This window comes from Pseudomonas parafulva NBRC 16636 = DSM 17004 (genome assembly GCF_000730645.1).
Taxonomy (GTDB): Bacteria; Pseudomonadota; Gammaproteobacteria; order Pseudomonadales; family Pseudomonadaceae; genus Aquipseudomonas; species Aquipseudomonas parafulva.
Window position 1 is genome coordinate 1 of record NZ_BBIU01000003.1, and the last position, 56,357, is coordinate 56,357.

Consider the following 56,357-nt stretch of genomic DNA (forward strand, 5'->3'; position numbering starts at 1 on the left):
GAATCTCAAGGAGTTTTGCGTTCCGTTGTCGCTGGAAGTGGGGCGCATTATAAGGGGATTCGAGAGGGCGTCAACCGTTTATTTCAATAAGTCGAAATGGGGCATGTACCAGCCTTCATATGACCCCTGTATCTCTCAGCCGCTTCAATTGAGCCGCGTCCAGTTCCAGCACTTCAGCCAAGACCGCGTCGGTATGCTCACCCAGCAACGGCGGCGCACGCCGATACTCAACCGGGGTTTGCGACAACCGTATGGGGCTTGCCACTTGCGGTACGCTGCCACCCAGTGGGTGCGGCATGCTGACGGCCAGGCCTCGAGCCAGTACCTGCGGGTCCTGGAACACCTGGGCCAGGTCGTTGATCGGCCCGCATGGCACACCCGCAGCCTCCAGCTGGCTCACCCACTGGGCCGTGGTCTTGAACACGGTGGCCTGCCTGATCAACGGGATCAGTTGCGCCCTGTTGGCCACGCGAAGCTTGTTGGTGGCGAACCGCGCATCGTCCGCCCACTGCGGCTGCCCGGCCACCTCAGCGAACTTGCGGAACTGGCTGTCGTTACCCACCGTCAGGATGAAGTCACCATCTGCAGTGGGGAAATCCTGGTACGGCACTATATTAGGGTGCGCATTGCCCAAACGCCGCGGTGGGTTACCCGTGGTCAGGTAGTTCATGGCCTGGTTCGCCAAGCAGGCTACCTGCACGTCCAGCAGTGCCATATCTATGTGCTGGCCGATACCTGTCTGCTCCCGGTGCGACAAGGCGGCAAGCATGGCAACGGTCGAATACAGCCCGGTAAGGATATCGGTAAGCGCTACACCCACCTTCACCGGCCCTTCACCGGCTTCCCCCTCCGGGCGACCCGTGAGGCTCATGAGGCCACCCAGGCCCTGAATCATGAAGTCATAACCAGCACGCTTGGCATAAGGGCCTGTCTGGCCAAACCCGGTAATCGAGCAATAGATAAGCCTGGGATTGACCGCCTTCAGGCCCTCATAGTCCAGCCCATAAGCCGCCAGGCCACCGACCTTGAAGTTCTCGATGACAATATCGCAGGTAGCCGCCAGCTCACGTACCAGGCGCTGGCCCTCTGGCTGAGTGAAGTCGATGGTTACCGAGCGCTTGTTACGGTTGGCCGACAGGTAGTAGGCCGCCTCACTGGTATTCTCGCCCTCAGCGTTCTTGAGGAAAGGCGGCCCCCAGGCGCGGGTATCGTCCCCAGACCCGGGGCGCTCCACCTTGATCACGTCGGCCCCCAGGTCGGCGAGGATCTGCCCGGACCAAGGCCCGGCCAGCACGCGCGAAAGGTCCAGCACCCGCAGATGTGATAGCGCGCCCATGGGCCGGCTCCTTATAAGCAGATCAATAGAAGGCCTGGATACCCGTCTGGGCACGCCCCAGAATCAACGCATGCACGTCGTGGGTACCCTCATAGGTGTTGACCACTTCCAGGTTCACCAGATGACGCGCCACACCAAACTCATCGGAAATGCCGTTACCCCCCAGCATGTCCCGCGCCATACGGGCGATGTCCAATGCCTTGCCACACGAATTACGCTTCATGATGGAAGTAATCTCCACCGCCGCCGTGCCCTCATCCTTCATGCGCCCCAAGCGCAGGCAGCCCTGCAGGGCCAGCGTGATTTCGGTCTGCATGTCGGCCAGCTTCTTCTGGATAAGCTGGTTGGCGGCGAGCGGGCGGCCGAACTGCTGACGGTCGAGGGTGTACTGGCGTGCCGTGTGCCAGCAGGCCTCCGCAGCACCCAGCGCACCCCAGGAGATGCCATACCGGGCTGAGTTCAGGCAGGTGAAGGGCCCCTTGAGGCCGCGCACTTCGGGGAAGATGTTGTCCTCGGGGACGAACACGTTATCCATGACGATTTCGCCAGTGATCGACGCACGCAGCCCCACCTTGCCATGGATCGCTGGCGCGCTCAGGCCCTCCCAACCCTTCTCGAGCACAAAGCCACGGATGTCACCCGCATCGTCCTTGGCCCACACCACGAACACATCAGCGATAGGGCTGTTGGTAATCCACATCTTGCTGCCGGTAAGGCGATAACCGCCTTCTACCTTACGGGCACGGGTGATCATCGAACCTGGGTCGGAACCGTGATTGGGCTCGGTGAGGCCGAAGCAGCCAACCCACTCGCCACTGGCCAGCTTCGGCAGGTACTTCTGCTTCTGCCCCTCGGTACCAAACTCATTGATCGGCACCATGACCAGCGAGGACTGCACGCTCATCATCGAGCGGTAGCCGGAGTCGATGCGCTCCACCTCACGGGCGATAAGGCCGTAGCACACATAATTCAGGCCACTGCCGCCGTACTGCTCGGGGATGGTCGCCCCCAGCAGGCCAACCTCACCCATCTCGCGGAAGATCGCCGGGTCAGTCTTCTCGTGGCGGAAGGCCTCGAGGACCCGCGGCGCGAGCTTGTCCTGGGCAAACTGATAAGCGCTGTCACGCACCATGCGCTCTTCTTCAGTGAGCTGCTGGTCCAGCAGCAGCGGGTCGATCCAGTTGAAGCTTGCCTTGGGGGCCATGAGCGTATTCCTCGAATGCGGCAACAGTGCGGTATGCATTGATCCTAGGCCGCAACGCCGCGCACCACAAACGACGATTACGCACCAATCAGTGATATTTTCTCACTTCGTAGACCTGATGAAGCCCAGCTTCAACGCCCAACAAGTGAGGGATAAGCATGCGGCGCAAAATTCCCAGTACCACAGCCCTGATCTGCTTCGAGGCATCGGCCCGCCACGAAAGCTTCACCAAGGCAGCCCAGGAGCTTTCCCTGACCCAGGGCGCAGTCTGTCGCCAGGTAGGCGGGCTGGAAGTGTTCCTTAATGTGGAACTGTTCAGGCGATCACGCCGAGGTGTGAAGCTGACTGAAGCAGGGCTTTCTTATAGCCGGCAGGTTGCAGCCCAGCTGGACGCGGTAGAGCGCGACACGCTATCGGTAATGCGCCAGCAGGGCGCCAACGTCATCGAGCTGGCCGTAGTGCCCACCTTCGGCACGCAATGGCTATTACCCCGGCTGAAGGATTTCCAGCAACGCCACCCCGACGTCACCGTCAACCTCACCAACCGCACCCGGCCGTTCCTGTTCGCCGATACGCCCTTCGACGCTGCCGTGTATTTCGGCGACGGTGACTGGTCGGGTACCCAGGCCCACAGGCTGATGGGAGAGAACCCGGTACCCGTGTGCAGCCCTGCGCTGCTGCACGGGTTGCCGGCCCTGGAGCCACAGCGTATCGCCGAACTGCCACTGCTGCAGCAGAGCACACGCCCGTACGCCTGGCGCCAATGGTTCGCCAGCGCAGGGCTAAGCGTGGAGGGGGACATGACCGGGCCTCGCTACGAACTGTTTTCAATGCTCTCGCAGGCGGCCATCCACCAGATGGGCATCGCCTTGATCCCTCCGTTCCTGATCCAGCGGGAGTTGGAGGAGGGTAGGTTGGTGGTCGCTAACAGGCATGTTCTGAGCAGCCACAAGGCCTACTATCTGATGATTCCGGAGCGCAAGGTACAGTCGGCATCCCTGGTTGCCTTTCGTGACTGGCTCACCGGGCAGTCACACGCGTATATAAAGGCAGCCAGCGCTAATTGACCCCGTAGTCAGCTTTATTCAAATCCTACAGATATAAATATATGTCGCACTTGATTAATTTTAATCAGCTGCACCAAAATGGTCACCAGCCCCTTCACGGCACGTTTTGAAGCGTCATTTTGCGACATTCACCTTTCCAAACACGAATTAGGCAGAATTTATTCTGTTTTTTCGCCTAATCTGCCGAATGCCCGAATTTGCAGGGCTGCGTGAGACACCCTGCGACATGCAGTCACATGGTGACTTGTAGTTTTAAGATGGTTTCGCTCCAGAATGGCTTGTAGGGCCTAAGGTTCGTCTGCAAAATGCTTCGCCCGCCCAGGATTCGGCGGGTTGGGGCTCGATAGCCGCCCCAGCACACCACCCGAAGTGTGCTGGCACTTACAAAGACAAAGGTCACCGCAGGAGAAATGTCGTGCACATAGGTGTTCCTCTCGAAACGCAGGCCGGTGAGGCCAGGGTCGCTGCGACCCCGGAAACCATCAAGAAACTCATTGGCCAAGGCCATCAGGTCACGGTGCAGCGCGGGGCAGGGCTCAATGCCAGCATTCCCGACAGTGCCTTCGAAGCGGTGGGTGCGGCCCTGGGCAGTGCAGCTGATGCCTACGGCGCGCAACTGGTGCTCAAGGTGGTCGCGCCAAACGACCAGGAACTGGCGCAGGTCAAGCCTGGCACCTTGCTGGTGGGAATGCTCAACCCGTTCAATAGCGAGCTGATCGCCAGAATGGCCGAGCACGGCGTCACTGCCTTCGCCCTTGAAGCAGCGCCACGTACCTCACGCGCTCAAAGCCTGGACGTGCTGTCGTCCCAGGCCAACATCGCAGGCTACAAGGCTGTGCTGTTGGCAGCGCAGCACTACCCGCGCTTCATGCCGATGCTCATGACCGCAGCCGGCACCGTCAAGGCCGCGCGCGTGCTGATTCTGGGTGCCGGTGTTGCCGGCTTGCAGGCCATTGCCACAGCCAAGCGGCTGGGTGCCGTGATCGAAGCCTCCGACGTGCGCCCTGCGGTAAAGGAGCAGATCGAATCGCTGGGTGGCAAATTCATCGACGTGCCCTATGAAACCGACGAAGAGCGCGAGTGCGCCGAAGGGGTAGGCGGCTATGCACGCCCAATGCCGGCCAGCTGGATGCAACGCCAGGCACAGGCTGTGCACGAGCGCGCCAAGCAGGCAGATATCGTCATTACCACGGCGCTCATCCCGGGCCGCAAGGCGCCTACCTTGCTCAGTGCCGAGACCGTTGCCCAAATGAAACCTGGCTCGGTGGTGATCGACCTGGCAGCCGCGCAGGGCGGCAACTGCCCACTGACCGTCGCCGATCAGGTGGTGCAAGCGCACGGCGTGACCATCGTCGGGCCGACCAACCTCCCCGCGCAGGTAGCCGCCGACGCCTCGGCACTGTATGCCCGCAACCTGCTGGACTTCATGAAGCTGCTGTTCGACAAGGACGGCGCGCTGACCATCAACCTGGAAGACGACATCGTCGCGGCCTGCCTCATGTGCCGCGACGGGCAGATCGTCCGCAAGAACGGCTGAGGAGCACGACAATGGAAGACATGCTGATTTCCCATGGCATCTACAACCTCATCATTTTCGTGCTGGCCATCTACGTGGGCTACCACGTGGTGTGGAACGTTACCCCGGCGCTGCACACACCACTGATGGCGGTTACCAACGCCATTTCTGCCATCGTCATCGTCGGCGCGATGCTGGCTGCGGCACTGACCGTAACCCCCGCCGGCAAGGTGATGGGCACCCTGGCCGTTGCCCTTGCGGCAGTCAACGTCTTCGGTGGCTTTCTGGTCACCCGGCGCATGCTTGAGATGTTCAAGAAAAAAACCAAGAACGAGGGGCAGAAGTCAGCATGAGCATGAATCTGGTAACGCTTCTGTACCTGGTTGCCTCGGTGTGCTTCATCCAGGCACTCAAAGGCCTGTCGCACCCCACCACGTCACGGCGCGGCAACCTGTTCGGCATGATCGGCATGGGTATCGCCATCCTCACCACGGTTGGCCTCATCTATAAGCTGGGTGCCGAGCTCGCTACTGCCGGCATCGGCTACGTGCTTGTCGGCCTGCTGGTCGGTGGTACGGCCGGTTCGATCATGGCCAAGCGCGTCGAGATGACCAAGATGCCGGAGCTGGTCGCCTTCATGCACAGCATGATCGGCCTTGCGGCAGTGTTCATCGCCATTGCTGCGGTACTCGAACCCCAGTCCATGGGTATTGTCGCCGCCATCAGCGACCCGATCCCCACGGGCAACCGGCTGGAACTGTTCTTGGGCGCAGCCATTGGTGCCATTACCTTCTCCGGTTCGGTGATCGCGTTTGGCAAACTGTCGGGCAAATACAAGTTCCGCCTGTTCCAGGGTGCGCCGGTGCAGTTTGCCGGGCAGCACAAGCTGAACCTCATCCTGGGCCTGACCACCATCGCCCTGGGCCTGCTGTTCACGTTCACCGGCCACTACAGCGCCTTCACCCTCATGCTGGCCCTGGCTTTCGTGATGGGTGTGCTGATCATCATTCCGATCGGCGGGGCAGACATGCCGGTGGTGGTATCGATGCTCAACAGCTACTCAGGCTGGGCGGCTGCCGGTATCGGCTTCTCGCTGAACAACTCGATGCTGATCATTGCCGGCTCACTGGTCGGTTCGTCGGGTGCGATTCTGTCGTACATCATGTGCAAAGCCATGAACCGCTCGTTCTTCAATGTGATCCTCGGCGGCTTTGGTGGGGATACTGACGCGGGTGCGGCACAAGGCTCGAAGGAGCAGCGCCCGGTGAAGTCGGGTTCTGCCGATGACGCCACCTTCCTGCTCAGCAACGCCGACAGCGTGATCATCGTGCCAGGTTACGGCCTGGCAGTGGCTCGCGCCCAGCATGCCCTGAAGGAGCTGACCGAGAAGCTGACCCACAACGGGGTGACGGTGAAGTATGCGATTCACCCGGTAGCAGGGCGTATGCCCGGGCACATGAACGTGCTGCTGGCTGAGGCAGAAGTGCCCTACGACCAGGTGTTCGAAATGGAAGACATCAACGCCGAGTTCGGCCAGGCCGACGTGGTGCTGGTGTTGGGCGCCAACGACGTGGTCAACCCGGCGGCCAAGAACGACCCCAAGTCACCGATCGCCGGCATGCCCATCCTCGAAGCCTTCAAGGCCAAGACCATCATCGTCAACAAGCGCTCCATGGCCAGCGGCTATGCGGGGCTGGATAACGAACTGTTCTACCTGGACAAGACCATGATGGTGTTTGGTGACGCCAAGAAGGTCATCGAGGACATGGTCAAGGCTGTGGAGTAACCACTGCTGCTGCATCGGCCTATATAAGCAGAGCCCCGGTCTGATCCACCGGGGCTCTGCTTTTTATGATCCGGATCAACGGCAGCGAACGCTGCAGGGGCATACGACCATGGTCGCGGGACGGCAACGGGCGAAAACACTAGACTGCGCTGCAGTAGCTTAGTAGCCCGAGATAACAATCCATGTACCGTGATCGTATCCGCTTGTCCTCCCTGCACAGCAAGGTAATGAGTGCGGCTGATGCCGCTGGCCTGATCGAGGACGGCATGACCGTCGGCATGAGCGGCTTCACCCGTGCCGGTGAAGCCAAGGCCGTTCCCCACGCACTGGCCGAGCGCGCCAAGCTGACCCCGCTGAAAATCAGCCTGATGACCGGCGCCAGCCTGGGCAACGACCTGGACAAGCAGTTGACCGAGGCCGGCGTGCTCGCGCGCCGTATGCCGTTCCAGGTGGACAGCACACTGCGCAAGGCCATCAACGACGGCAAGGTGATGTTCATCGACCAGCACCTGTCCGAAACGGTGGAGCAACTGCGCAACCAGCAGCTCAAGCTGCCCGACATCGCGGTTATCGAGGCGGTGGCGATCACTGAACAAGGTCACATCGTACCCACCACGTCGGTGGGCAACTCGGCCAGCTTCGCGATTTTCGCCAAGCAGGTGATCATCGAGATCAACCTGTCGCACAACCCCAACCTCGAGGGTTTGCACGACATCTATATCCCAACCTACCGCCCCACCCGTACACCGATCCCACTGGTGAAGGTGGACGACCGTATTGGGAGCACCGCTATCCCAATCGACCCGGCCAAGATCGTTGGTATCGTCATCAGCGACCAGCCGGACTCGCCCTCCACCGTGTTGCCGCCCGATGGCGAAACCCAGGGCATCGCCGACCACCTGATCAACTTCTTCAAGAAAGAAGTGGCGGCGGGGCGCCTGACCAACCGGCTGGGCCCGTTGCAGGCCGGCATCGGCAGCATCGCCAACGCAGTGATGTGCGGCCTGATCGAGTCGCCATTCGAAGAACTGACCATGTATTCCGAGGTGCTGCAGGACTCCACCTTCGACCTGATCGATGCGGGCAAGCTGCGTTTCGCCTCTGGCAGTTCGATCACCTTGTCCTCGCGCCGCAACGCTGACGTGTTCGGCAACCTGGAGCAATACAAGGACAAGCTGGTACTGCGCCCGCAGGAAATCTCCAACCACCCGGAAGTGGTGCGCCGCCTGGGCATCATCGGGATCAACACCGCGCTGGAGTTCGACATCTACGGTAACGTCAACTCCACCCACGTGTGCGGTACGCGCATGATGAACGGCATTGGTGGCTCGGGCGATTTCGCGCGAAATGCGCATTTGTCGGTATTCGTGACCAAATCGATTGCCAAAGGGGGTGCCATCTCCAGCGTCGTACCCATGGTCAGCCACGTGGACCACACCGAGCACGACGTCGACATCCTGGTCACTGAACAAGGCCTGGCCGACTTGCGAGGCCTGGCGCCGCGGGAGCGGGCGCGGGTGATCATCGATAACTGTGTGCACCCAGACTACCGCGCCGCGCTGAACGACTACTTTGACAGGGCCTGCGAGCGAGGTGGGCATACCCCGCATATCCTGCGCGAGGCACTCAGCTGGCATGAAAACCTGGAAGAGACGGGGCGCATGTTGGCAAGCTGACCGGCAACCCGCCTGCTTGTGCAACACAATTCAGGGCCGCGATGCGGCCCTTTTTCTTTGCCTGCTACAAACTGCCAGGCATTACCAAAATAAACTGTACTACTGTACTGGTTAAACCTTCATCTCTCTGCCTGAACGCCCGAAAAAACCACCAATATGCACCAACATGAGGCAGACCAGTACAGTTAGGCTACTTTCGGGTGCAACAGTACCGTTACACAGTTAACTGGCCCATCATCTTTTGAAGAAACTGTATCTACTGTTATGGACAAGAGGGGAGGATCATTGGCATCAGTTAAATCACTATCTAATGCCGCCATAAGCGGAAGGATGATCATCATGGAACGTACCCTCAGTTCCGGTCTGGTTTTTGAAAGCGAAGCTCAGCAATCCCACGCCTCTCTGCCTCTGCGTGTAGCCTCCACCCTGCTGTTGTGGCAGCGCCGCATGGCCAGCCGTCGTCAACTGGCTCGCCTGGACGCACGCCTGCTGGCGGATGCCGGTATCAGTGAGTCGCAGCGTTACGAAGAGCTCAGCAAGCCTTTCTGGCGCTAAGCGCTGGGTTGCCAGCCAGGCTGGCACCACGAATTTCCTGAACCCGCCGCAGGCAACTGCGGCGGGTTTTTTGTTGGTGTGAAGAGCGACGCCAGTCTCGTACCAGTACAATTTCCCTTGCATTGCACAAGACAGGTACAGTTGTTGCCAACGGCCGTGTTTAACATTCTGATACACCTACGCGTGATACGCTTCGGCCAACAGTCTGGTAGAACCCACCTTTATGGGTGTCCAAAACCGCCACCTTAACGTCCCAGTAGCATTACGACCCAAGCCAGGAGTTTCCCTACATGCCCCGTAACTATCTGATTGGCGCTGCCTTGATGCTGAGCCTGGCCGGCACTGCACAGGCCAGCAGCTTCATCGTGACCACCGACAGTGTGGTCGGCGCGGTAGCGGCCTCCACCGATGCCACCTCCGACGCCACCTCGTCGCTGCGCGACGACAAAGTGGTGCAAGCGGCGCGTGACGACGCCGCCAGCTTCGTCGCCAGCCAAGGTGATATTCGTGGCGCCAAGCTGGAAAGCGCGTTGCTGCACATCCGCTCACAAATGCCAGCCCTGCAAGCCAGTGACGCACAACTGGCCCAGGCTATCCTCGCGCTCTGAGCAAGCCCCGGCGCCTCGTTCAACCATGCGCTATTTGTTGCTGCCGTTGTTGTGGCTCGCCAGTATCGCGGCAGCCCACGCCATGGATACCACCACCCAGGGGTTGGTGATTTCTGGCTATGTCACCAGCCAGGTCACCAGCGCGCCGTTCGACCGCAAACTGGTGCTAGAGGCGCGCGATGACGCTGCAGCCTTCGTGGCCAGTGGAGGGCAGCTGCGGGGTGCATGGCTGGAAGCCGCGTTGGCATCATTAAGGCGCGATTGTACGTGCCGTGGCGCCAGTGACCTGGAACTGGCGCAGGCTATCCTCGTCCAATAACTACCCCTCACTCCCTGTATTTTCGGAGATGCTCCATGCGCAAACCGCTGATTGCCGCGACCCTCGGCATGCTGTTGCTGGCCGACCTGGCTCAGGCACAGACCCTGGTGGCCACCAGCAACATCATCGTGCGTGCCTTTGGCCGCTCGATTGACTTCACGTCTGACACCACCACCTCCATCCGCGACTCGAAAGTGGTGCGTGAAGCCCATGACGACGCCGCCAGCTTTGTCGCCAGCAACGGCGACATCCGCGGGGCCCAGCTTGAAGCCGCCTTCGACACCTTGCGCGAACGCGTGCCGCAGGCACGTGACGCCAGCGACCAGGTGCTGGCCGAAGCCATTCTCGCGCTGTGAACAACGTGCGTGCCTGGTTGCTCGGCTGCGCCCTGACGCTGACCGGCACGCCCGCACTGGCAGACCTGCAGCTCCAACTGCAGGTGGCCGGCCTCGACGCGCAACAGGTAGAGGCCAGCCAGAGGCTGCTCGACGAGGCCATGGCCAAACTGCCACCTCTGTTCAAGCAGCGGCTTGACCGCACTGTTCAGGTCGGCTGGAGCGACCACATGCCGGCCAACGCCTATGGCCAGGCCTCCCTGGTGTCCACCCTCGAACTCAACCGGCGCCTGCTACCCAGCCTTGCCGACGGCAGCGCGGCAACTGAGCCTACGCAGCGCCCTCATGGCACTGTGCGCGCAGAGCTGCTGGCAACTGTGCTGCATGAACTCACCCATATCTACGACCGCGCCCGGCTGTGGCCCAGCCAGGAGCAGTCGCTGATCGCGCGCTGCAAGCGCCAGCAAGGCACGCTGGGCAAAGTGGGCCTGCCCGGCCAGTGCCGTGGCCAGGCCGAGCGCCGCTTCACCCTCAGCGACGACCCACGCCTGCTCGACCTGGCCGGCTGGCAGCAATACGTAGGCCGGCGCGGCGAGCGTGAGCAGCACAATGGCCAGTTCGTGCGCAGCCCCGACAGTTACGAACTGAGCACCCCGAAGGAATACATCGCGGTCAACATGGAGTACTTCCTCCTCGACCCGAGCTATGGCTGCCGCCGCCCGGCGCTCAACCAGTACCTGCGCGAGCATTTCGGCTGGGCGCCCCCTCAGGACACCTGCGCCAAAACCCTGCCGTTCATCAACGCCGGCAGCGACTTCGCCCGCCAGCCACTGGGTGAAGTGGACCCCGAGCGTGTGTACGAAGTGGACTTCCTGCTGGCCGAAGCCAATCAGAACCTGGTCAGCCGCTGGGGGCACAGCATGTTGCGCCTGGTCATCTGCAAGCCAGGCCGCCCACGGGGCCCGGACTGCCGGCTGGACCTGGACCAGAGCCTGGTGCTCTCGTACCGCGCATTCGTCAATGACGTGCAGTTGTCCAGCTGGGATGGCCTGGTGGGGGTGTATCCGTCACGGCTGTTCGTATTGCCCCTGGGCCAGGTGATCGACGAGTACACCAAGACCGAACTTCGCAGCCTGGCTTCCGTACCGCTCAAGCTCAACCGGGAAGAAATCGAAAACCTGGTGCGCCAGGCGGCGGAAATGCACTGGAGCTACGACGGCAATTACTGGTTCCTGTCGAACAACTGCGCGGTGGAGTCGTTGAAGCTGTTACGCAGCGGCACTGCCAACCCCAAGCTCAACGACCTCGACAGCATCATGCCGAACGGCCTGCTGGCCGTGCTCAGCGGCCGCGGCCTGGCAGATACCCATGTGCTCGACAACCCCCGCGAAGCGCTCCGGCTGGGTTACCGCTTCGATTCTTACCGGGACCGCTACCAGGCGATGTTCGAGGTGCTGAAGAAGCAGTTGCCGGTCGAACAGAAAGCAGTGGAAGACTGGCTGGCGCTGGATGCCGAGCAACGCCGCAGCTGGTTCGCCAAGGCTGACCTGCGCACCAGCGCCGCGTTGCTGCTGCTGGAACAGGCTGGCCTGCGGCGGCAATTGCTGCTGGCCCAGGATGAAGTCAAGCAACGCTACCTCAATGCCGCGGCGCTCAAGGACGGTAGCATCGACAAGGCTGACGCCACCCTCAAGCAGATGCTCGCCAACAGTGGTTTCCTGAGCCGGCCGGCCGAACTGCTGGATTCAACCGGCTACGGGCTGCCTCAACCTGAAGAGCGCAAGCACCTGGAAACAGTCAGCCGCGAACGCCAGGCGCAGCTGCTGCGGCTGAGCACCAGCCTTGACCAGGAGGTGAGGGCGCTACTGGAGCCGTCGAGGGCCAAGCAGATTGCTGCAGTGGAAGCCAACGTTAAACAGATCGGCGAGCACCTGCGGGCGCTGCACAAGGCAGCGGGTGGCCTGCAGTTGTGATTGTGCTGGCCACACAACCCTATAACTTTTCGCCAAACTCCGCAGGCAAATGCTCATCCAGGTGCAACCAGGGCACCCGGCTACCCACCCAGATATGCCGATTGGCCCGCACCTGTTCCGGCTGGTCCAGCGTCGCGACCGTTACATCCACCGTGTCAGGGCTGTGCGAAGTCACCAGCGCCAGATGAGCGCCGCAGCGCCCGCAAAAATAGCGGCTGCAACTGGCCGGTGCCACATAGCAGCTCGGCTCCCCCAGCAGCCAGCTGAAGCCTGAGCGGGGCAGCGTGACCCAGGTCACCACCAGCCCGCCACTGACCCGTCGGCAAATGGAGCAATGGCAGTGGGCGACATCTGACAAATCGCCCTCCAGCCGGTAGCGCAAGGCGCCGCAATGGCAGCCCCCTTCCGTCATATCACCCATGCATAACCTCCTGTCGACTTTGTTGCAGCGAAAGCTGGCTGAAAGCTTGCCCACCTAGGATAGCCCCCATTGCCGGCACAGACCGGTCAGCCAGGGCACGGAATACCGCGCCCGGCGCAATCCAACAACAACAATGGTGACCCCGATGCCTTTCCGTGCCCGACTCGTCGTAGCCCACATCCTGCAGCTCCATGCACAGCGCCCGACGCGCTGACCCGCCCGAATCGCCCTAACTTTCGCGCCTCGCCTGGAGTACTGCCATGCTGACTTTCCTTGGCTTTGCCATGGTCATCACCTTCATGTACCTGATCATGACCAAGCGCCTCTCGGCCTTGATCGCACTGATTCTGGTACCCATCCTGTTCGCCATGTTCGGCGGTTTTGCCAGCAAGATCGGCCCCATGATGCTGGAAGGCATCAGCAAACTCGCGCCCACCGGCGTGATGCTGATGTTCGCCATTTTGTATTTCGCCCTGATGATCGACTCCGGCCTGTTCGACCCGGCCGTGCGCAAGATCCTCAAACTGGTCAAGGGCGACCCGCTGAAAGTGTCGGTGGGTACCGCCGTGCTGGCCCTGGTGGTTTCGCTGGACGGTGACGGCGCTACCACCTACATGATCTGCTGCGCGGCCATGCTGCCCATGTACAGCCGCCTGGGCATGAGCCCGCGGATCATGGCCGGCCTGACCATCCTGGCCGGCGGCGTAATGAACATGACCCCATGGGGCGGGCCGACTGCGCGTGCAGCCAGTGCGCTTCACGTCGACCCTTCGGACATCTTCGTCCCGATGATCCCCGCCATGTTGTTTGGTGTGGTGGCCATCCTGGGTATCGCCTACCTCTACGGCAAACGCGAGCGGGCTCGCCTGGGCGAGCTGCACCTGCCCACTGACGATATCGACCACAGCGAAATCAGCGTGTCGCAGTACCCGGAGGCCCGGCGCCCCAAGCTGCTGTACTTCAACGGCGCCCTGACCGCCGCCCTGATGGTGGCACTGATTGCCGGTGTACTGCCGTTGCCCGTGCTGTTCATGATCGCCTTCAGCATCGCCATGATCGTCAACTACCCGTGCCTGCAGCAGCAGAAGGACCGCATCGCCGCCCACGCCGGCAGCGTACTGGCCGTGACCGGGCTGATCTTCGCAGCCGGCATTTTCACCGGCATCCTGTCGGGCACCGGCATGGTCGATGCCATGTCCAAGAGCCTGCTGGCGGTCATCCCCGAAGCGCTTGGCCCCTACCTTGCGGTCATCACAGCCATCGTCAGCATGCCGTTCACCTTCTTCATGTCCAACGATGCGTTCTACTACGGCGTGCTGCCCGTGCTGGCCGAAGCCGCCAGCCATTACGGCATCACCCCGGTCGAAATGGCCCGGGCGTCAATCGTCGGCCAGCCCGTGCACCTGCTCAGCCCACTGGTACCCTCCACCTACCTGCTGGTAGCCCTGGCCGGCATCGAGTTCGGCGACCATCAGCGCTTTACGCTCAAGTGGGCGGTGCTGGTATGCCTGTGCATAATGTTTGCCGCGCTCTTGATGGGCATCTTTCCGCTGTTCAGTAGTCTTTAATACACTCGCATTCTCCCTTGCCGCACGCCTGCGTGCGGCCTTTACCGCTTGAAGGAAAACACATGGAATGGCTGACCAGCCCGGAAATCTGGGTTGCCTTTTTCACCCTGACCGCACTTGAAATCGTGCTGGGGATCGACAACATCATCATGATCTCGATCCTGGTCAGCCGCATGCCCAAGCACATGCAGCCGCGCACGCGGATCTTCGGCCTGGCCCTGGCCATGGTCACCCGCATCATGCTGCTGCTGTCGATCACCTGGGTGATGCGCCTCACCAACGACCTGTTCGTGGTGCTGGGCCAGGGCATTTCCGGGCGTGACCTGATCCTGTTCTTCGGTGGCCTGTTCCTGCTGTGGAAAAGCTCCCAGGAGATCTACCACGGCCTGGAAGGCGAAGATGAAAACGCCGAGGAGCCCAAGGGCTCGGGCGGCAAGTTCTTCTACACCATCATCCAGATCGCGATCATCGACATTGTCTTCTCACTGGACTCGGTCATCACCGCAGTGGGCATGGTTTCGCACGTACCGGTCATGATCGCCGCCATCGTGGTCGCCGTACTGGTGATGATGGCCTGCGCCGGTGCCATCAGCGACTTCATCGACAAGCACCCTTCGTTGAAGATGCTCGCCCTGTCGTTCCTGATCGTGGTGGGCACCGTGCTGATCGCCGAGGCATTCGACGTGCATGTACCCAAGGGCTATGTGTACTTCGCCATGGCGTTCTCGCTGGCGGTGGAAGCCATCAACATCCGCATGCGCACCGCCGTTGCCCGCAAAGCCGGCAAGGATCACGACCCGGTGAAACTGCGTAAGGACATCCCGGGTCAATAAATCCAGGAAGCTGCAAACGCTAAAGGGCCTTTCCAGGCCCTTTTCTTTTTTGGGCAGCCCGCCCCGTGGCATAAATGTTTCAAAATGATGACTGCCATGCGAAGCTGGCGATCGCTGCACAAAACAACTAAAGCTTTGAGTGGGCAACGGAAATTTCTTCGTGCCCGCGCTTCGTCTTCTGGCCCACTGGCCAGTGCAACAGGGGGTTCCCGCCATGCTGACCCTGCTCAACCTGCTCTCGGCAGTCACACTCCTGGTGTGGGGCACGCACATCGTGCGTACCGGCATCCTTCGGGTGTTCGGTTCCGACTTGCGGCGCATCATCGGCCAGAACATGGACAAGCGCCCGCTGGCGTTCATTGCCGGCATTCTGGTGACGGCCATGGTGCAAAGCAGCAACGCCACTGCCATGCTGGTGACCTCGTTCGTGGGCCAAGGCCTGATGGCCATGACCCCGGCACTGGCGATCATGCTCGGGGCGGACGTGGGCACGGCGCTGATGGCCCGGGTGCTCACCTTCGACCTGTCGTGGCTGTCGCCGCTGCTCATCTTCCTGGGCGTGATCTTTTTCCTGTCGCGCAAGCAGACCCGCGCCGGCCAGCTTGGCCGGGTGGGCATCGGCCTGGGCCTGATCATTCTTGCGCTGCAACTGATCGTGCAAGCCGCCGCGCCCATTACCCACGCCCAAGGGGTGAAGGTGCTGTTCGCCTCGCTCACCGGGGATATCCTGCTCGATGCCCTGGTAGGTGCCATGTTTGCCATGGTTTCCTACTCCAGCCTGGCGGCGGTGCTGCTCACCGCCACCCTGGCCGGTGCCGAGGTGATCAGCCTGCCGGTGGCGATCGGCCTGGTGGTCGGGGCCAACATCGGCAGCGGCCTGCTGGCCTTTATCAGCACCAGCATGCAGAACGCGGCCGGGCGCCGGGTAGCACTGGGCAGCCTGCTGTACAAACTCATTGGCCTGGTGCTGATCATCCCGGTGCTGCACCCGCTGGTAACGTGGATGGACTCGCTGAGCTTCAGCCCCCAGGAGCTGGTCATCGGCTTCCACCTGCTCTACAACACCCTGCGCTGCTTGATCATGCTGCCTACCGTCAAGCCCATGGGCCGGGTGTGCAACAGCTTGTTGCCAGAACGCGAAGCCAGCAATGGCCAGATACGCCCACGCCATCTCGACGCCTCGGCGCTGGAAACCCCTAGCCTGGCCTTGGCCAATGCCGCACGCGAAACCCTGCGCCTGGGCGATATCGTCGATAACCTGCTCGAAGCCATGCTGGGTGCACTGCGCGGTACCCAGGCGGCCTTGCCGCAACAGGTGCGGGCGTTGGGCGAAGATGCAGAAGCCCTGTACAGCGCCATCAAGCTGTACCTGGCGCAGATGGCCCGCGAAGACCTCAGCGAGCATGACAACCGCCGCTGGGCCGAGATCATCGAGCTGGCGATCAACCTGAAACTGGCCTGCGACCTGGTCGAGCGCATGTTGCGCAAGGTGCAGCAGCAAAAGACCAGCCAGCGCCGCGCGTTCTCGCAAACAGGCCTGGAAGAGCTGACCGGCCTGCAGGAACAGCTGCTGGCCAACCTGCGCCTGGGCCTCTCGGTGTTCCTCAGCGCAGACCCCGAAAGCGCCCGCCTGCTGCTGCGGGAAAAGCGCCGTTTTCGCGCTCAGGAACGTCGCCTGGCTCACGCCCATGTCAGCCGCCTGCAACGCAAGGTGGTGCAAAGTATCGAAACCAGCTCACTGCACCTGGAACTGATTGCGGACATGAAGCGTTTGAACTCTTTGTTCTGTAGCAGTGCCTATGTGGTACTGGGCGGCTCGGACACGGGCGGGCTGATGCTCGACAGCGTGCCGGACGAAGCCCCTCTGCCATGATTGTGCCGACCCGAGGACCCTAGCTCGCCCATGCGTTGCCTGATGTTCATCTGCCTGCTGATCTGCAGCCTGCCTTCGTTTGCCCTGGACCGTTCGCGTGTAGAAGGTTATCTGTTGCCCAACGGCCTGCAGGTCATTCTGAAAGACGGCTACGAACGGGATCATGTGTCGATCCGCCTGGTGGTGGGCGTAGGCCTGGACGACTTCGGCTGCGAGCAGAAAGAACTGCCGCACCTGCTTGAGCACCTGCTGTTCAGCGGTGTCGACGAAGCAGGCGAGGGTGGCCTGGAGCGGCGCCTGCAGGCGCTGGGTGGTGAGTGGAATGCCTATACCAGCAATGCCGACACTACCTTCGTGATCGAAGCCCCGGCGCGCAACCAGCGCAAGGTGCTGGACCTGTTGCTGGCGATCCTGCAAGACACGCACATCGATGCCAAGGCACTGGCTACCGCCAAACGCATCATCGAGCGCGAAGACGGTGGCCACTACGGTCATCTGCAGCGCTGGCTGGACCGCCAGGACATCGGCCACCCTGCCAGCCAGCAACTGGCCACCGAACTGGGCCTGAAGTGCCCGGAGCGTTCCAACCTGGATGACATGACCCTGGAACAGGTGCAAGGGCTGCGCGAGCGCTGGTACGCAGCCAACAACATGACGTTGATCATGGTAGGTGGCCTTGATCGCTTGCTGCCTGCCTACCTGGAGCGCACCTTCGGTGAACTGCCGGCTACCGAGCCCGAAGAACGCCGCGACCTGGAAACCATCAGCCACAAGGCAGACCAGCGCCGTGACCTGATGCACGGCTGGCTGGGTGATAGCGCCAAACTCCACTGGCTGTTCATCGAGCCGGTGCTGGACAACGATCACCAAGCCACCCTCGACCTGCTGTCGCGCTACCTGGACTGGGCGTTGTACGACCAACTGCGTTTGCGCAACGGCCTGTCCTACGGCCCCTCGGTACAACGTGAAAGCTATGGCGACACCGGGCTGATCAGCCTCAATGCAGACCTTGAGCGTGACGACATCGGCCGTGCCGTTGATGTGATGCAGTCGCTGTTCGAGCGCCTGCGCAAGGACGGCCTGGACGCAGACACCTTCGCCCGCATCAAGCAGGCCAGCATCGCCAGGGAAAGCTGGAGTACCCAGGGCAACAGCGCGCTGGCCGATTATTACTGGGGAGCGCTGAACGACTACACCGATGGCCGCTTCGCCAGCCCCACCCGCCAGTTGCGCCATGTCACGCTCGAGCAAGCCAACCAGGCCCTCAGGCAGCTGCTCAAGGGCGACGGGTATATCCGCATCGAAAAACCGCTGCTCGGCTACGACGAGCTGTATGGCCTGGTGTTTCTGGTGCTCGGGTTGATACTGGCGGCTGGCCTGCTGCGCTGGCGCCGGCAGGCGCCCCACAAGCCCAGTGGTGCTACACGGCAGCGGTGAATCGGCGGTATTCTTTGGCCAGTATCGGGCTTGCGGTCGCTTGCGCGTCATGGGCCTGGTGCAGCCACTTCACTCTTGCGTCGTAGCCCTCAATGCCCCCAATACCCCAGATCGTCCAGCGCATCATCGAACTGCTCAAACGCTACCCGGGCGTCATTGCACTGGGCGGTTTTCTGTCGGGTATCGGCAGCTTCATCCTGGTCGATCGGCAGGCGGGCCTGGCCAGCTGGGTAGCGGTGCTGTTGCTGGTCAGCTGGGTGTGGCTGATGCTGGAAAACACCCTGACCGGCCTGTTCGCCCGTACCTTCAAGCGTGAAATACCCCAGCCGTTGCTGCGCTACGCCACGCAGATGATCCACCAGGAATCGCTGTTCTTCGTCCTCCCGTTCTTCTTCATCACCACCACCTGGAACAGCGGCCAGCTGGTGTTCACCGGCCTGCTGGGTGCAGCGGGGCTGATCTCCATCATCGACCCGCTGTACTACCGGTGGCTCGCGCCCCGGCGCTGGCTGTTCATGGCGCTGCACACCTTCACCCTGTTCGCGGCACTGCTCACCGCGCTGCCAATCATCATGCACCTCACCACCGCGCAGAGCTTCAAGCTGGCGCTGATCGCTGCCATGGCGCTCTCGTTCCCGAGCCTGGCCAGCAGTTTCCCGATCAACAGCTGGCGGCGAGGCCTTGCCCTGGTCGCCATGACCCTGGTGGTGGGCGGCGTGGGCTGGTTGCTGCGCTCCTGGGTACCCCCGGCCACCCTGTGGATGACCGAGGTTGCGGTCAGTACGGAGGTAATCAACCGCCAGCCCGGCGAATCGCTGGATGAAATCGCCGCCAGCCGTATCCGCAGCAGCGGGTTGTACGCCTATACCGCCATCAACGCGCCCCGGGGCCTGAACGAGCGCATTTATCACGTGTGGCAAAAGGACGGGCAGGAAGTGGACCGCATTGCCCTGGACATCCATGGCGGGCGCAAGGAAGGCTATCGGGCCTGGACGCACAAGCAGAACTTCCCGCCCAACCCGGTGGGCAGGTGGCAGGTGAGGGTGCTGACCGAGGATGGTCAGGTGATCGGGGTGTTGCGCTTCAAGGTAGTGGACGACGCGCAGGCTGGATGAGGCAATGGCGGGTGATCCGGCGCCCACATGCGCTATGATCAGCCGCTGAGCCCTAGCGCAGAGCCTGTAGCATGGAGCCGTTGTCACCCCCCAGCGCCACCCTCGATACATCCAGCCACCCGGCCTGCCTGCGCATCGCCGGTGACTGGACGCTGGCGCACTATGCCACCCTCAGGCGCCAGAGCCAGAGCTTGCGCACCCAGTACGGCGACGATGCCGTCGCCGACCTTAGCCAGCTGGGCCGCCTGGACACTGCCGGCGCCTCGCTGCTGGCCGAACTGCTGGGGGCGCAACGCCTGGCCCGCTGTACGGCTCAGTTGCCGGAGGCAAACCGCGCACTGCTGAACACTGTCTACACCTCGGTCGAAAACTACTGCATCCCGGTAAGGGAGCCCGAGCGCAATGCGCTGCTGATGCTGCTGGAACGCATCGGCTGTGCGGTGGGCACGTTGTGGCGGGACACCCTGCAATTGCTCGGCTTCGCCGGCGTAATCCTGCAAACCCTGATGCGCCGCGCCCTGCAGCCCCACCGCTGGCGCTGGACACCCGTCGTTGCGCACATCGAGCAGACTGGCCTGGACGCTGCCCCCATCGTGGCCCTGCTCACGTTTCTGGTGGGGGCGGTGGTGGCCTTCCTCGGGGCCACGGTATTGGCAGACTTCGGCGCCACTATTTTCACCGTCGACCTGGTGGCCTTTTCATTCCTGCGCGAGTTTGCCGTGCTGCTTACCGCCATCCTGATGGCCGGCCGCACTGCCAGCGCCTTCACAGCGCAAATCGGCTCGATGAAAGCCAACGAGGAAATCGACGCCATCCGCACCCTGGGGCTCAACCCCATCGAATTGCTGGTACTGCCCAGGGTGCTGGCGCTGCTGATCTCATTACCCCTGCTAACCTTCGTCGCCATGCTGTGCGGCATGGTCGGTGGCGCCGTGGTGTGCGCCTTGTCCCTGGATATTCCGCCGGCCATGTTCCTGTCGCTGCTGCAAACCGACATTGGCGTGCAGCACCTGCTGGTGGGCTTGGTGAAGGCACCGTTCTTCGCGTTCCTGATTGCTGCCATCGGCTGCCTGGAAGGCTTCAAGGTCAGCGGCAGTGCGGAATCGGTAGGCGCGCACACCACTTCAGCGGTGGTGCAGTCGATTTTCGTGGTGATCGTACTGGATGCCGTTGCAGCATTGTATTTCATGGAGATGGGCTGGTGAGCACAGACAACACCGTCATCCAGGCCCGGGGTATCTGCAACCGTTTCGGGCAACAGGTGGTGCACGAAAACCTTGATCTCGACCTCTATCGGGGTGAAATCCTGGGGGTGGTCGGTGGCTCGGGCAGCGGCAAGTCGGTGCTGCTGCGCAGTATCGTCGGCCTGCGCCGCCCCGACGCAGGGCAGGTAAGGGTGTTTGGCCAGGACCTCGCCAGCCTGGGTGAAGAACAGCGCTCGGCCGTTGAAAGGCGTTTTGGCGTGCTGTTCCAGAAAGGCGCGCTGTTCTCTTCGCTGACCTTGACCGAGAACGTGGCATTGCCGCTGATCGAGCACGCCGGCCTGTCCCGTACCGACGCCGAACACCTGGCCGGGGTCAAGCTGGCCCTGGCCGGGCTGCCGATCTCGGCCGCCGACAAGTACCCGGTATCGCTGTCTGGGGGGATGATCAAGCGGGCGGCGCTGGCCCGTGCCCTGGCGCTGGACCCTGACATCCTGTTTCTTGACGAACCCACTGCAGGCCTGGACCCGATCGGTGCAGCTGCCTTCGACCAACTCATCCTGACCCTGCGTGACGCGCTGGGCCTTTCGGTGTTTCTGATTACCCACGACCTGGACACCCTCTACACCATTACTGACCGCATCGCGGTGTTGTCACAGAAGAAGGTGCTGGTGGCGGGCCCACTGGCAGAGGTTGCGCAACACCCCGACAGCTGGATCCAAGCGTACTTTCATGGCCCCCGCGGGCGCGCAGCCGAGCAGGCCGCCCCCCGTACCGGGCAGGAGCACTGAGCAATGGAAACCCGAGCCCATCACGTTCTCATCGGCCTGGTCACCGTCCTGGTGGTGGCCGGCGCCATGCTGTTCGGCCTGTGGCTGGCCAAATCCAGCGTGGACGATGCTTTCAAGGACTACGAGGTCGTGTTCAACGAAGCCGTGTCCGGGCTGTCCCGGGGCAGCGCCGTGCAGTACAACGGCATCAAGGTGGGCGATGTGTCCAGCCTGCGCCTGGACCCGAAAGACCCTCGCAGGGTCCTGGCGCGCGTACGCCTGAGTGCCGACACCCCCGTGAAGGAAGACACCCAGGCCAAGCTGACCCTGGCCGGGGTAACCGGCAACTCGTTCATCCAGCTGAGCGGTGGCACGCCCCAGAGCCCGGAGCTGAAGGGAAGGGACGGCAAGCTGCCGGTGATCATCGCCTCGCCGTCGCCCATTGCACGGCTGCTCACCGACGGTAGCGACCTGGTCACCAACATCAACCTGCTGCTGCACAATGCCAACCAGATGTTCTCCGAGGACAACATTGGCCATTTTGGCAACACCCTGGCCAACCTCGACAAGACCACAGGCGCACTGGCCGGGCAGCACGGCAGCATCACACAGGCCATCGAGCAGCTGGTACAGGCGGGCAAGCAGGCCAGCGCCACCCTGGCCGAAACCCAGGTGCTTATGCGTAACGCCAATGGCCTGCTCAACAGCGAAGGGCGCCAGGCCATCGGCAGCGCCGAGCAAGCCATGCAGTCGCTGGCCCAGAGCACGGCCACCATCAACCGCCTGCTGCAGGACAACCGCGAAGCGCTCGACAACGGCGCCCAAGGCCTCGACCAGCTGACGCCGGCCATTCGTGAACTGCGTGAGACGCTCAATGCGCTCAAGGGCATTTCCCGGCAGCTGGAAGCCGACCCCAGCGGCTACCTGCTGGGCCGCGACAACCACAAGGAGTTTCAGCCATGAGCGCCACAATGCGCCTGCTGGGCGCGGCCGTGGCGATGAGCCTGGCCAGCGCCTGCTCGATCCTGCCGCAAAGCGAGCCTGTCGACCTCTACCGCCTGCCAGTCGACCAGCCAAGCCGGGCGGTGCCAGCGGTGGAGTGGTCACTGCGCCTGAACAAGCCCCTGGCCAGCGAGGCGCTCGCCGGGCCACGAATTGCCGTCGTCCCCCACGGGAATGTAATCAGCAGCTACAAAGGGGCACGTTGGGCTGATGCCTCCCCCATTCTGGTACGCAACCGCCTGCTCGATGGCTTCCAGCGGGACGGCCGCGTGCAGCGCCTGAGCGCTGACGACAGCAACCTGCAGGGCGACTTCGAGCTGGTGGGTGAATTGCTGGCCTTCCAGACCGAATACCGCCCGGGCGGGGCCGTGGAAGTGGTGGTTCGCTATGACGCGCGCCTGGTGCAAGGGCGCACCCAGCGCATCCTTGCCAGCAAGCGGTTTGAGGTGCACCAGCCGCTGGCTGACACGCAATTGCCAGCCGTTGTAGCCGGCTTCGGCCAGGCCAGCGACCAGCTGACCGGGCAAGTGGTGGGTTGGACCATCACCCAGGCCGGGGCCTGGGTTCAGGCGAAGAACCAGTAGCAGACGAAGATCGCCGCCACCACGCCGGAGAACTCAGCCAGCAACGCGCAACCGACCGCATGCCGGACGCGCTGGATACCCACCGCGCCAAAGTACACCGCCAGTACGTAGAAGGTGGTTTCGGTACTGCCCTGAATGGTCGCGGCCACCAGCGCCGGGAAACTGTCCACGCCCTGCGCCTGCATGGTCTCGATCAGCATGGCCCGCGCCGCGCTCCCCGAGAACGGTTTGACCAGCGCGGTGGGCAAGCCATCGACGAATCGCGTATCCAGGCCCAGCCAAGTCACCAGGTGGCGGATACCGTCCAGGGCGATCTCCAGGGCGCCTGAGGCGCGCAGCACGCCAACCGCCACCAGCATTGCCACCAGATAAGGCAGCAGGTTCCTGGCCACGTCGAAGCCTTCCTTGGCGCCCTCGACGAAGGCTTCGTACACCTTCACCCGCTTCAGCGCACCGATGACCAGAAACAGCATGATGACCCCGAACAGGGTGAGGTTGCCCAGTATGGAAGACAGGCTGGCCAGCGCAGCCGCCGACAGGGTGCCCAGAAACGCCATGAAACCGCACAGCAGCAAGGCACCGGGGATCAGATAGGCCAGCACCACCGGGTCCCACAATCGCAGGCGCTGCATCACCGCCACGGACAACAGGCCCACCAGGGTCGAGACGCTGGTGGCCAGCAGAATGGGCAGGAACACCATGGTGGGGTCAGGTGCCCCTTGCTGGGCCCGGTACATGAAGATGGTCACGGGCAACAGGGTGAGCGAAGAGGCGTTCAGTACCAGGAACAGAATCTGTGCATTGCTCGCGGTAGTGCTGCTGGGATTCAGCGCTTGCAGGGCCCGCATTGCCTTCAGGCCGATGGGTGTGGCAGCGTTGTCCAGGCCCAGGCCGTTGGCGGCGAAGTTCATGGTGATCAACCCCAGCGCCGGGTGCCCAGGGGGTACCTCAGGCATCAGCCGGGCGAACAGCGGGCCCAGCACCTTGGCCAGCCACTCGACGATACCGGCCTGCTCGGCAATTTTCAGAAAGCCCAGCCACAGGGTGAGGGTGCCGAACAGCAACACCATCACCTCGACCGACAGTTTGGCCATGGCGAAGATACTCTCGACCATCGCCGCGAAGATGCCAGCGTTGCCACCTACCAGCCATTGGGCCATGGCAGACACTGCTGCCACCAGGAAAAAGCCGAGCCAAAGGCCGTTGAGCATCCGCGTGTACCCCCTGAAAAATGCCCGAATGATAGCGGAAGTTGCCCCTACCGGCTTCACCCCTGGTAGGGCCGGCTTGCCGGCCATAGGGCCAACTGCACCCTACAGCCCTTACAGACAGCAAAAAGCCCCGACAAGTCGGGGCTTCTGTTCAAGCAACCATCACGCTCAGCGCTTGACGGGCTCGCCAACCACCGCAGCCTGCCGCTTTTCAGCAACCAGCGAGGCGTAGTACTGCTCGCCCTTGGCCGCATCGTACATGCCTTCCCAACGGGAGATCACCAGCGCCGCCAGGGCGTTGCCGATCACGTTCAGCGCAGTACGGGCCATGTCCATGATGCGGTCGACACCGGCAATGAAGGCCAGGCCTTCCAGCGGGATGCCCACGCTGCCCAGGGTCGCCAGCAGCACCACGAACGACACGCCCGGCACGCCCGCGATACCCTTGGAGGTCACCATCAGGGTCAGCACCAGCAGCAGTTGCTGGCTCCACGACAGGTCGATACCGTACAGCTGGGCGATGAAGATGGCCGCAATGCTCTGGTACAGGGTCGAGCCATCGAGGTTGAAGGAATAGCCGGTTGGCACCACGAACGAGCAGATCGACTTCGGGGCGCCGTACTTCTCCATCTTCTCGATCACCCGCGGCAGCACGGTTTCCGAGCTGGAGGTGGAGTAGGCCAGGATCAGCTCATCTTTCATGATGCGCATGATCTTGATCACCGAGAAACCAAACAGCCGCGCCACCAGGCCCAGCACCATGAAGGCGAAGAAGGCGATGGCGAAGTACACCAGCAGCACCAGCTTGGCCAGCGGCAGCAGCGAGCTGAAACCGAAGTTGGCCACGGTCACGGCGATCAGGGCAAACACGCCGATCGGAGCGTAGTTCATGATCATGTGAGTGACCTTGAACATGGTTTCCGAAACGGCCTGGAAGGTGCGTACCAACGGGTCGCGCAGCTCTGCCTGCAGGCTGGAGAGGCCCAGGCCGAACATCACCGAGAAGAAGATGATCGGCAGCATTTCGCCACGCATCAGCGCTGCAAAGATGTTCGACGGGATCAGGTTGAGCAGCGTTTCGATGAAGGCATGCTCATGCTGCACCTCAGCCGCGGTTGCCTGGTACTTGGAGATGTCCACGGTCCCCAAGGTACTCATGTCGATACCGGCACCTGGGTGGAACAGGTTGGCCAGCACCAGGCCCACCACGATGGCAATGGTGGTGACGACTTCGAAATACAGAATGGTCTTGAGGCCGATACTGCCCAGCTTTTTCGCATCGCCAACCCCGGCGATACCCACGATCAACGACGAAATCACGATCGGGACGACGATCATCTTGATCAGGCGAATGAAGATGTCACCAGCTGGCTGGAGGACGTTGCTGATCCACCATGCCTTTTCCGCACTGAAGTGATTCAGTAGCGCACCGACTGCAACGCCCAGCAGCAGACCGATGACGATCTGCCAGGCGAGGCTCAGTTTTGCCTTCTTCATGTCTTTACCCTTTGTTCTAGTGGTCATGCCACCTCACGGAAACCCGCAGACCCTGCCATCGGCAAATTCCGGCGGTAACGCCTTCCGCAAGGCAACGTGTTGTAAGGACAGCGCAGGCGGGCGTGAGGGCGCCCTGGCCGGCGAAAAAGGCGGCAACTATTGCGATGGCAAAAGGGGAAATCTAATGCCTGAAATGCATAGCCCATACCGATAACGCATAAGGATTTCAGCGTTATTGAGCGCTGCAATGAGCCTGGATGGTCCGCGTTCGGGATACCGAACAAGGCCATAGCGCCAAATCAAGGCAGAAATGACAGTAGCGGAAGGTAGGAAGATTCAGCTTGTTCGACAATCCGAATGGCAAAAATGCCACCCGAATGAATGAAGGGCAGAGCAAAAAAAAACTGATGTACGGTTGAGACAAAATGTGTCTTCAAACAATAAACGTGCAAGCCCATCGCGACGGGCTCCTCGGAAGCCAGGCCTGCCATGAGCCTTTCCATGGCACCCAGCCTGACGCTTCCGATTCCGCCTTTTCCTGACCCGGCCCACTGAGTGGAGGCACTCCCTGTACCCCTAGGCCGCTCCGGCCCTGCAACAGCCAGAACAGCCCGGCCCCATGGTCATGTGCTGCTCCTCCTCGGAGCGGCGCATCATGGAAGGCTGACACTATAGGGCCGTTCAGCTTCCATTTCGTGACAGTGCAGGGCGTTCTACCCGTACCGTCAGCAAACACTCAATACCAGTTCGGGTCACGCTTGAGCTGGTCCTGCAGCAACGCCTTCATGCCGTCATCCGGCTTGCCGAACCAGGTGTACTTCGCATGACGGGTCGGCGACTTGTAGCTTGGCAGGCCCTCAGGCACTTCCACCAACATGCCGTAGGCATCATCCTTGTCCCAGCTCACCGCCACGACCAGGCGCTTGTACGTGCAGTTGTTATCCGACTCGCACAGCGGGCCGACCAGGTATTTGTCGCCATCTTCGGTTAACGCCGACATCTGCTGAGACGAGCTGCCCGACAGGTTGATTACCCATTCCGGCAGGTTTTCCTTGCCCTTGATCGCGTCGTGCCAGGCTTCCCGGTACTTGGCGTCGGTCCCCAGCAGCTGGTTCACACGCAGTTGGCCATCATTGGCCGCCACCGCCGCGCCAGTGGCGCTCAACAGCAGAGCGCCAGCCAGAACGTTACGCAACAGGCTGCCCATTACCGTCGACCACGTCCGAAGAAGAAGGAAGCGACGAACAGAACCAGGAAGACGATGAACAGGATCTTGGCAATCCCTGTAGCAGCGCCCGCGATGCCACCAAAGCCCAGAACTGCAGCGACGATAGCGATGATGAGGAAAGTGATAGCCCAGCTCAGCATGGTGATTCTCCTTTCTTTTTGACGGCAGTGTGGGTCAGAACACCCAACGATCCTGAGGTACGACGTGTTCAACGGTGGCCGGTGAAGCGGCTTTGCCTTGCGAAGGCAGCTGTTCCGCTGCCTTTACCAGGTTACTGGCCCGCGTCGACTGGATCTGGGACAGCAAGGCGGTTTGCGCCGCCACCTGATCCGCAAGGCGGGCTGTTTGAACGCTGTAGTAGAAGAGGCCGGCTGCCAAAGTCAGCACCACCGCAACCCCCAGCGACAAGATTTGGCGCAGAGGCAGTGCAGCGACTTGCGAGTGGTTGACGGGTTGGCGGCTCATGCTGGCTCTCCTGCTGTAATTTTTGTCCAGACCTGAACAAGTAATTGCAGCCTGCGTGCCAGCTTTTAAATCATCAGAAATCCCTTATAAATCAACAACTTAAAATATTGAACCAATCAACCCTGGGACGTATCCTGCACGATGCCCGATTTACCTCCGTGCGAAATGCACGATCAGCCTTCCACCTTCGTCGCCACCTTGAGCATGTCTGCATCCACGCCACGCACGCCGATGATCTGCCGGGCGATCTCGGAGGCGATGGTTTTTTGCTCAGGGCTGACCACCTCACCCGCCAAGCGCACCATCCCTTCCTCGCTCACAACCTTGAGGTTGAGGCCATCCAGGTTGCGGCTGAAGCGGTAACTGCTCTGGATCTTGTCGACGATCCAGCCATCACTGGGTTGCGGCCCGCTGGGCAGGCCTACCGGTGCGTTCTTGGCCTTGGCCATGGCTGCAGTGTCCAGGCTGACCAGGTTGTTGACCAGGTAGACGCCGTCGGTGGTGCGCGCCACCACCCCCGCCAGCTCCTTGGCCTCCGCGCTGTCCACCCTGCCACGCAGCGTTACCACGCCGTTGTCGCTGTTCACCTCGATAGGCGCTTTTTCGGTGACGCGGCTCCAGGATAAGCGCGCCCTGATCACAGCTGCCAAGGTGGCATCCTCCACGCGCCGGGCGTAGGCACGCAGCTCAAGCGGGCGTTCGACCAGGCTCGCGTTCACCTGCAACTGGTTCTGCACCTTGTCGATGCCGGAGGTGGCCAAGGCGACGTCCTCGGCCAACCGACGCTCGACATCATTTTCCACCTCACCCGACAGCTGTGCCTGAGCACCGTCCACGTCCACCTTGATGCGATACGGGTTCAGCACCGGGTTAAGCGACAGTGCAGTTTGCAACGCCCCCTGCAGGCGGGCATCGTGCACGGCGTCAGCAGCTGCAGGGTGCGCAATTGCCAGCAAGCTGACACCCAACGCCAAGGCGCGGAAAGGAAATGGCATGGCTTTCTCCCTTTTTGTAGGCAAAATCTGTAATTCATCGCAACCAATGTGCCAAGCGCTGCCTCTAAGCAAATCACCGGCAGATTGCGGCTTTCAGGCATCATTCGGCCATTTGCTAGCATGCAAAGGGCAGAATCCTTCAGAATTGACCATGCAACTTGCCCGATTTTTCCCACACTAAACAAAGATATTTCCCTAAGGAGCGCAGGTAATGGAATCAGCCCAGGACAAACAAGGCCGGATTCTGCTGGTGGATGACGAGTCCGCGATCCTGCGCACGTTCCGTTATTGCCTGGAGGACGAGGGCTACAGTGTGGCCACCGCCAACAGCGCATCCCAGGCAGATACCCTGTTGCAACGCCAGGTGTTCGACCTGTGCTTCCTCGACTTGCGCCTGGGTGAAGACAATGGCCTGGACGTGCTGGCACAGATGCGCATCCAGGCCCCGTGGATGCGCGTGGTCATCGTGACCGCACACTCCGCCATCGACACGGCAGTGGATGCGATCCAGGCCGGCGCTGCCGACTACCTGGTCAAACCCTGCAGCCCGGACCAATTGCGCCTGGCCACCGCCAAGCAATTGGAGGTGCGACAACTCTCGGCACGTCTGGAAGCCCTGGAAGGCGAGGTGCGCAAGCCCAAGGACGGCCTGGACTCGCACAGCCCGGCCATGATGGTGGTACTCGAAACTGCCCGGCAGGTGGCCACCACCGACGCCAACATCCTGATCCTCGGTGAATCGGGTACCGGTAAAGGCGAGCTGGCCCGCGCCATCCACGGCTGGAGCAAACGTGCCCGCAAGGCCTGCGTCACCATCAACTGCCCATCGCTGAACGCCGAACTGATGGAAAGCGAGTTGTTCGGCCATACCCGCGGTGCGTTCACCGGTGCCAGCGAAAGCACCCTGGGCCGGGTCAGCCAGGCGGACGGTGGCACCCTGTTCCTCGACGAAATCGGTGACTTCCCGCTGACCCTGCAACCCAAGCTGTTGCGCTTTATCCAGGACAAGGAATACGAACGCGTCGGTGACCCGGTTACCCGCCGCGCCGACGTGCGCATCCTCGCCGCCACCAACCTCAACCTTGAAGAAATGGTGCGGGACGGGCGTTTCCGAGAAGACCTGCTGTACCGCCTCAACGTAATCACCCTGCACCTGCCGCCGCTGCGCGAGCGCAGCGAAGACATCCTGACCCTGGCAGATCGGTTCCTGGCCCGCTTCGTGAAGGAGTATTCGCGCCCAGGCCGCGGCTTCAGTGACGAAGCACGGGCGGCCCTGCTGAATTACCGTTGGCCAGGCAACATCCGTGAATTGCGCAACGTGGTGGAGCGGGCGAGCATCATCTGCCCACAGGAAAAAGTTGAAATCAGCCACCTGGGCATGGGCGAGCAACCTGCGGGCAATGCACCGCGGGTAGGGGCCGCCCTGAGCCTGGACGAGCTTGAGCGCGCCCACATCGGCGCCGTGCTGGCGGCCAGCGATACCCTCGACCAGGCAGCCAAGACCCTGGGCATCGATGCATCGACCCTGTACCGCAAGCGCAAGCAGTACAACCTGTGAAATGGCCAACCATGAAGCTGCGCACGCGGCTGTTCCTCAGCATATCGGCGCTGGTCACCGTGGCGTTGCTTGGGTTGTTGCTGGGGCTGGTCAGTGTGCTGCAGATGGCCTCGGTGCAACAGCAACTGGTGCGCGACACTACCCACTCGCTGGAGGTAGGCCTCAAGCTGCGCCAGAACCTGGGTAACCAGTTGATTCAGATCCTCGATGAAACGCCTGCCACTGAGAACCTTCAGGTGCTGCAGGAGGACTTCCAGCAGCTACTCGGCCAAGGGGTAGCCCAGGGCAGCGAGCGCGAAGGCTTCATCAAAGCCAGCGCGCATTATCAGGACTTCCTCAAGGCCTACCGCGAGAGCGCTACGCCTTCGCGCAGCATGGGCGTGGACCAACCGTTGGGCGCTGCTTTCAATCAGGTCCGCACCGACCTCATCGACGCCCACAAGCAGGCCTTGCAATACATCAGCCGCAGTGAAGAGCAATCCCGTGACCGGGCGCTCCTGGTCAGTGGCACCCTCGGCCTGATGGGCCTGGTGGTGCTGGTGCTGGGCTTCATCACCGCGCACAACATTGCCCGGCGCTTTGGCCAGCCCATCGAGGCCCTGGCCAAGGCGGCAGACCAGCTGGGCAAAGGCAACTTCGATGTCACGCTGCCGGTAACCCAGGCCAGCGAGCTCAACCAGCTCACCCGCCGGTTCGGGCTGATGGCCGATGCCCTGCGCAAACACCAGGCGACCAATGTGGACGAGTTGCTGGCAGGCCAGCAACGCCTGCAGGCCGTGCTCGACAGCATCGACGACGGGCTGCTGATCATCGACCGGCAAGGCCTGCTGGAACACCTCAACCCCGTCGCCCAGCGCCAGCTGGGCTGGACCGACAGCCGGGTCGGCAGCAGCCTGGCCGAAGCCCTGCAACGCCCTGAGCTGGAGCAACAGTTGCGCCAGGTACTGCGCGGCGGCAGCCTGGACCGGCCCCCCGACGACCTGAACATGGAGGTGGACGAGGAGACACGCCTGCTCACCTATAGCCTCACCCCTGTCAGCCACCCGCAAGGGCCTATTCTGGGCGCGGTGATGGTGCTGCACGATGTTACCGAGCAGCGCGCCTTCGAGCGGGTGCGCAGCGAATTCGTGCTGCGCGCCTCCCATGAGCTACGTACCCCGGTCACCGGCATGCACATGGCCTTCGGGCTGCTGCGCGAGCGGGTGTCGTTTGCACCCGAAGCTCGCGAGAACGACCTGCTGGACACCATCGGCGAAGAAATGCAGCGCCTGACGCAGCTGATCAACGACCTGCTCAACTTCAGCCGCTACCAGAGCGGCTTGCAAAAGCTGGAGCTTGCGCCCTGCGCCGTCGACGAACTGCTGGAGCGTGCCCAGGTGCGCTTCGCCGACCAGGCGGGGCAGAAAGACATCGAACTGGTGCTGGCCCTGGAGCCCCCGCTGCCGCGTATACAGGCCGACCTCGCCCAACTCGACCGGGTGCTGGACAACTTGCTGCACAACGCCATCCGCCATACCCCGCAGGGCGGGCGTATCCGCCTGCACGCCCGCCGGCATGCCGAGCGGGTCATCGTCAGTGTCGAGGATAATGGCGAAGGCATCGCCTACGGGCAGCAGGGCCGCATCTTCGAACCCTTCGTGCAGGTGGGGCGCAAGAAAGGCGGCGCCGGCCTGGGCCTGGCGCTGTGCAAGGAGATCGTGCAATTGCACGGGGGCCGCATGGGCGTGTTTTCCCGGCCGGGGCAGGGCACGCAGTTCTATATGGCCTTGCCGGTGTGATGCACAGGGCTAACGCTGCCGCCCATGCGGCAGCTTCCCCCGCGTTACCAGCTCGGCGAACTGCCGGGCAGTGAGGGCCTTGGCGAACAACCAGCCTTGGCCGTAGTTCACCCCTTCACTGAGCAGCAGCACTGCCTGGTCTTCGCGCTCGATACCTTCGGCGATCACTCGCAAGTGAAGGTCATGGGCCATGCGGATAATGTGCGGCGCAACCCCACTGCTGGCGGCATCGTGCCCGAGGGCACCAATGAATGCCTTGTCGATCTTCAGGCAATCAACCGGCAGGGTTTGAAGGTACGCCAGGCTGCAGTAGCCAGTGCCGAAGTCGTCGATCAGCACCTGGTGCCCCTCCGCACGCAGCGTCTGCAGGTTGTCGCGTGCCACTACCACGTCGATCAGGCCGCGCTCGGTGACCTCGAAGGCGATCTGGCTCGCATTAACCCGGTGCAACGCCAGCAGCCGCGCCGCCACCTCGCCGATACGCGGCACCATGACGTCACACGCCGCCAGGTTTACCGAGATGTACAACTTTGGGTGCGACCTCAGCAGCGCGCCCAGTTGCTCCAGCACGCGCTGCAAGACGAAATCGGTGATCTGGCGGATCTGGCCGGTATTTTCGGCCAGCGGTATGAACAGGTCAGGGCTGGTAAGGGTGCCATCAGGCCGGCGCCAGCGCACCAACGCCTCGGCCCCCACACAGCGCCGGGTGTCGAGCTGGAAGATAGGCTGGTACAGCACCTGCAACTGGCCACGGCGCAGGGCATGTTGCAGCTCCGAGCTCATCGAACGGCGTTGCTGTATCAGCTGCAGCACCAGCCAGCCAATGCAACAGGCCCCCAGCACACTGCCCGGGAACAGCAACCACAAGGTGCCGTTCATTCTCAGCGGCAGGCTGGCGCGTGGGGCGATCAGTACAAGCTGATAATCGGGCGACTTGGTCGGCATGCGATAGATCAGACGATCGCTGAACTCCAGCAGCGTCTTGTGGCTGCTGGACCACACCGACGGCGGCGGCCATACCTGGGCCGGGCCAAGCACGGGTATCGCCCGCGCACCGTTGTCCAGCACCACCAGCAGGCTGCCCCCCGGGGGCAAGTCCACCACATCGGTCAGGTGCCCCCGCGAGGTGGACACCAGAAACCTGCCACGGCCAAGCATCAACGCCGCCAGGTTTTCGTCAGGCTCGGTGGTTGTATTAAGCCAGTAGCTGTAGACCGGGCCCTTGATGTCCGGCGCACGCAGCGGTACGAATGCACGCTCGTCTCCCCGGTTGGAGCAGGCCGAATTGCCGTCCACGTAAGCCGCTTCGTAGATGAACCGTGAACTCAGGCCAACCCGTTGCAGGGCAGCCAGCATGGCTGGGCTGCAGCCGCGCACGGGTTGCGCCTGTAGTAAATCGACGCCTTCACGCAACTGGCCGAACACCTGCTCCAGGCGTTCGAGAAAGCGCTCGCCCTGGGCGTTCATCTGCTCGGTTTCGCTCTGCTTCATCTGTTGCAAGGCAACACCGATGCTGGCGGTAAGCAGCAGGGCAGCACTGGCCAACGCTGCCAATGTGGCCAGCATCCAGGGATGGTTGAAAATTTGGCGCAGCGTAGCGGTGGTGTCCGGCATCGAAGGCATCCAGTTGATTACCAAGGTATAGCAACTGGATCAGGATTTACCTTTGCCGTTTGGCGCTTCGCTCGAGCACGGCCTGGCCGCCTGGGCAGTGGGCCTTAGCGGGTACGGTTCAACACCTGCAATATCGCCGCCGTCTGGGCGTCCGGCAGGCCGTCGAAGCGCTGCGGCCGGAACCGCATCTGGAAGGCCGCAAGCACATGCCGGGTGGCCACATCCAACACGCCTGTCTGCTCGATGGCGTAACCAAAGCGCGCCAGTTCCTGCTGGTACCAGCCGACACCAGGCGGGTTGACGTCGAAATAGGCTTGCTGGCGTGCCACCGCGTTTGCATCGGGCCAAATGCCCAGGCCCTCGTCGGCCAGGCGCTTCCACGGGAACATCGGGCCTGGGTCGAGCTTACGCAACGGGGCGATGTCGCTATGGCCGATGATGTGCCTTGGCTCGATGTTGTTGCGCTTGACGATGTCCTTCAACAGCGCGATCAGTGACTGGATCTGCGCTTCGCTGTAAGGGTGCCACACCCGGCCTGCGGGCGTGTCGGTGAAGCCCGGGTTGACGATTTCGATCCCGATCGAGGATGAGTTCAGCCAGGTACGGCCCTGCCACTGGCTGTCGCCTGCGTGCCAGGCGCGGCGGTTTTCGTCTACCAGTTCATAAACCGTACCTGGCCCGTCGCCGATCAGGTAGTGGCTGCTGACCTCGCCATGGGTGAGCAACGCCAATGAGCGCTCCAGCGATGCATTGGTGTAATGCAGCACCACGAACTGGATACGGTTGTCCTGGTTGGCTGAGGGGTGGCTGCGGTCGATACGCAGGCCCGTCGAGCATCCGGCCAGGGTGAACAGCAACAAAGTGATCAGCGTTGTTTTCAGCGTGGAAAGCACATCGATGGCCTCAGCAAATGAGCGCTACAGTATAACGTGCTCCATGACCGCGCGCTCGCGGGTCTAGGAGCCGCTGATCAGCCTTGCTCGATGCGGTTTCGCCCCTGTTCCTTGGCCCGGTAGAGCGCTGCATCGGCACGCTTGAGCACTTGGTCGCCGTGCTCGCCGGCCCGGAACGCACTCAGGCCGATGGAGGTGGTAATGACCACCCGCTCCCCCTTGAAATGGAACGGGCAGGCCTGCACGGCCGCGCGCATGGCCTCGGTGACCTCCAGTGCCTGCGCGGGTGTGGTCTGCGGCAGCAGCAGGACAAACTCCTCGCCGCCGAAGCGGGCAATGAAATGCCGGCCGCGCAAGCGCTTGCGCAATTGATCGGCAACGATCTTCAACACCTTGTCACCGGCCAGGTGCCCATAGCTGTCGTTGATCCGCTTGAAATGATCCAGGTCGAGAATGGCCATGGCCAGGTGACCACCGTGCGCCTGCCACGCCTGCACTTCGGCATCGAGCTGCTCGCTCCACGCGGCGCGGTTGGGCAGGCCGGTCAGCGGGTCCAGCAGGGCCTTCTGGCGCTGTTCTTCCAGGTGCTCGCGATAGCCAAGGGCTTCCTGCTCCATGCTGGCCACCCGCTCGGACAACCCGTGCAGGCGGCCCGCCAGCTCCTGCTCGCGGCGGTCGCGTTCATGCTTGTGCTGATCCATGGTGACCAGCAGGCTTTCGAGCCGGCTGTCCAGTGCCTGCTTGAGGCTCACCACATCGGCGGCACACTGAACATCGCTCTGCAGGCCGCCCACATGCTCACGCAACTGGTTATCCAGCTCCTGCGCTGCGCTGCTGTTGTCGGCATGGCCGGCGCTGGCCTGGTGCAAATAGTCGTGAAAACCTTCCAGGCGTTCGTTGAGCAGTTGCAGGTAGGTTTCAAATTCGTGCTGGCCGCTGTCGGTGATGGCCAGCAACAGAACGGCAAGGTCATCGAGCACCGGTATCAGCTCGTACCAGTTAAGCCCGCGCGCTACCCGGTCGCGCATAGCCTGCGCCTGAGCCTTGTGTCGCTCCGGCAGGCTGAGGTCATCCAGCAGGCCGATCAGGGTCTGCTCGATGTGCGCGGCCACTTGGCTGTAGGGCGGTTCTACCGCGTAGGGCAGGGCGTAGGCCTCATCGGCGGATTCTCCGCTTTCCAGCGGGTGGGGCTCAGGCGTTGGAGCGGTTGGCGGTGGGGTGGCGGCTACGGGACGTTCTGGCAACGGGTCGTTGGCAGGTTGGACTGCGGGCTGGGCAGCAGTATCGACCTCAGGGGCATGCGGTGCATCGAATGCATCGATGCTGTGCGGCGCCGGGGCCTGGGCAAGCGCCGATGGCGGCTCGATGAGCGGCGCTGGTGATGCTGGCGCTTCCGGTGCGGGTGCTGGGGCTGGGGCTGGGGCTGGGGCTGGATCAGCCTCAGGCACCGGGGCCACAGGCACCTCGTCATCACGGCCCTTGAACAGGCGCTGCAGGAACCCCCCACGCGGCTCACCAGCCGACTTGCCCAACGCTGAAAGCGCACGCTCCTGCAAGCCGCTCAACTCGCCCAACAGCGGCGGCAGGTCACGCGATTGGCTCACCCCTGCTTCCAGACGCTTAGCCAGCTTTTTCAACGGCCGGGACACATCGCTGGAAAGGGGCAGGCCTTGCAGTTGCCCTACCAGCGAGGTCAGTGCATCACCCACTTGGTTCATGCGTGTTTCGCGGCGCTGCTCAGAGTCCAGCACCGCCTTCTCCAGCCGCGGAATGAGCCCGGCCAGCCCGGCGTCCATATTGTCGCCACGGATCACCTCGCGCATTTCCTTCATGCACTGGTCCACGATCTTGTCGCTGCCTTCAGCGGCCAGGGTACTGCGCACCAGGCCACGGCGCAGCAAGTCGAGGCGAGCCTCCCAACGCCGCTCGAGCTTCTCCTGCTGCTCGATGCTCTTGAGGTATTTTTCTTTCCAGCGCTCGGCTTCTTCGGTCATGCCTGTGTCCGCACGGGTGATACAACTGGGGCTGTCTGATACACACTGTCGGCGCACACCCCGGGCACTTTAGGGTATGCACAGCTTCAGTTGATTCAGCTCAAGGCCGGCAGCGTATCCACAGTCAATGCATCAGGCAATCGGATCTCGACAGCGACCGGAAGGTGGTCGGAGATCGGTTGGGCCAGCACCTCCACGCGCTCCAGCGTCAGGCTGGGGCTGAGCAGAATGTGGTCCAGGCAACGCTGGGGGCGCCAGCTGGGGAACGTGGCCTCCACCTGCGGGGCAAGCAGGCCAAGGTCGCGCAACGGTGAGTGCTCGAGCAGGTCCGTGGCATGGGTGTTCATGTCCCCCATCAACACCTGGTGGCGATAACCGCCAATCAGTTCGCGGATATAGGCAAGCTGCAGGGCCCGGGTCTTGGCACCCAACGCCAGGTGCATCATGACCACGATCAACGCATCCTCACCCTCACCGAAGCGCACCAGAATGGCACCCCGCCCGGCCGGGCCGGGCAGCGGGTGGTCTTCGAGCTGGTGCGGTTTCAGGCGGCTTAGCACGCCATTGCTGTGTTGGGCAAAGCGGCCAAGGTTGCGATTGAGTTGCTGGTACCAGTAGGGGAAAGCGCCCAACTGCGCCAGGTGCTCGACCTGGTTGATGTAGCCCGAACGCATGCTGCCGCCGTCGGCTTCCTGCAAGGCCACCAGGTCGAAGTCGCTGAGCAGTTGGCCAATCTTCTGCAGGTTACCGGCCCGCCCGGTGTGTGGTAGCAGATGTTGCCAACTGCGGGTCAGGTAGTGCCGGTAGCGTTCGGTGCTGATGCCCACCTGAATGTTGAAGCTGAGCAGCCGCAGGCGACCATCCTCGGGCAGGCCAGGGGCCTGCAGGTGATGCTCGTTGACCTGCGGCTGGTGCAGGCCAATGCCACGCGTGGACCGGAAGCGGGGCATGGTAGCGCCGCCTACTTGGCGGCGCGCTCCTTGTCGATCAGCTGGTCGGCAACGTTCAGTACGGCCTCGGCGCCGCCGGCGGTACCCAGGTCGAAGCGATACTTGCCGTTGACGATCATGCTCGGTACGCCAGTGATTTCGTACTTCTTCGCCAGCTCTTTGGCCTGGTTGACCTGGCCTTTGATGGCGAACGAGTTGAAGGTGGCCAGGAACTTGTCCTTGTCCACGCCTTGGGTCGCCAGGAAGTCCGCCATGTCCTGTGGATCGGTCAGGCGCTTGCGCTGGTTCTGGATAGCATCGAAGACCGCAGCATGCACTTTATGCTCGACACCCATGGCTTCGAGGGTGAGGAACATCTGGCCATGGGCATCCCACGGGCCGCCGAACATGGCGGGGATACGCTTGAAGTTGACATCCTTGGGCAATTTTTCCACCCAAGGGTTGATCACCGGCTCGAAGCTATAGCAGTGCGGGCAGCCATACCAGAACAGCTCGACCACTTCGATCTTGCCAGGGAAGGAAACCGGAACAGGGTTGCTCAGCACCAAATATTCCTTTCCGGCAACAGGCTCTGCGGCCTGGACGGCAGTCATACCGAATACGCTGGCAGCGACCAGCGCAGCGCTGAGAATCAGTTTACGCATGCTTTACTCCTGAGCAGTCATGGGTCGCCGCGACGCGACCTGCACTGAGACAGGCCGGGAAGGGCTCAAGTTCTGTAGTGTAACGGCTGCGGGCGAAAAAAAGGGCGGCCGCACCGCCCTTTCATCATTGGCTGGCCACATTAACCGAATGTTAATGCAGGCCCTGGATATAGCTGGCCAGGGCTTCGATGTCATGGTTGCTCAGCTTGCCGGCGATGGTGCGCATGGTCATGGCATCGCCGTCGTTGGTGCGGTTGCCTTCGCGGAAGTCGGTGAGCTGCTTGCTCACGTACTGCGCGTGCTGGCCGCTCAGGTGCGGGAAGCCGGCAAGCGCAATACCGGCGCCGTTGGGGGAGTGGCAGCCGGTGCAGGCAGGCATGCCTTTGTCGAGGTCACCGCCATTGAACAGTGCGCGGCCACGTTCGACCAGCGCCGGGTCAGCAGCCCCCACGCTGCCTTTCTGGCTGGCGAAGTACGCGGCGATATCGGCCAGGTCCTGGTCGCTGAAAGCGGCCAGCATGCCGGTCATCTCCAGCACGGTACGCTTGCCGGACTTGATATCGTGCAGTTGTTTTTCGAGGTAGCGCTGGCCTTGGCCAGCCAGTTTCGGGAAGTTCGGTGCCAGGCTATTGCCGTCGGGGTTGTGGCAGGCGCCACAGACGGCGGTCTTGGCCTGGCCCGCGGCAGCATCGCCCATGACAGGTTGTGCAGCAGTGGCCGCACCTGCGACACCCAGGGTCAACAGCAGACTCACGACTAGTTTGTTCATCAGCTAATCCAACACGGCTAAGGGTGAAATGTTATGTATCGGGACTGCCACTCATCCAAAGGATGACCAAACGGTAGTCCTCGGCACTGCAGTCCATGCACAATCCACGCGGCGGCATAGCCTTGAAACCCTGGGTCACGTGCCTTACCAGTACCTCGATGCCCTGCGCCAGCCTTGGCTCCCACGCTACCCGGTCGCCCTGCCTGGGCGCCTGTGGCAACTGCCCGGCGTGACAGGCCGCACACGTGCGGTTGTACAACACCTCGGGATCCTGTGTAGCCTGTGCGCTGAAAACCGGCAGAAACATACCGACAGCAAGCAGCCATTTCGCCATGCGGAACGACCTTCAGGGTTGGGGGCCGCGCTGCGTTCTGTTGCGCGAGCTATTGATCGACACCCCATGCCCGTTCCCCTACGTTGGGAGAATGAGCACACAAAAACTGGGGCATTATATACTTCCGCCGTCCAAACGGAAACGACACCGCTTGCCAGGCTCAGGCCAATCGAGCCCGGCAACACCCACATCGGATATCCCATGCAAGTCAAGAACCCCATCCTCGGCCTGTGCCAGAAAGCCCAATTCGCCCTCAGCGCCGCCAAGGTCGAACAATGCCCCGACGACCAGGGTTACGAGGTGGCTTTCGCCGGCCGGTCCAATGCCGGCAAATCCAGCGCCCTCAACACCCTGACCCACGCCAGCCTGGCACGCACCTCGAAAACCCCGGGCCGCACTCAGTTGCTGAACTTTTTCAGTCTGGACGATGAACGGCGTTTGGTCGACTTGCCGGGCTATGGCTATGCCAAGGTGCCGATCCCGCTCAAGCAGCACTGGCAGAAGCACCTGGAGGCCTACTTGGGCAGCCGTGAGTGCCTGCGCGGCATCATCCTGATGATGGACGTGCGCCACCCCATGACCGACTTCGACAAGATGATGCTCGACTGGTCCAAGGCCAGCAGGATGCCCATGCACATCCTGCTGACCAAGGCCGACAAGCTGACCCACGGCGCGGCCAAGAACACCCTGCTGAAAGTGCAGTCGGAAATCAGAAAAGGCTGGGGCGATGGCGTGACCATCCAGCTGTTCTCGGCGCCCAAGCGCCTGGGCGTAGAAGACGCCTACCGCGTGCTGGCCGGCTGGATGGAGCTGGAAGACAAGCCTGCGGTGTAACGCTTTGCCAAATCGCAGGCAAAAAAAACCCCGGACTTCGTATGGGGAGGGGGAAGTTCGGGGTCCAAGTCCGGACCGCTAGGGCGGGGTCCAGGTATCTGCCAACACTTAACACAACATAGGAGCATCGAAAGGCTTCACCAGCCATTCAGGACCTCTGAGTCGCAATTCACCCTTTAAGTTCCTGACCGCTGCTTCAATTTGTGCGCTGTTTCATGAAACGCCATCGGCCACCGAGGTGGCCGGCATCCAGACATGCGGCGATAAGTCGCAGAGGCTCGTGAGTTTTAACCGCTCGATCAATGCGCTTCGTCCCAGTTCGCGCCCACACCCGCTTCAACCAGAAGGGGTACGTCGAGTTTCGCGGCGTTGCTCATGTGCAGGCGAATTTCATCTTTGACCTGTTCAACCAGGTCCTCGCGCACCTCCAGCACCAGTTCGTCGTGGACCTGCAGGATCACCCGTGCGTCCAGCCCGCTCTCGCTCAGCCAGTTGTCCACGTTGACCATCGCGCGCTTGATGATGTCTGCGGCGGTGCCCTGCATGGGGGCGTTGATCGCCGTCCGCTCGGCGCCTTTGCGCAGGGCGGGGTTCTTGGCGTTGATGTCCGGCAGGTACAGGCGGCGGCCAAACAGGGTTTCGACGAAGCCCTGCTCCGCCGCCTGGGCGCGGGTGCGCTCCATGTAGGCCAGCACGCCAGGGTAGCGGGTGAAATAGCGGTCGATGTAGTCCTGGGACTGCTTGCGGTCCACGCCGATCTGCTTGGCCAGGCCAAACGCGCTCATGCCGTAGATCAGGCCGAAGTTGATCGCCTTGGCGCTACGGCGCTGGTCGTTGGTCACCTGTTCGAGCGCCACGCCAAACACCTCTGCCGCCGTGGCCCGGTGCACGTCCAGGTCATTCTGGAAGGCATGCAGCAGGCCCTCATCCTTGGCCAGGTGGGCCATGATGCGCAGCTCGATCTGCGAATAGTCGGCAGCCAGCAGCTTGTAGCCGGGGCTGGCGATGAACGCCTGGCGGATGCGCCGGCCCTCGGCAGTACGAATGGGGATGTTCTGCAGGTTCGGGTCGCTGGACGACAAACGGCCGGTGGCCGCCACCGCCTGCTGGTAGGAGGTGTGAATGCGCCCGGTGCGCGGGTTGATCTGCCCCGGCAGCTTGTCGGTGTAGGTGCTCTTGAGCTTGCTCAGGCTGCGGTACTGCATCAGCACCTCAGGCAAGGGGTAGCCTTGCATCGCCAGGTCGTCGAGCACCGCCTCGGCGGTGGACGGCTGGCCCTTGGCGGTTTTGCTCAACACCGGCATGCCCAGCTTGTCGTACAGAATCGCCCCCAGCTGTTTGGGCGAGCCGAGGTTGAACTGCTCACCGGCCAGCTCGAAGGCGCGTTGCTCCAGCTCGGCCATCTTCACGCCCAGCTCACCGCTTTGTACCTGCAACAAGGCCGCGTCCACCAGGGCGCCCTGGCGCTCGATCTTGGCCAGCACCGGTACCAGCGGCATTTCGATGTCCATCAACACCGGTTGTACACCGGGGGTTTGCGCCAGCCGTGCCTGCAAGGCCTGGTGCAGGCGCAGGGTGATATCGGCATCCTCGGCCGCATAGGGGCCCGCCTTGTCCAGGTGGATCTGGTTGAAGGTGAGCTGCTTGGCGCCCTTGCCGGCGATGTCCTCGAAGGCAATGGTGGTGTGGCCCAGGTACTTCTGCGCCAGGCTGTCCATGTCGTGCCGGGTAGCGGTGGAATTGAACACGTACGACTCAAGCATGGTGTCGTAGGCAACACCCTGCATGTGGATGGCGGGCGAGCCGTTGGCGAGGATGTTGATATCGTATTTGGCGTTCTGCCCTACCTTGGCCTTGGTTGGGTCTTCCAGGAGGGGTTTCAGTGCCAGCAGCACGGCCTCGCGATCCAGCTGGGCGGGCGCCCCCTCGTAGTCGTGCATAAAGGGCACATAAGCGGCTTCGTGGGGTTCCACGGCAAACGAGATGCCCACCAGCTGCGCCCGCTGGGCATCCACGCTGGTGGTTTCGGTGTCGAACGCGACCAGTGGCGCGTTGCGCAGTTTTTCCAGCCAGGCATCGAAGCGGGCCTGATCGAGGATGGTTTCGTACTTTGCCTCGACGACCGCCGCCGGCGCTTGGACTGGGGCTACTTCATCACCTGCGCGGGCGGCATCGCGCTGCACATCGGCTACCCAGCTCTTGAATTCCATCTCGGTGTACAGCGCCAGCAGCGCCTCGCGGTCCGGCTCGCCGCACACCAGGGCGTCCACTTCGATGTCCAGCGGCACGTCGATCTTGATGGTGGCCAGTTCATACGACAGGAACGCCGCGTCGCGGTGTTCCTCAAGCTTGGCGGGCAGGCTCTTGGCGCCACGGATGGCCAGGGTGGGTACCTTGTCCAGGTTGGCGTACAGCTCGCTGAGCCCGCCACCGATACCGGTCAGCAGGCCGGCGGCGGTCTTTTCACCTACGCCCGGTACGCCTGGAATGTTGTCGACCTTGTCGCCCATCAGGGCCAGGAAGTCGATGATGTGCTCGGGCCCGACGCCAAACTTCTCATGCACGCCAGCTACGTCCAGCACACTACCGGTCATGGTGTTGACCAGGGTAATGTGCCCGTCCACCAGCTGCGCCATGTCCTTGTCGCCCGTGGAGATGATGACCGGCCGGCCAAGCGCGGCACTGCTGCGGGCCAGGGTACCGATGACGTCGTCAGCCTCCACCCCCTCGACGCACAACAGGGGGTAGCCCAAGGCCTTGACGCTGGCGTGCAAGGGCTCGATCTGCACCCGCAGGTCGTCAGGCATGCTCGGGCGGTTGGCCTTGTAATCGGCATACAAGGTGTCGCGGAAGGTGCCGCCCTTGGCGTCGAACACCACGGCAAAGAGGCTGTCGGGGTACTGCCTGCGCAAGCTCTTGAGCATGTTCAGCACACCCTTCACCGCGCCAGTCGGCATGCCCTTGGACGTGGTCAGGGGCGGCAGCGCATGAAAGGCACGGTACAGGTAGGAGGAACCGTCCACCAGGACGAGGGGCGCTTGGCTCATGTGCAGAATCAACCTTTTCGACGGGTCCGGCGCTAGAATAGCCAGAATCATTGACGACAAAGGGACTAGGTTATCATGCGTACACTCAATCGCCTGTTACTGCTCGGCCTGTTGGCAACCACGCCTGTCGTAGCCCTGGCGGCGGACGACGCGCCCTCGGCCGATCCCGAGGTGACCATTCGCACGGAAGGCGACAAGACCATCCAGGAATATCGCCAGAACGGCTTCCTGTATGCGATCAAGATCACACCGAAACATGGCAAGCCTTACTTTCTGGTACGCGCCGATGGCTCCGATGGCAATTTCATTCGTTCCGACCAACCGGACATGCTGATTCCGGGCTGGAAGATCTTCGAGTGGTAATCTGACGCGCACCGTTCACATCAACCCGGCACTTCCCGGCGGAAGTGCCTGCATGGGCAATCTTTCATCATGTCAGTCTTCACCCCCGTGACCCGGCCTGAGCTGGAAACCTTTCTGGCGCCCTACCAGCTGGGCCGCCTGCTCGACTTCCAGGGCATCGCCGCCGGTACCGAGAACAGCAACTTCTTCGTCAGCCTCGAACAGGGGGAGTTCGTGCTGACGCTGATCGAGCGTGGGCCCAGCGAAGACATGCCGTTCTTCATCGAGCTGCTCGACACCCTGCACGCCGCGGACATGCCCGTGCCCTATGCCGTGCGTGACCGTGACGGCAACGGCCTGCGTGAGCTGTGCGGCAAGCCGGCACTGCTGCAGCCAAGGTTGTCGGGCAAGCACATCAAGGCGCCCAACGCCCAGCACTGCGCCCAGGTCGGTGAATTGCTGGCACACATTCACCTGGCTACCCGCGAGCGCATCATCGAACGCCGCACCGACCGCGGGCTGGACTGGATGCAGGCCGCCGGGGCCGAGCTGCTACCGCGCCTCACCGCGGAGCAAGCTGCGCTGCTGAGGCCGGCACTGGCCGAGATGGCTTTGCACAAGGCACAGATTTTGGCATTGCCCCGGGCCAACCTGCACGCCGACCTGTTCCGCGACAACGTGATGTTCGAGGGCACCCACCTGACGGGTGTGATCGATTTCTACAATGCCTGCTCGGGGCCGATGCTTTACGACCTGGCCATTACGGTGAACGATTGGTGCCTGAACGAGCAGGGCGGCGTCGATGCACCACGCGCCCAGGCACTGCTGGCGGCCTATGCTGCGCTGCGACCGTTTACGGCAGCCGAGGCCGAGCTGTGGCCAGAGATGCTGCGGGTAGGCTGCGTGCGGTTCTGGTTGTCGCGGCTGATTGCCGCTGAATCGTTCGCCGGCATGGACGTGATGATCCATGACCCGCGTGAGTTCGAGGTGCGCCTGGCGCAGCGTCAGCAGGTGAGCCTGCACTTGCCGTTCGCGCTGTAAACACGCGGTCGCGCGCGCCTGCGCCCCTCCGGCGCATGGCGCGTTATGGCACGGTTACAACTGCTCCAGGCACCCGGCCAGGTCATTGCCCAGCTTCTCCAGCAGGCGCTCATACCCTTTACCATCTACCGGGTCTGTACCGCCCAGCGCGTCCAGCTCGGCCAAGCGCACCGGCAACCCTGCGGTCAGGGTCTCGGCCAGGCGTGGGCGCAGGGGCGGTTCGCTGAAGACACAGGTTTTGCCCACCTCCTGCAACCGCGTGCGCATGGCCGCCACATGCTGCGCACCGGGCTGTACCTCCGAAGCCACGCTGAACACGCCTGTGTGCTTCAGGCCGTACTCCGCCTCGAAGTAATCGAACGCCTCGTGGAAAACAAAGTACGGTTTGCCTGCTACGCCCGCCACCCGGGCCTTGATCCGGCCATCCAGGGCATCCAGGCGCCCATCAAAGGCCTTCAGGTTGCTCTGGTAACGGGCAGCATTGGCAGGGTCTACCTGGGCAAGGTCAGCGGCCATCTTCGCGGCAATCACCCGTGCGTTGACCGACGATAACCACAAATGCGCATCCAGGCTGCCTGGGCGGTGATCATGGTCATGATCGTCCTGGGCCGCGTCATGGGAGTGGCTGTCCTCGCCAAAGTGGCGCAACTTCATGTTCGCCAGCGACTGCACCGCCACTGTGGGTTTGCTGCGGCTGCCCAGCACCCGGGGCAAGAAGCCCTCCATGTCCGGGCCGATCCAGTACAGCAGGTCGGCATCACCCACACGCCGCACATCCGAAGGGCGCAGCGCGTAATGGTGCGGCGAGGCGCCGGGCGGCAACAGCACCTCAGGGCTGCCAACCCCGTCCTGAACGGCTGCGGCAATCTGCTGCAGGGGCTTGATACTGGTCAGCACACGCACGTCGGCGTGGGCTGAAAATGCGATGAAAGCGACAAACAGGGCCAGGAATCGGGACACGGTAGGTACTCGAATCGTCTAAAACAGGTAACATAATAACGTCTCTGTCCAGAACCGTCGCTGCCCATGTCCATCACGCCGCTGGCCAACCGCCCCCATGATCATTCCCATTGCGTACACAGCGCCCTGGCCGAAGCCGACGCGCTGTGCGCGCGCCAGGGTCTGCGCCTGACCGCACTGCGCCGCCGCGTGCTGGAGCTGGTATGGCAAAGCCATAAGCCGCTGGGTGCCTACGACATCCTGGCGGTGCTCAGCGAACAGGACGGGCGCCGGGCGGCGCCCCCCACCGTGTACCGTGCACTGGATTTCCTGCTGGAAAACGGCCTGGTGCACCGCATCGCCTCACTCAACGCCTTCATGGGCTGCAGCCACCCGGAACACGCTCACCAAAGCCAGTTCCTGATCTGCCGCGTCTGCCATGTGGCCATCGAGCTGGAGCAGGACAGCATCAGCGACGCCATCATCGGCAGCGCCAGGCACGTCGGCTTTACCGTCGAGAACCAGACCGTGGAAGTGGTGGGCCTGTGCAGCAATTGCCGGAGCGCAGCATGACCGACGCGCTCATCCGCCTGGAGCAGGTCGGCGTCACCTTCGGCGGGGAGAACGTGCTGGACAGCATCGACCTGTCGGTGGCACCCGGCCAGATCGTGACCCTGATCGGCCCCAATGGCGCAGGCAAGACCACCCTGGTACGCGCCGTGCTGGGGCTGCTCAAGCCACACCGCGGTTCAGTATGGCGCCGGCCCAAGCTGCGCATCGGCTACATGCCGCAAAAAATCCAGGTGGATGCCACGCTGCCGCTCTCCGTGCTGCGCTTTCTGCGCCTGGTGCCGGGTGTTGACCGGGCAGCCGCCTTGGCAGCGTTGCACGAAGTGGGTGCCCAGCACGTGATCGACAGCCCGATCCAGACCGTGTCCGGTGGCGAGATGCAGCGCGTGCTGCTGGCCCGTGCCCTGCTGCGCGAGCCACAGCTGCTGGTGCTGGACGAGCCGGTACAGGGCGTGGACGTGGTCGGCCAGACCGAGTTGTACAACCTCATCACCCGGCTGCGCGATCGCCTCGGCTGCGGTGTGCTGATGGTGTCCCACGACCTGCACCTGGTGATGAGCGCCACCGACCAGGTGGTGTGCCTGAACCGCCATGTCTGCTGTTCGGGCCACCCGGAACAGGTCAGCGGCGACCCGGCGTTCGTCGAACTGTTCGGCCAGACCGCGCCAAGCCTTGCCATCTACCACCACCATCACGACCACAGCCATGACTTGCACGGCTCCGTGGTCGCCCCTGGCAACCCTGTTCATGGAGCGCACTGCAAGCATGGCTGATTTTCTTCTCTACGCCCTGCTTGCCGGCTTGTCCCTGGCACTGGTGGCCGGGCCGCTGGGCTCGTTCGTGGTCTGGCGGCGCATGGCCTATTTCGGGGACACCCTGTCACACGCAGCGCTGCTCGGCGTGGCCATGGGCTTTGCCCTGGATGTAAGCCCGGCGCTGGCAGTGACCGTGGGCTGCCTGCTGTTGGCCATTGTGCTGGTCACCTTGCAGCAGCGTCAGCCACTGGCCTCCGACACCTTGCTGGGCATTCTCGCACCCAGCACGCTGTCGTTGGGGCTGGTGGTGCTGAGCTTCATGCATGACGTGCGCATCGACCTGATGGGTTATCTGTTCGGCGACCTGCTGGCCATCAGCCCCACCGACCTGGCCTGGATCCTGGGCGGCAGCGCCCTGGTGCTGGTGCTGCTCGCGGTGCTGTGGCGGCCATTGCTGGCCGTGACTGTGCATGAAGAGCTGGCCATGGTCGAAGGCCTGCCCGTCGCCGGCCTGCGCATGGCGCTGATGCTGCTGATTGCCGTGGTCATCGCCGTGGCCATGAAGATCGTCGGGGTGCTGCTGATCACCTCATTGCTCATCATTCCGGCAGCTGCGGCGCAGCGTCACGCCCGCTCCCCCGAGCAGATGGCGCTAGGGGCCAGCCTGCTGGGCGTCACCGCGGTTTGCGGCGGCCTGGCGCTGTCCTGGTTCAAGGATACCCCTGCCGGCCCCTCCATCGTGGTGTGCGCTGCAATGCTATTCTTGCTGAGCCTGGCACTGCCAAAACGGTGAAAAACCGGCGTGCCGGGGCTGCCTCTGCAACCTTGGGCGAAGTGAAGGGTCTGTAAGACCTGTTTTCGAGCGTGCGCACCTGGGTGTAGACTTGCTCGCTTTTTGCGCAAATAGAGAGTCGCAGGAATGAAGCCGTTTGCCTCCCGTTGTCTGCTTGTTGCCGCGTTTTCCCTGTTTCTGGCCGCCTGTTCCCATGCCCCAGTAGAACAGGCCACCGCACCTGCCCAAGCCGATGCCTGGCAGCAGTTGCAACAAAATATTGCCAGCAATGAGCTGGCCACCGCCGAAGACCAGTTGGCCGCGCTGCAAGCGCAGGCGCCAGGTGACGCGCGTATCGAGCAATTCCAGCGCCAGCTGGCCGAAGCCTATCTGCAACGCAGCCAGATCGTGCTGCAGAAAGGTGACGTGAATGCCGCTGCCACGGCACTGGCCAGGGCCCGCGCATTGATGCCCCAGGCACCTGCCGTGATCGGTGGGGACCCGTTGACGCAAGCGCGTAAAGCCGAGTTGGCCAAGGCCGAGGCTGCGCTGCAGGCGGCCGAAGCCAAGCCCAAGGCACGGCTGATCGACCCGACAGCGCCCAGCACGGTCGTTGCGTTGAAAACCACGGATATTGGCGCTATGCGTCACCAGCTGGACGATATCGCCCAGGACGTCGTCAACTACCGATGCGAAGTGGTGTTCCAGGTGCCCCGCAGCGCTGATGCACCGTGGCTCAAGCACCTGCTTGAAAAGCGTGTGCACAAGTTGGACAGCGGGTACAACCTGAAGCTCAAGCATGAGATCCAGCGTGCATTGCCGGCGCAGGTGGTTCTGGTTCCACACCAGCAATAACGCTGTAGGCCCCGCCAGCAGGCCGGCGAGAAAGGTCGCCGGCCACGGGCTGGGCGGTCAGGCTGGCACAGCCTCGGCTGCCGCTTCACGCTCCCAGACACGGTGCCCTTCTACCGCCTTGACGAACGCGTCCACGGTTTTCTGGTCATCGCCTGTCAGCAGCCCCTTGTCCTCTTTGAGGCCAAGCGTTGCCAGCAGCTCCTTGGTCAGCACCATGGCCTTCAGGTGCTTGTAACCTTCAAGCAGGAAGTGCTTGGCCACGCCGCTGCCAGCCAGCGCATCACCAGAGGCTTTGCCCGCCGGCACGATAATGCCGTCGAACATCACCGACGGCATGCCCTCCATCGACGCATCCACCGGCAACTGCTTGCCGTCTGCGGCTTTCACCGGCGCCGAAGTCGGCCCCAGCAGCATTGGGCGGGCACTCTGGGCTTCCAGTGCCTTGACCAGCTTGTCGACACTGCCCGCATCTACGCCATTGGCCACCAGAATGGCAATCTTGCGCCCCTTGATGCCCACCTTGCCCGGCAGGTTCATCTGGCTAAGCGTAGGCGACGTCGCCTGCTTGCTGCCCTTGACCTGGACCGTGCCGGCCTTGGGGGCGGGCAGGCCGAGGTTCTCGGCAACTGCTGCCGCCAATTTCAGGTCGATGTTGGCCAGGATCTCATTCACCTGACGTGCGCGAATGGCCTCACGCTCGACCTTGCCCAGTTCAAAGCTGTAAGCCTTGATGATGTGCTGCTGCTCGGTCGGGCTCATGCTCTGGAAGAACAGACGCGCCTGGGAGAAGTGATCGCTAAACGAGTCGCTGCGCTGGCGAATCTTGTGCGCATCGATGCGTTCCTGGTAGCTCTCGAAGCCACCGTCACGGGCGCCCGGCGGGGTTTCCTTCGGCCAGCCCCCATCGATGGAATTAGGCTCGTAGGAGGCCTGGCCCTTGTGCACGATGTGCTGGTGAATGGCATCGCGCTGGTTGTTGTGGAACGGCGCAACCGGGCGGTTGATCGGGATCTGGTGGAAGTTCGGCCCACCCAGGCGGCTGAGCTGGGTATCGGTGTAGGAGAACAGGCGCCCCTGCAGTAGCGGGTCATTGGTGAAGTCGATGCCCGGCACAATGTGGCCTGGGCAGAATGCAACCTGCTCGACCTCGGCAAAGAAGTTGTCCGGGTTGCGGTTCAGCACCATCTTGCCCAGCGGTGTGACGGGCACCAACTCTTCGGGGATGAGCTTGGTCGGGTCCAGCAGGTCGAAGTCGAACTTGTGCTCATCGGCCTCCGGCACGATCTGCACGCCCAGCTCCCACTCAGGGTAGTGCCCGGTTTCGATGGCTTCGCGCAGGTCGCGGCGGTGGTAGTCGGTATCCTTGCCCGCCAGCTTCTGTGCCTCGTCCCACAGCACCGAATGCACGCCCTCGCTTGGCTTCCAGTGGAACTTCACGAAGCTGGCCACGCCCTCGGCGTTGACCAGGCGGAAGGTGTGCACGCCGAAGCCTTCCATCATGCGCAGGCTGCGCGGGATGGCCCGGTCGGACATGGCCCAGATGACCATGTGCGCCGATTCTGGCACCAGCGACACGAAGTCCCAGAAGGTATCGTGGGCCGAGCCGCCGGTCGGCATTTCGTTGTGCGGCTCGGGCTTAACCGCATGCACGAAATCAGGGAACTTGATGGCGTCCTGGATGAAGAACACCGGCATGTTGTTACCCACCAGGTCGAAATTGCCTTCGTCGGTGTAGAACTTCACGGCAAAACCGCGCACGTCGCGGACCGTGTCGCCCGAGCCGCGTGGGCCCTGCACGGTAGAGAAGCGCACGAACACCGGGGTGATCTTTTCAGGGTCCTGCAGGAAACCCGCCTTGGTCAGTTCGGCATGGCAGCCATAGCTCTGGAAATAGCCATGGGCGCCCGTGCCGCGGGCATGAACGATACGCTCAGGGATGCGTTCGTGGTCAAAGTGGGTGATCTTCTCGCGCATGATGAAGTCTTCAAGCAGCGAGGGCCCACGGGGGCCAGCCTTGAGCGTGTTCTGGTTATCGGAGATGCGCACACCCTGGTTGGTGCGCAGCGCCTGCCCAGTGGCGTCACTGCGGTCGGCCTCCAGGCTCTGCAGCTTGGCGTTGGTGTTGGCCTTGTCTGGGCTCTGGTTGCCCGCAGCCTCGCTGTGCTTGGGGGCGTCCGTCTTCTTGCTGGGCATGTTCGGCTCTCCTCATCAGTCTTCAGGCGTGCCCGTTCGGGCTATGTTCTGGTAGTGACTGGAGGGGTTCGGTGAGCGTTCAATCAGGTTTACCAGTTGTCGACATATGCCCGTTAGCTTGGTCCAAAGCGAAATAAATGCTAAGAACAGCGGGTGGAAAAGGCTAAAATGCGCCACCCAGCCAACCGCTGACCCAAATTCATGCGCCCCACAAGGTTCGCTACGTGATCGAGTTCCAACAGGTACACAAGACCTACCGCGTCGCCGGTAGGGAAATCCCCGCCCTTAACCCGACTACCCTCACCATCGAGAATGGCCAGGTGTTCGGCCTGATTGGCCATTCCGGTGCCGGCAAAAGCACCATGCTGCGCCTGATCAACCGCCTGGAAGAGCCTTCCGGCGGCACGATCATCGTCGATGGCGAAGACGTAACCGCGTTCAACGCCACCCAGTTGCGCGGCTTCCGCCAGCAGGTCGGGATGATTTTCCAGCACTTCAACCTGCTGGCATCCAAAACCGTCGCCGACAACGTCGCCCTGCCACTCACCCTGGCCGGCGAACTGTCTCGCAGCGAGATCGACAAACGCGTCACCGAACTGCTCGCCCGCGTCGGCCTCTCGGACCACGCTCGCAAGTACCCGGCGCAGCTCTCGGGAGGCCAGAAGCAACGCGTGGGTATCGCCCGGGCGTTGTCGACCAACCCCAAGATCCTGCTGTGCGACGAGGCGACCAGCGCCCTCGACCCGCAGACAACCGCCTCGGTGCTGCAATTGCTCGCCGAGATCAACCGCGAACTGAAGCTCACCATCGTGCTCATCACCCACGAGATGGATGTGATTCGCCGGGTCTGCGACCGTGTTGCGGTAATGGACGCCGGCCATATCGTCGAGCAGGGCTCGGTGGCCGATGTCTTCCTGCACCCGCAGCACGCCACCACCAAGCGCTTCGTCCAGGAAGACGAGCAGGTGGACGAAGGCGAGCAGCGTGACGACTTCACCCATGTGCCGGGCCGCATCGTGCGCCTGACCTTCCAGGGTGATGCCACTTATGCCCCGTTGCTGGGCACCGTGGCACGTGAAACCGGCGTGGATTACAGCATCCTCGCCGGGCGTATCGACCGCATCAAAGACGTCCCCTATGGCCAGCTCACCCTCGCCTTGATTGGCGGTGACATGGAAGCGGCCTTCGCCCGCTTCAAGGCAGCTGACGTTCATATGGAGGTACTGCGTTGATGGACGCCCTTAATTTCTTCGCCAACGTCGACTGGGCCGAAATCTGGCTGGCCACCGTCGACACCATGATCATGCTGTTCGGTTCGCTGTTGTTCACCGTGCTGCTGGGCCTGCCCCTGGGCGTACTGCTGTTTCTGTGCGGCCCCAAGCAGATGTTCGAACAGAAGGGCGTTTACGCGCTGCTGTCGTTGGTGGTCAACATCCTGCGCTCGCTGCCGTTCATCATTCTGCTGATCGTGATGATCCCGATCACCGTACTGATCACCGGCACCTCGCTGGGCGTCGCTGGCGCCATTCCGCCGCTGGTGGTGGGTGCCACGCCGTTCTTTGCCCGCCTGGTGGAAACCGCCCTGCGTGAAGTGGACCGCGGCATCATTGAAGCCACCCAGTCGATGGGCGCCACCACGCGCCAGATCATCACCAGCGCCTTGCTGCCAGAAGCCCGCCCGGGCATCTTCGCCGCCATTACCGTCACCGCCATCACCCTGGTGTCGTACACCGCCATGGCCGGTGTTGTCGGTGCAGGCGGCCTTGGTGACCTGGCCATCCGCTTTGGTTACCAGCGCTTCCAGACTGACGTCATGGTCGTCACGGTGGTGCTGTTGCTGGTGCTGGTGCAAGTGCTGCAAAGCGTCGGCGACAAGCTTGTCGTGCATTTTTCCCGTAAGTAACCCCAATGGGGCAGACCCGTTCGGGGGCCGTCGCGGCCCTCACAAGGAGTGATCAATGAAGAAGCTGCTTGCTGTTGCTGCCGCCGTGGCGGCCTTTTCGGCCCAGGCCGATACCCTGACCGTCGCTGCCTCGCCGGTGCCCCACGCGGAAATTCTCAACTTCGTCAAACCACAGCTGGCGAAGGAAGGTGTAGAGCTCAAGGTGAAAGAATTCACCGACTACATCCAGCCCAACGTGCAGGTTGCGGAGAAGCGCCTGGACGCCAACTTCTTCCAGCACCAGCCGTACCTGGATGAGTTCAACAAGGCCAAGGGCACTGACCTGGTGAGCGTGACCGGCGTGCACATCGAGCCGCTGGGTGTTTACGCGAGCAAGCTGAAGAAGCTGGACGAGCTGCCTTCCGGCGCCACCGTGGTCATCCCCAACGATGCCACCAACGGCGGCCGCGCGTTGTTGCTGCTGGACAAGGCCGGGGTGATCAAGCTCAAGGACAACAAGAACATCCTCTCGACCGTGAAGGACATTGCCGAGAACCCGAAGAACATCAAGTTCCGCGAGCTCGAAGCGGCGACCATTCCGCGTGTCCTGACCCAGGTGGATGCCGCCTTGATCAACACCAACTATGCGCTGGAAGCCAAGCTGAACCCGGAGAAAGACGCCCTGGCCATCGAAGGTGCGGATTCGCCGTACGTGAACATTCTGGTTGCCCGGCCGGACAACAAGGATTCGGACGACATGAAAAAACTCGCGGCTGCACTGCATTCGCCTGAGGTGAAGCAGTTCATCACCGAGAAGTACAAGGGCGCCGTGGTTCCAGCGTTTTGATGTGATGGTCATGGGGCCGCGTTGCGGCCCCTGAAACCGTTGGCGCAGGCTCACCCGCGAACGGGCAGAGCCGATAGCTTCAGTCCTGCTTCACCAATGCCGGCAACCGGGCTACCAGCTTCTGGTTGTTGAACGGCGCACGTATGAACCCCCGCTGGCGCCCGTCCGGGCCGACCACCGCCAGGTTGCCACTGTGATCAACCGTATACCCCGGCTTGCTGGTATCTGCCGGGATGAACGGGATGCTCAAGGCATTGGCCAGCTTCTGCGTATCCTCGATCGACCCCGCCAGCCCGACGAAGTCCTTGTCGAAGTAAGCCAGGTACTGCTTGAGCTGGTTGGGCGTGTCGCGGTTGGGGTCCACACTCACCAGTACCACTTGCAGGCGGCTTAAGGCCTCCTGGGGCAGCTCGCTTTTTACCTGGCGCAACTGTGCGAGGGTGGTCGGGCAGATATCCGGGCAATAGGTATAGCCAAAGAACAGCAGCGACCATTTGCCCTTCAGTTCGTCCAGGTGTACCGGCTGGCCGTCCTGGTTGGTCATGGTCACATCAGGCACCGCGCGGCTCTGCGGCAGCAGGATGATGCCTGCATCGATCAGCTCGGTGGGGTTTACCTGGCCCCGGCCGTTAAGCACCTTGTTGACGGTAAGGCCCAGGATCAGCGCGACCAGGGCAACGAGGATGAAGACGGTTTTCTGGGTTCGGGTCATAAGCTCGGCAACAGTTCGTGGTCAACGGGCGCCGCGATCAATGGCGCGCACAGGAAGCCGATAGAGTACGCGAAGGTGCTGGCCACTGCATGCGGCCGGCTGCCACGGGCCGGTATCGGCATGGGCCAGCGGGGTGAGGCGCCAGGCTGCGGTGATGCGCGGCTTGTCGACCACGCGGATGCGGAAGTTGACTAGCACCATGGCCAGCAACAGCACTGCACCACCCGCGTTATGCAGCACGGCAACGGCCAACGGCACGTGCAGCAGCACATTGGCGACGCCCAGGCACAGCTGCAGCCCCAGCGCCGCCAGCACCATCAGGGCCAGGCCGCGCAAGTGCAACCGATGCAGCTTCCAGCCAAGCAGCAACAGCACCAATGTGACAATCAGCGCACCCAGGCGATGGCTGACATGGATGGCCGTGCGCGCATCGCTGTCCAACTGCCCGCCCAGGTAGTTGGGCCCCACGTGCTGGGTGAGGTGGAAACCATTGCCGAAATCAGCAGCCGGCCACCATTGGCCATGGCAGGTGGGCAGGTCAAGGCAGGCAACGGCAGCGTAGTTGGCACTCACCCAGCCACCCAAGGCAATCTGGCCGATCACCACCAGCAATGCCAGGGCTGCCGTGCGGCGCAAGCTCAACGGCAGCTTGGGCATTGGCGGCAGGCGCCCGCACAGGCGCAGCGCCAGCAAAAAGAGCAGGCTCACGGTGGTGAAGCCGCCCAACAGGTGCGCAGTGACCACCTGCGGCCACAACTGCAGCGTTACTGTCCACATGCCGAAGGCCGCCTGGCCCAGCACCACCGCAAGCAGCAGCAAGGGCAGCCGCCGGGGCTGGCCATCGCCAGGGTGACCACACAATGAGCGCAAGGCCAGCCAGGCAATGACCAACGCCAGCGCGCCGGCGAAATAGCGGTGGGTCATCTCTGCCCAGCCCTTGGCTTGCTGCACCGGGTGGTCCGGGAAATGCCGCTCGGCGTGGGCCAGTTGGGCGTCGGTCTTGGGCACGGTGAGCATGCCGTAGCACCCCGGCCAGTCCGGGCAGCCCAACCCGGCATGGGTCAGGCGGGTGTAGGCGCCCAGCAACACGACCATCAAGGCCAGCAGGGTGGCGAACACAGCAAGGCGAAATCCAGGTCGGGCCATGGTGTTCTCCTAGCCGATGTTGGACAGCTTGAGCAGGTGGCGCAGGTCGTCGAGGACATGCTTGCCGTTCACCCCGGCGTCATAGCGCAGCACCAGGTTGCCATGAGGGTCGACGATCCACAGCTGCGGCCCGGGCTGGTTCACACGCTGCCGGTAACGCACAGCATCCAGCGCATAACGTTGCAGCCGCGGGTATTCGCGACCAAGCAGCGCCTGGTAGGGGGCGCTCAGGGGATGGGATGCGGCCAGGGCATGGCTAGCACGGCTGGCATCGCGGCCCAGGCCAACCTGTATCTGCCGGGCCAGGTACACCAGCCGCTGGCAATCGTCGGCGCACTCCGCAGGCGCCGTGACCAGCAGCTGCCAGCGCTCATCCTGGCCCGCCACGCCCAGGTCGGCGCGGCCCTCGCCATTGCCAACCAGCACGCCATGGAAGCTGCGGCCATCCGGCACCCAGAACCCCAGCTTGTACATGCAGGTGGCCAGCACCATGGGCCCGATCACCAGCAACAGGATCAACAGCAGTTGCAAGCGCCCGCGGGCCTTGCGCTTGCCGCGTTCAGGCGCGGTCAGTGGCGTGGCGGTGGCCATGGCGTTTCTCCTTGTGCTGATGCCAGCCGAAATAGAGGTAGAGCACCACCAGGGCAATGGCCAGGGCGAACCACTGCACGGCATAGCCCACGTGCTTTTCCGGGCCCATGGCCACTGCCGGCCAGCCCAGGCGATAGGCAGCGGGGCCAGGGTCGAGCCGTAGCTCGTGGGCAAAGCCCTCACGCCCCAGCTGTTGCCACAGGCCGCTGGGGTCGACGGCCGTCAGCAGGTGGGGCCATTGCCCGCCGACAGGGTCGGCGTGCAACTGGAATGGGCTGCCGGGGGCGACATAGACCGAGGCCTGCAGTGCCAGCGCCTTGGCTGGGGTTTCGAAGCGCACCGGCACACGCCGGTCGGGCCATGCAAGCCAGCCGCGGTTGATCAGCACCCACGCACCGCTGGGTTGGTCGTGAAAGGGTTGCAGCAGCTCCACACCGACTTGGCCATCACGCATGCGGTTGTCCAGCAACAGGCTGTGCTCGGGGTCAAAGCGCCCGTACAACTGCACGCGGCGGAACGCATCGTCACCCGCCGGCGCCAGTTGCGCGACAGCCAGCGGCGTCTCGGTGCGCCGTTCAGCGTAGGTTGCCAGCAGCACCCGCTTCTGCTCGGCGCGCCCCAGCTGCCAGCAGCCAAGCGCGATAAGGCAAGGCAGTAGCGCCAGCACCGCCAGCGTCGGTAGCCAGCCAGGGCGAAAGCGCCTCAGCGTGGCCGTACCCGG

The 56,357-nt window shown here is 62.6% G+C and carries 54 protein-coding genes; 31 read left to right on the top strand and 23 right to left on the bottom strand.

Annotated features, from left to right (window positions below; genetic code table 11):
* Positions 1–115 precede the first annotated feature (115 nt).
* Both PPA02S_RS01475 and PPA02S_RS01480 read right to left on the bottom strand, forming a co-directional pair.
* A complete protein-coding gene (locus tag PPA02S_RS01475) occupies positions 116–1,336 on the bottom strand; it encodes a CaiB/BaiF CoA transferase family protein (protein WP_028633085.1) in 1,221 nt (406 codons plus the stop codon).
* A gap of 22 nt (positions 1,337–1,358) precedes the next feature.
* Positions 1,359–2,540: an acyl-CoA dehydrogenase gene (locus tag PPA02S_RS01480; RefSeq protein ID WP_028633086.1), complete on the bottom strand. Its 1,182-nt coding sequence runs from the start codon at positions 2,538–2,540 to the stop codon at positions 1,359–1,361.
* A gap of 158 nt (positions 2,541–2,698) precedes the next feature.
* Here PPA02S_RS01480 and PPA02S_RS01485 point away from each other — a divergent pair, with 158 nt between their 5' ends.
* The 10 genes from PPA02S_RS01485 (at position 2,699) to PPA02S_RS01530 (ending at position 12,375) form a co-directional block, all read left to right on the top strand.
* Entirely contained in the window at positions 2,699–3,607 is a 909-nt protein-coding gene (locus PPA02S_RS01485) for a LysR family transcriptional regulator (RefSeq protein ID WP_028633087.1), read from the top strand.
* Between the two features lie 415 nt (positions 3,608–4,022).
* Positions 4,023–5,144 carry a Re/Si-specific NAD(P)(+) transhydrogenase subunit alpha gene (locus tag PPA02S_RS01490; protein ID WP_028633088.1) on the top strand — a complete coding sequence of 374 codons (1,122 nt, stop codon included), beginning with the start codon at positions 4,023–4,025 and terminating at the stop codon, positions 5,142–5,144.
* Between the two features lie 11 nt (positions 5,145–5,155).
* Positions 5,156–5,476 (top strand): NAD(P) transhydrogenase subunit alpha part 2, encoded by a 321-nt coding sequence (locus tag PPA02S_RS01495; RefSeq protein WP_028633089.1) that lies wholly within the window; start codon positions 5,156–5,158, stop codon positions 5,474–5,476.
* Positions 5,473–6,909, top strand: coding sequence for an NAD(P)(+) transhydrogenase (Re/Si-specific) subunit beta (locus tag PPA02S_RS01500; protein WP_028633090.1), 1,437 nt, complete (start codon positions 5,473–5,475; stop codon positions 6,907–6,909). Before PPA02S_RS01495 ends, PPA02S_RS01500 begins: the two co-directional genes overlap by 4 nt.
* A gap of 182 nt (positions 6,910–7,091) precedes the next feature.
* Complete coding sequence (scpC, locus tag PPA02S_RS01505) at positions 7,092–8,585, top strand: succinyl-CoA:acetate CoA-transferase ScpC (protein WP_028633091.1); 1,494 nt, start codon at positions 7,092–7,094, stop codon at positions 8,583–8,585.
* Positions 8,586–8,924: 339 nt separating this feature from the next.
* Positions 8,925–9,140: a DUF1127 domain-containing protein gene (locus tag PPA02S_RS01510; protein WP_028633092.1), complete on the top strand. Its 216-nt coding sequence runs from the start codon at positions 8,925–8,927 to the stop codon at positions 9,138–9,140.
* Positions 9,141–9,430: 290 nt separating this feature from the next.
* Entirely contained in the window at positions 9,431–9,748 is a 318-nt protein-coding gene (locus tag PPA02S_RS01515) for a DUF2388 domain-containing protein (RefSeq protein ID WP_028633093.1), read from the top strand.
* A 25-nt stretch (positions 9,749–9,773) separates the two neighbouring features.
* Positions 9,774–10,067 (top strand): DUF2388 domain-containing protein, encoded by a 294-nt coding sequence (locus tag PPA02S_RS01520; RefSeq protein ID WP_028633094.1) that lies wholly within the window; start codon positions 9,774–9,776, stop codon positions 10,065–10,067.
* 35 nt (positions 10,068–10,102) lie between these two features.
* Entirely contained in the window at positions 10,103–10,423 is a 321-nt protein-coding gene (locus PPA02S_RS01525; RefSeq protein WP_028633095.1) for a DUF2388 domain-containing protein, read from the top strand.
* Positions 10,420–12,375, top strand: coding sequence for a DUF7844 domain-containing protein (locus tag PPA02S_RS01530; protein ID WP_154660060.1), 1,956 nt, complete (start codon positions 10,420–10,422; stop codon positions 12,373–12,375). Before PPA02S_RS01525 ends, PPA02S_RS01530 begins: the two co-directional genes overlap by 4 nt.
* A gap of 19 nt (positions 12,376–12,394) precedes the next feature.
* On the opposite strand, the gene PPA02S_RS01535 is transcribed toward PPA02S_RS01530, so the two are convergent.
* On the bottom strand, positions 12,395–12,796 hold the full coding sequence (locus PPA02S_RS01535) for a GFA family protein (RefSeq protein ID WP_028633097.1): 402 nt from the start codon (positions 12,794–12,796) through the stop codon (positions 12,395–12,397).
* Between the two features lie 260 nt (positions 12,797–13,056).
* Between PPA02S_RS01535 and PPA02S_RS01540 the strand changes: the two genes are divergently transcribed.
* The 9 genes from PPA02S_RS01540 (at position 13,057) to PPA02S_RS01580 (ending at position 23,180) form a co-directional block, all read left to right on the top strand.
* Positions 13,057–14,364 (top strand): CitMHS family transporter, encoded by a 1,308-nt coding sequence (locus PPA02S_RS01540; RefSeq protein ID WP_028633098.1) that lies wholly within the window; start codon positions 13,057–13,059, stop codon positions 14,362–14,364.
* 62 nt (positions 14,365–14,426) lie between these two features.
* A complete protein-coding gene (locus PPA02S_RS01545; protein WP_028633099.1) occupies positions 14,427–15,197 on the top strand; it encodes a TerC family protein in 771 nt (256 codons plus the stop codon).
* Positions 15,198–15,411: 214 nt separating this feature from the next.
* Complete coding sequence (locus PPA02S_RS01550) at positions 15,412–17,070, top strand: Na/Pi cotransporter family protein (RefSeq protein WP_028633100.1); 1,659 nt, start codon at positions 15,412–15,414, stop codon at positions 17,068–17,070.
* Positions 17,071–17,100: 30 nt separating this feature from the next.
* On the top strand, positions 17,101–18,507 hold the full coding sequence (locus PPA02S_RS01555) for a M16 family metallopeptidase (RefSeq protein WP_028633101.1): 1,407 nt from the start codon (positions 17,101–17,103) through the stop codon (positions 18,505–18,507).
* 92 nt (positions 18,508–18,599) lie between these two features.
* Positions 18,600–19,622 carry a DUF5924 family protein gene (locus tag PPA02S_RS01560; protein WP_028633102.1) on the top strand — a complete coding sequence of 341 codons (1,023 nt, stop codon included), beginning with the start codon at positions 18,600–18,602 and terminating at the stop codon, positions 19,620–19,622.
* 71 nt (positions 19,623–19,693) lie between these two features.
* The gene (locus PPA02S_RS01565) at positions 19,694–20,827 is read left to right on the top strand and encodes an ABC transporter permease (RefSeq protein ID WP_028633103.1); all 1,134 of its coding nucleotides are present in this window, start codon (positions 19,694–19,696) and stop codon (positions 20,825–20,827) included.
* Positions 20,824–21,615, top strand: a complete 792-nt coding sequence (locus PPA02S_RS01570; protein ID WP_028633104.1) for an ABC transporter ATP-binding protein — start codon at positions 20,824–20,826, stop codon at positions 21,613–21,615. The genes PPA02S_RS01565 and PPA02S_RS01570 overlap by 4 nt, the downstream gene beginning before the upstream one ends.
* Positions 21,616–21,618: 3 nt before the next feature.
* On the top strand, positions 21,619–22,557 hold the full coding sequence (locus PPA02S_RS01575) for an MlaD family protein (RefSeq protein ID WP_028633105.1): 939 nt from the start codon (positions 21,619–21,621) through the stop codon (positions 22,555–22,557).
* Entirely contained in the window at positions 22,554–23,180 is a 627-nt protein-coding gene (locus PPA02S_RS01580; RefSeq protein WP_028633106.1) for an ABC-type transport auxiliary lipoprotein family protein, read from the top strand. The genes PPA02S_RS01575 and PPA02S_RS01580 overlap by 4 nt, the downstream gene beginning before the upstream one ends.
* On the opposite strand, the gene PPA02S_RS01585 is transcribed toward PPA02S_RS01580, so the two are convergent.
* From PPA02S_RS01585 to PPA02S_RS01615, 6 genes are all read right to left on the bottom strand, one after another.
* Positions 23,162–24,391 carry a nucleoside recognition domain-containing protein gene (locus PPA02S_RS01585; RefSeq protein WP_028633107.1) on the bottom strand — a complete coding sequence of 410 codons (1,230 nt, stop codon included), beginning with the start codon at positions 24,389–24,391 and terminating at the stop codon, positions 23,162–23,164. The genes PPA02S_RS01580 and PPA02S_RS01585 overlap by 19 nt on opposite strands.
* A 168-nt stretch (positions 24,392–24,559) precedes the next feature.
* Positions 24,560–25,888 (bottom strand): glutamate/aspartate:proton symporter GltP, encoded by a 1,329-nt coding sequence (gene gltP, locus PPA02S_RS01590; RefSeq protein WP_028633108.1) that lies wholly within the window; start codon positions 25,886–25,888, stop codon positions 24,560–24,562.
* Positions 25,889–26,624: 736 nt separating this feature from the next.
* Positions 26,625–27,095: an inhibitor of vertebrate lysozyme family protein gene (locus PPA02S_RS01600; protein WP_028633110.1), complete on the bottom strand. Its 471-nt coding sequence runs from the start codon at positions 27,093–27,095 to the stop codon at positions 26,625–26,627.
* Positions 27,095–27,256: a DUF1328 domain-containing protein gene (locus tag PPA02S_RS22415; protein ID WP_023532363.1), complete on the bottom strand. Its 162-nt coding sequence runs from the start codon at positions 27,254–27,256 to the stop codon at positions 27,095–27,097. Before PPA02S_RS22415 ends, PPA02S_RS01600 begins: the two co-directional genes overlap by 1 nt.
* Positions 27,257–27,290: 34 nt before the next feature.
* The gene (locus PPA02S_RS01610; RefSeq protein WP_028633111.1) at positions 27,291–27,581 is read right to left on the bottom strand and encodes a hypothetical protein; all 291 of its coding nucleotides are present in this window, start codon (positions 27,579–27,581) and stop codon (positions 27,291–27,293) included.
* Positions 27,582–27,754: 173 nt separating this feature from the next.
* The gene (locus tag PPA02S_RS01615) at positions 27,755–28,576 is read right to left on the bottom strand and encodes a BON domain-containing protein (RefSeq protein ID WP_028633112.1); all 822 of its coding nucleotides are present in this window, start codon (positions 28,574–28,576) and stop codon (positions 27,755–27,757) included.
* A gap of 211 nt (positions 28,577–28,787) precedes the next feature.
* On the opposite strand from PPA02S_RS01615, the gene algB reads away from it, so the two are divergent.
* Together algB and PPA02S_RS01625 are read left to right on the top strand one after the other, a co-directional pair.
* Complete coding sequence (gene algB, locus PPA02S_RS01620; protein ID WP_028633113.1) at positions 28,788–30,134, top strand: sigma-54-dependent response regulator transcription factor AlgB; 1,347 nt, start codon at positions 28,788–28,790, stop codon at positions 30,132–30,134.
* 11 nt (positions 30,135–30,145) lie between these two features.
* Entirely contained in the window at positions 30,146–31,912 is a 1,767-nt protein-coding gene (locus PPA02S_RS01625; RefSeq protein ID WP_033727984.1) for a KinB sensor domain-containing domain, read from the top strand.
* Between the two features lie 9 nt (positions 31,913–31,921).
* Here PPA02S_RS01625 and PPA02S_RS01630 read toward each other — a convergent pair whose 3' ends face one another.
* The 7 genes from PPA02S_RS01630 to PPA02S_RS01660 all read right to left on the bottom strand — a co-directional run bounded on the left by PPA02S_RS01630 (position 31,922) and on the right by PPA02S_RS01660 (position 39,110).
* The gene (locus PPA02S_RS01630; RefSeq protein ID WP_028633115.1) at positions 31,922–33,526 is read right to left on the bottom strand and encodes an EAL domain-containing protein; all 1,605 of its coding nucleotides are present in this window, start codon (positions 33,524–33,526) and stop codon (positions 31,922–31,924) included.
* 104 nt (positions 33,527–33,630) lie between these two features.
* Positions 33,631–34,419 (bottom strand): N-acetylmuramoyl-L-alanine amidase, encoded by a 789-nt coding sequence (locus tag PPA02S_RS01635; protein WP_028633116.1) that lies wholly within the window; start codon positions 34,417–34,419, stop codon positions 33,631–33,633.
* 77 nt (positions 34,420–34,496) lie between these two features.
* Positions 34,497–36,413, bottom strand: a complete 1,917-nt coding sequence (locus tag PPA02S_RS01640; protein ID WP_028633117.1) for a GGDEF domain-containing protein — start codon at positions 36,411–36,413, stop codon at positions 34,497–34,499.
* A gap of 95 nt (positions 36,414–36,508) precedes the next feature.
* Entirely contained in the window at positions 36,509–37,363 is an 855-nt protein-coding gene (locus PPA02S_RS01645; protein ID WP_028633118.1) for an endonuclease/exonuclease/phosphatase family protein, read from the bottom strand.
* Between the two features lie 11 nt (positions 37,364–37,374).
* Positions 37,375–38,007, bottom strand: coding sequence for a thiol:disulfide interchange protein DsbA (gene dsbA, locus PPA02S_RS01650; protein ID WP_028633119.1), 633 nt, complete (start codon positions 38,005–38,007; stop codon positions 37,375–37,377).
* A gap of 151 nt (positions 38,008–38,158) precedes the next feature.
* The gene (locus tag PPA02S_RS01655) at positions 38,159–38,776 is read right to left on the bottom strand and encodes a c-type cytochrome (protein WP_028633120.1); all 618 of its coding nucleotides are present in this window, start codon (positions 38,774–38,776) and stop codon (positions 38,159–38,161) included.
* Between the two features lie 31 nt (positions 38,777–38,807).
* Positions 38,808–39,110 carry a c-type cytochrome gene (locus PPA02S_RS01660; RefSeq protein ID WP_028633121.1) on the bottom strand — a complete coding sequence of 101 codons (303 nt, stop codon included), beginning with the start codon at positions 39,108–39,110 and terminating at the stop codon, positions 38,808–38,810.
* Positions 39,111–39,311: 201 nt separating this feature from the next.
* On the opposite strand from PPA02S_RS01660, the gene yihA reads away from it, so the two are divergent.
* Positions 39,312–39,944, top strand: coding sequence for a ribosome biogenesis GTP-binding protein YihA/YsxC (gene yihA, locus PPA02S_RS01665; protein WP_028633122.1), 633 nt, complete (start codon positions 39,312–39,314; stop codon positions 39,942–39,944).
* A 299-nt stretch (positions 39,945–40,243) separates the two neighbouring features.
* Here yihA and polA read toward each other — a convergent pair whose 3' ends face one another.
* Positions 40,244–42,991: a DNA polymerase I gene (gene polA, locus PPA02S_RS01670; RefSeq protein ID WP_028633123.1), complete on the bottom strand. Its 2,748-nt coding sequence runs from the start codon at positions 42,989–42,991 to the stop codon at positions 40,244–40,246.
* Between the two features lie 75 nt (positions 42,992–43,066).
* Between polA and PPA02S_RS01675 the strand changes: the two genes are divergently transcribed.
* Positions 43,067–43,354: a DUF2782 domain-containing protein gene (locus PPA02S_RS01675; RefSeq protein ID WP_028633124.1), complete on the top strand. Its 288-nt coding sequence runs from the start codon at positions 43,067–43,069 to the stop codon at positions 43,352–43,354.
* Between the two features lie 69 nt (positions 43,355–43,423).
* Positions 43,424–44,374, top strand: coding sequence for a homoserine kinase (locus PPA02S_RS01680; protein WP_028633125.1), 951 nt, complete (start codon positions 43,424–43,426; stop codon positions 44,372–44,374).
* 54 nt (positions 44,375–44,428) lie between these two features.
* Here the strand turns inward: PPA02S_RS01680 and PPA02S_RS01685 are convergent, their stop codons facing one another.
* The gene (locus PPA02S_RS01685; RefSeq protein WP_028633126.1) at positions 44,429–45,334 is read right to left on the bottom strand and encodes a zinc ABC transporter substrate-binding protein; all 906 of its coding nucleotides are present in this window, start codon (positions 45,332–45,334) and stop codon (positions 44,429–44,431) included.
* 66 nt (positions 45,335–45,400) lie between these two features.
* Between PPA02S_RS01685 and zur the strand changes: the two genes are divergently transcribed.
* The 4 genes from zur to PPA02S_RS01705 all read left to right on the top strand — a co-directional run bounded on the left by zur (position 45,401) and on the right by PPA02S_RS01705 (position 48,265).
* The gene (zur, locus tag PPA02S_RS01690; protein WP_028633127.1) at positions 45,401–45,886 is read left to right on the top strand and encodes a zinc uptake transcriptional repressor Zur; all 486 of its coding nucleotides are present in this window, start codon (positions 45,401–45,403) and stop codon (positions 45,884–45,886) included.
* A complete protein-coding gene (gene znuC, locus PPA02S_RS01695) occupies positions 45,883–46,656 on the top strand; it encodes a zinc ABC transporter ATP-binding protein ZnuC (protein WP_028633128.1) in 774 nt (257 codons plus the stop codon). Before zur ends, znuC begins: the two co-directional genes overlap by 4 nt.
* Complete coding sequence (gene znuB / locus PPA02S_RS01700; protein WP_028633129.1) at positions 46,649–47,431, top strand: zinc ABC transporter permease subunit ZnuB; 783 nt, start codon at positions 46,649–46,651, stop codon at positions 47,429–47,431. Before znuC ends, znuB begins: the two co-directional genes overlap by 8 nt.
* 126 nt (positions 47,432–47,557) lie before the next feature.
* The gene (locus PPA02S_RS01705) at positions 47,558–48,265 is read left to right on the top strand and encodes a PA5502 family lipoprotein (protein WP_028633130.1); all 708 of its coding nucleotides are present in this window, start codon (positions 47,558–47,560) and stop codon (positions 48,263–48,265) included.
* Between the two features lie 57 nt (positions 48,266–48,322).
* On the opposite strand, the gene katE is transcribed toward PPA02S_RS01705, so the two are convergent.
* Positions 48,323–50,458 carry a catalase HPII gene (gene katE, locus PPA02S_RS01710; RefSeq protein WP_028633131.1) on the bottom strand — a complete coding sequence of 712 codons (2,136 nt, stop codon included), beginning with the start codon at positions 50,456–50,458 and terminating at the stop codon, positions 48,323–48,325.
* A gap of 224 nt (positions 50,459–50,682) precedes the next feature.
* On the opposite strand from katE, the gene PPA02S_RS01715 reads away from it, so the two are divergent.
* From PPA02S_RS01715 to PPA02S_RS01725, 3 genes are read left to right on the top strand one after another with little or no spacing between them, the layout of a single operon-like run.
* Positions 50,683–51,690 (top strand): methionine ABC transporter ATP-binding protein, encoded by a 1,008-nt coding sequence (locus PPA02S_RS01715; RefSeq protein WP_028633132.1) that lies wholly within the window; start codon positions 50,683–50,685, stop codon positions 51,688–51,690.
* Positions 51,690–52,361, top strand: a complete 672-nt coding sequence (locus tag PPA02S_RS01720) for a methionine ABC transporter permease (RefSeq protein WP_028633133.1) — start codon at positions 51,690–51,692, stop codon at positions 52,359–52,361. Before PPA02S_RS01715 ends, PPA02S_RS01720 begins: the two co-directional genes overlap by 1 nt.
* Before the next feature lie 55 nt (positions 52,362–52,416).
* A complete protein-coding gene (locus tag PPA02S_RS01725) occupies positions 52,417–53,187 on the top strand; it encodes a MetQ/NlpA family ABC transporter substrate-binding protein (RefSeq protein WP_028633134.1) in 771 nt (256 codons plus the stop codon).
* Between the two features lie 79 nt (positions 53,188–53,266).
* On the opposite strand, the gene PPA02S_RS01730 is transcribed toward PPA02S_RS01725, so the two are convergent.
* Genes PPA02S_RS01730 through PPA02S_RS01745 form a run of 4 tightly spaced genes read right to left on the bottom strand, consistent with a single transcriptional unit; the run spans position 53,267 to position 56,342 of the window.
* Positions 53,267–53,899: an SCO family protein gene (locus PPA02S_RS01730; protein ID WP_028633135.1), complete on the bottom strand. Its 633-nt coding sequence runs from the start codon at positions 53,897–53,899 to the stop codon at positions 53,267–53,269.
* 21 nt (positions 53,900–53,920) lie between these two features.
* A complete protein-coding gene (locus PPA02S_RS01735) occupies positions 53,921–55,045 on the bottom strand; it encodes a COX15/CtaA family protein (RefSeq protein ID WP_080667835.1) in 1,125 nt (374 codons plus the stop codon).
* A gap of 9 nt (positions 55,046–55,054) precedes the next feature.
* Positions 55,055–55,636, bottom strand: a complete 582-nt coding sequence (locus tag PPA02S_RS01740; protein WP_028633136.1) for a PA_0111/PP_0108 family redox-active disulfide protein — start codon at positions 55,634–55,636, stop codon at positions 55,055–55,057.
* Positions 55,605–56,342 carry an SURF1 family protein gene (locus PPA02S_RS01745; protein ID WP_028633137.1) on the bottom strand — a complete coding sequence of 246 codons (738 nt, stop codon included), beginning with the start codon at positions 56,340–56,342 and terminating at the stop codon, positions 55,605–55,607. Before PPA02S_RS01745 ends, PPA02S_RS01740 begins: the two co-directional genes overlap by 32 nt.
* Positions 56,343–56,357: the final 15 nt, after the last annotated feature.

Coding starts and splice junctions, on each gene's coding strand:
- PPA02S_RS01475 (WP_028633085.1), bottom strand. CDS start 1,336: ATGGGCGCGCTATCACATCTGCGGGTGCTGGACCTTTCGCGCGTGCTG.
- PPA02S_RS01480 (WP_028633086.1), bottom strand. CDS start 2,540: ATGGCCCCCAAGGCAAGCTTCAACTGGATCGACCCGCTGCTGCTGGAC.
- PPA02S_RS01485 (WP_028633087.1), top strand. CDS start 2,699: ATGCGGCGCAAAATTCCCAGTACCACAGCCCTGATCTGCTTCGAGGCA.
- PPA02S_RS01495 (WP_028633089.1), top strand. CDS start 5,156: ATGGAAGACATGCTGATTTCCCATGGCATCTACAACCTCATCATTTTC.
- PPA02S_RS01500 (WP_028633090.1), top strand. CDS start 5,473: ATGAGCATGAATCTGGTAACGCTTCTGTACCTGGTTGCCTCGGTGTGC.
- scpC (WP_028633091.1), top strand. CDS start 7,092: ATGTACCGTGATCGTATCCGCTTGTCCTCCCTGCACAGCAAGGTAATG.
- PPA02S_RS01510 (WP_028633092.1), top strand. CDS start 8,925: ATGGAACGTACCCTCAGTTCCGGTCTGGTTTTTGAAAGCGAAGCTCAG.
- PPA02S_RS01515 (WP_028633093.1), top strand. CDS start 9,431: ATGCCCCGTAACTATCTGATTGGCGCTGCCTTGATGCTGAGCCTGGCC.
- PPA02S_RS01520 (WP_028633094.1), top strand. CDS start 9,774: ATGCGCTATTTGTTGCTGCCGTTGTTGTGGCTCGCCAGTATCGCGGCA.
- PPA02S_RS01525 (WP_028633095.1), top strand. CDS start 10,103: ATGCGCAAACCGCTGATTGCCGCGACCCTCGGCATGCTGTTGCTGGCC.
- PPA02S_RS01535 (WP_028633097.1), bottom strand. CDS start 12,796: ATGGGTGATATGACGGAAGGGGGCTGCCATTGCGGCGCCTTGCGCTAC.
- PPA02S_RS01540 (WP_028633098.1), top strand. CDS start 13,057: ATGCTGACTTTCCTTGGCTTTGCCATGGTCATCACCTTCATGTACCTG.
- PPA02S_RS01545 (WP_028633099.1), top strand. CDS start 14,427: ATGGAATGGCTGACCAGCCCGGAAATCTGGGTTGCCTTTTTCACCCTG.
- PPA02S_RS01550 (WP_028633100.1), top strand. CDS start 15,412: ATGCTGACCCTGCTCAACCTGCTCTCGGCAGTCACACTCCTGGTGTGG.
- PPA02S_RS01555 (WP_028633101.1), top strand. CDS start 17,101: ATGCGTTGCCTGATGTTCATCTGCCTGCTGATCTGCAGCCTGCCTTCG.
- PPA02S_RS01560 (WP_028633102.1), top strand. CDS start 18,600: ATGCCCCCAATACCCCAGATCGTCCAGCGCATCATCGAACTGCTCAAA.
- PPA02S_RS01565 (WP_028633103.1), top strand. CDS start 19,694: ATGGAGCCGTTGTCACCCCCCAGCGCCACCCTCGATACATCCAGCCAC.
- PPA02S_RS01575 (WP_028633105.1), top strand. CDS start 21,619: ATGGAAACCCGAGCCCATCACGTTCTCATCGGCCTGGTCACCGTCCTG.
- PPA02S_RS01580 (WP_028633106.1), top strand. CDS start 22,554: ATGAGCGCCACAATGCGCCTGCTGGGCGCGGCCGTGGCGATGAGCCTG.
- PPA02S_RS01585 (WP_028633107.1), bottom strand. CDS start 24,391: ATGCTCAACGGCCTTTGGCTCGGCTTTTTCCTGGTGGCAGCAGTGTCT.
- gltP (WP_028633108.1), bottom strand. CDS start 25,888: ATGAAGAAGGCAAAACTGAGCCTCGCCTGGCAGATCGTCATCGGTCTG.
- PPA02S_RS01600 (WP_028633110.1), bottom strand. CDS start 27,095: ATGGGCAGCCTGTTGCGTAACGTTCTGGCTGGCGCTCTGCTGTTGAGC.
- PPA02S_RS22415 (WP_023532363.1), bottom strand. CDS start 27,256: ATGCTGAGCTGGGCTATCACTTTCCTCATCATCGCTATCGTCGCTGCA.
- PPA02S_RS01610 (WP_028633111.1), bottom strand. CDS start 27,581: ATGAGCCGCCAACCCGTCAACCACTCGCAAGTCGCTGCACTGCCTCTG.
- PPA02S_RS01615 (WP_028633112.1), bottom strand. CDS start 28,576: ATGCCATTTCCTTTCCGCGCCTTGGCGTTGGGTGTCAGCTTGCTGGCA.
- algB (WP_028633113.1), top strand. CDS start 28,788: ATGGAATCAGCCCAGGACAAACAAGGCCGGATTCTGCTGGTGGATGAC.
- PPA02S_RS01625 (WP_033727984.1), top strand. CDS start 30,146: ATGAAGCTGCGCACGCGGCTGTTCCTCAGCATATCGGCGCTGGTCACC.
- PPA02S_RS01630 (WP_028633115.1), bottom strand. CDS start 33,526: ATGCCGGACACCACCGCTACGCTGCGCCAAATTTTCAACCATCCCTGG.
- PPA02S_RS01640 (WP_028633117.1), bottom strand. CDS start 36,413: ATGACCGAAGAAGCCGAGCGCTGGAAAGAAAAATACCTCAAGAGCATC.
- PPA02S_RS01645 (WP_028633118.1), bottom strand. CDS start 37,363: ATGCCCCGCTTCCGGTCCACGCGTGGCATTGGCCTGCACCAGCCGCAG.
- dsbA (WP_028633119.1), bottom strand. CDS start 38,007: ATGCGTAAACTGATTCTCAGCGCTGCGCTGGTCGCTGCCAGCGTATTC.
- PPA02S_RS01655 (WP_028633120.1), bottom strand. CDS start 38,776: ATGAACAAACTAGTCGTGAGTCTGCTGTTGACCCTGGGTGTCGCAGGT.
- PPA02S_RS01660 (WP_028633121.1), bottom strand. CDS start 39,110: ATGGCGAAATGGCTGCTTGCTGTCGGTATGTTTCTGCCGGTTTTCAGC.
- yihA (WP_028633122.1), top strand. CDS start 39,312: ATGCAAGTCAAGAACCCCATCCTCGGCCTGTGCCAGAAAGCCCAATTC.
- polA (WP_028633123.1), bottom strand. CDS start 42,991: ATGAGCCAAGCGCCCCTCGTCCTGGTGGACGGTTCCTCCTACCTGTAC.
- PPA02S_RS01675 (WP_028633124.1), top strand. CDS start 43,067: ATGCGTACACTCAATCGCCTGTTACTGCTCGGCCTGTTGGCAACCACG.
- PPA02S_RS01680 (WP_028633125.1), top strand. CDS start 43,424: ATGTCAGTCTTCACCCCCGTGACCCGGCCTGAGCTGGAAACCTTTCTG.
- zur (WP_028633127.1), top strand. CDS start 45,401: ATGTCCATCACGCCGCTGGCCAACCGCCCCCATGATCATTCCCATTGC.
- znuC (WP_028633128.1), top strand. CDS start 45,883: ATGACCGACGCGCTCATCCGCCTGGAGCAGGTCGGCGTCACCTTCGGC.
- znuB (WP_028633129.1), top strand. CDS start 46,649: ATGGCTGATTTTCTTCTCTACGCCCTGCTTGCCGGCTTGTCCCTGGCA.
- PPA02S_RS01705 (WP_028633130.1), top strand. CDS start 47,558: ATGAAGCCGTTTGCCTCCCGTTGTCTGCTTGTTGCCGCGTTTTCCCTG.
- katE (WP_028633131.1), bottom strand. CDS start 50,458: ATGCCCAGCAAGAAGACGGACGCCCCCAAGCACAGCGAGGCTGCGGGC.
- PPA02S_RS01720 (WP_028633133.1), top strand. CDS start 51,690: ATGGACGCCCTTAATTTCTTCGCCAACGTCGACTGGGCCGAAATCTGG.
- PPA02S_RS01725 (WP_028633134.1), top strand. CDS start 52,417: ATGAAGAAGCTGCTTGCTGTTGCTGCCGCCGTGGCGGCCTTTTCGGCC.
- PPA02S_RS01730 (WP_028633135.1), bottom strand. CDS start 53,899: ATGACCCGAACCCAGAAAACCGTCTTCATCCTCGTTGCCCTGGTCGCG.
- PPA02S_RS01735 (WP_080667835.1), bottom strand. CDS start 55,045: ATGGCCCGACCTGGATTTCGCCTTGCTGTGTTCGCCACCCTGCTGGCC.
- PPA02S_RS01740 (WP_028633136.1), bottom strand. CDS start 55,636: ATGGCCACCGCCACGCCACTGACCGCGCCTGAACGCGGCAAGCGCAAG.